Genomic DNA, 57,671 nt, shown 5'->3' with positions numbered 1-57,671 from the left:
CAGTGGACGCGAGCATCTTTGTTGTAAGTGTTTATGAGCGTACGGTGGATGCCTTGGCACCAGGAGCCGATGAAGGACGTGGGAGGCTGCGATATGCCTCGGGGAGCTGTCAACCGAGCTGTGATCCGAGGATTTCCGAATGGGGAAACCCAGCACGAGTGATGTCGTGTTACCCGCGCCTGAATATATAGGGCGTGTGGAGGGAACGTGGGGAAGTGAAACATCTCAGTACCCACAGGAAGAGAAAACAACATGTGATTCCGTGAGTAGTGGCGAGCGAAAACGGAAGAGGCTAAACCGCGGGTGTGTGAGAGCTGGCAGGCGTTGCACTCGTGGGGTCGTGGGGCCCTTCTTCCCATCACTGTCATGGTGGGCGAGAGTAAGAAACCGGTGTGTTAGTCGAAATGGTCTGGAACGGCCTGTCGTAGAGGGTGAGAATCCCGTAGACGAAAACATGCCGGCTCTCGTGGAGGGTACCCGAGTAGCAGCGGGCCCGTGAAATCTGCTGTGAATCCGTCGGGACCACCCGATAAGCCTGAATACTCCCTGGTGACCGATAGCGGACTAGTACCGTGAGGGAAAGGTGAAAAGTACCCCGGGAGGGGAGTGAAATAGTACCTGAAACCGTGCGCTTACAATCCGTCGGAGCCTTCGAGCAGTTTGGTCTGCTGGGGGTGACGGCGTGCCTTTTGAAGAATGAGCCTGCGAGTTAGTGGCATGTCGCGAGGTTAACCCGTGTGGGGTAGTCGTAGCGAAAGCGAGTCCGAACAGGGCGTCTGTAGTGGCATGTTCTAGACCCGAAGCGGAGTGATCTACCCATGGCCAGGGTGAAGCGACGGTAAGACGTCGTGGAGGCCCGAACCCACTTAGGTTGAAAACTGAGGGGATGAGCTGTGGGTAGGGGTGAAAGGCCAATCAAACTCCGTGATAGCTGGTTCTCCCCGAAATGCATTTAGGTGCAGCGTCGCGTGTTTCTCACCGGAGGTAGAGCTACTGGATGGTCTAGGGGGCCCACAAGCTTACCGAAATCAGCCAAACTCCGAATGCCGGTGAGTGAGAGCGCGGCAGTGAGACTGCGGGGGATAAGCTTCGTAGTCGAGAGGGAAACAGCCCAGATCGCCGGCTAAGGCCCCTAAGCGTGTACTAAGTGGAAAAGGATGTGGGATCGCTGAGACAACCAGGAGGTTGGCTTAGAAGCAGCCACCCTTGAAAGAGTGCGTAATAGCTCACTGGTCAAGTGGTTCTGCGCCGACAATGTAGCGGGGCTCAAGTACACCGCCGAAGCCGCGGCACTCACATTAGCCCGCTCGTTCCCTGCGGGGGGCGAGCCAGGTGTGTGGGTGGGTAGGGGAGCGTCGTGCAGCCGGGGAAGCGCCGGAGTGATCCAGGTGTGGAGGCTGCGCGAGTGAGAATGCAGGCATGAGTAGCGAAAGACGAGTGAGAAACTCGTCCGCCGAATGACCAAGGGTTCCTGGGCCAGGTTAATCCGCCCAGGGTGAGTCGGGACCTAAGGCGAGGCCGACAGGCGTAGTCGATGGACAACGGGTTGATATTCCCGTACCCGTGTGAACGCGCCCCTGGTGAATCATCGGTACTAACCGTCCAAAGGGTGATCGAGTTCCTTCGGGAGCCGAGAGCCTGCTGCACGGGACCTTCGGTGGTAGTAGCCAAGCGATGGGGTGACGCAGGAAGGTAGTGGGGCCGGTCAGTGGTTGTACCGGTGTAAGCCCGTAGGGCGTGACACAGGCAAATCCGTGTCGCACACAGCCTGAGAGGTGATGCGTAGCCGAATGAGGCGAATTCCATGATCCTATGCTGCCGAGAAAAGCCTCTAGCGAGCTTTCACACGGCCCGTACCCCAAACCGACACAGGTGGTCAGGTAGAGAATACCGAGGCGATCGAGAGAACTGTGGTTAAGGAACTCGGCAAAATGCCCCCGTAACTTCGGGAGAAGGGGGACCAGTCCCGGTGACCGGACTTGCTCCGTGAGCCGGGGGTGGTCGCAGAGACCAGAGAGAAGCGACTGTTTACTAAAAACACAGGTCCGTGCGAAGTCGTAAGACGAGGTATACGGACTGACGCCTGCCCGGTGCTGGAAGGTTAAGAGGACCGGTCAGCGGAGTTCACTCCGCGAAGCTGAGAATTTAAGCCCCAGTAAACGGCGGTGGTAACTATAACCATCCTAAGGTAGCGAAATTCCTTGTCGGGTAAGTTCCGACCTGCACGAATGGCGTAACGACTTCTCTGCTGTCTCAACCACAGACTCGGCGAAATTGCACTACGAGTAAAGATGCTCGTTACGCGCGGCAGGACGAAAAGACCCCGGGACCTTCACTACAGCTTGGTATTGGTGTTCGGTTCGGTTTGTGTAGGATAGGTGGGAGACTGGGAAGCCCGCACGCCAGTGTGGGTGGAGTCGTTGTTGAAATACCACTCTGATCGTATTGGACCTCTAACCTCGGACCCTGATCGGGTTCAGGGACAGTGCCTGGTGGGTAGTTTAACTGGGGCGGTTGCCTCCCAAAATGTAACGGAGGCGCCCAAAGGTTCCCTCAGCCTGGTTGGCAATCAGGTGTCGAGTGCAAGTGCACAAGGGAGCTTGACTGTGAGACCGACAGGTCGAGCAGGGACGAAAGTCGGGACTAGTGATCCGGCACCGGCATGTGGAAGCGGTGTCGCTCAACGGATAAAAGGTACCCCGGGGATAACAGGCTGATCTTCCCCAAGAGTCCATATCGACGGGATGGTTTGGCACCTCGATGTCGGCTCGTCGCATCCTGGGGCTGGAGTAGGTCCCAAGGGTTGGGCTGTTCGCCCATTAAAGCGGCACGCGAGCTGGGTTTAGAACGTCGTGAGACAGTTCGGTCTCTATCCGCCGCGCGCGTTAGAAACTTGAGGAAGGCTGTCCCTAGTACGAGAGGACCGGGACGGACGAACCTCTGGTGTGCCAGTTGTCCCGCCAGGGGCACGGCTGGTTGGCTACGTTCGGAAGGGATAACCGCTGAAAGCATCTAAGCGGGAAGCCTGTTCCAAGATGAGGTTTCTCACCCCCTCGAGGGGGTAAGGCCCCCGGCAGACCACCGGGTTGATAGGCCGGAACTGGAAGTGCGGTAACGCATGCAGGTGACCGGTACTAATAGGCCGAGGACTTACCACAAAGAAGCTACGCGTCCACTGTGCGGTATCTGAAACAACACACTCACACTCGCTGCGCGAGGAGTCGGAGTAAACGCTGCCCCCCAAAGAATGGGTGGGCCTGCGGCCCCCGACCCACGCGAACAGCGTGCGTGGGTCGTTTCACAGAGTTACGGCGGCCATAGCGGAGGGGAAACGCCCGGTCCCATTCCGAACCCGGAAGCTAAGCCCTCCAGCGCCGATGGTACTGCACCCGACAGGGTGTGGGAGAGTAGGACACCGCCGAACACCCGTTACCGGAAGCCCCCCAACCTCGTTGGGGGGCTTCCGGCATTTTTCGTGTCTTTTCCGGGGCGTCGCCATTCCCTTCCGGAAACCTGCGTTCACGGCCGTGACCGGGCCCCGTGAACTGCTCCGTTTCGTGTGAGAGTCGGTCATTGCGGTGCAGGCACCAGGTTGTACCGCTGGTAGCCCACGGGCATTGCCTCCTCGAGTTCCACTCGATGAGGGGACGGGCCGCTGTGCGCGGTGTGTCGGTGTTCGCCGGCTGGTTCGGGATGCTGAACGACGAGTTCCCCTGCCCTGGAGGTCTATCTCAGCGGAACAGCCCGGCGGGCTGGAGGCGAAGGCGACAGGAGTGGAGCGCACCCATGGTCATCGTTGCAGGACACCTCACCGTCGAGCCGTGGCGGCGCAAGTCCTACTGAAGCACAGGCGATAGGTGCCCCAGTCGGTGAGAGTCGATCAGGGAGAGGTGCGGGTTGGCGCGTAGACCGCCGGCGGCTACCTGCCCGGGTGCAGCGTGTCGACGACCTTCTCCAGTCCGATCAGCCTGCCAGTGCCTCGCGCCGCCGCCACAGCCGGGCAACCGTCCATGGCCCGAACACGAGCGAGATGATGTTGATCCCGGTCTCGACCGCCATGTCCGCAGTCATGTGCCGGTAGCTGCCGTGCTCGAGGTTCCACAGCGTGTCCATGGCCCCGAGGAATGTCATCGCGCCGCCGGCCGCGATCCCGAGCGGGATGGCGACCGCTCGTCCCCTTGTCAGGTGCCAGGCACTCGTTGCAAAGCTCGCGGCCATCAGTCCGTCGGCGGCCGGAAAGGCGTTCTCGAACGCGATATAGGCGGCATCGTCGGACGACCTGACATGTCCGGCAGTGAAGTAGTCGAGCCAGTACGCCGCGACGCCGCCGGCGACGCTGCCCATCGCAACCGCGTGCAGCCGATCGCCCCACGTCGGCGGTGGTTTCATCACGCTCCCTTCAGTGCATCCGAGTATGGCGGCTGCTCTTCGCAGTTGAGGGTGTAGGGCTGGTCGGCGCGTCGGTGGCCGGGTCGCCCGGCGAGGTGCCGCCGGTCGGGGTCACCCGCCCTGTGCGCTGCTGCACGCCTTTCATTATGGGCGCGCGACGCACGACCGGCTCCGGCTGGGGTTGCCCTCGTCAGCGGGCCGGGTCGTCCTGGAACTGCCGGACCTCTTGCGAGCAGCGGCAGGCGACGGCGATCTTCGCGGCCCACTCGAGTGCCGCCTCCCGCGAGGGCAGCTCGAGAACGGTGTAACCGCCGTTAGGCACTTTGTGGCCGGGGTACGTGCCCTCGGTGACGGTGCCGTCACCGGCCACGAGCACCGGGTCTACGTCCTCATCGATCCCTCCGGCGAAGACGTACACGCCCGCCGCCTTGGCCTCGTCGATGACGGCATGGGAGGCTTCGACCACCGCCTCGAAGTCCTCCTCGGGGAACACCATGGCCTCGCCAGGGAACGAGATCAGGTACTTCGCCATTCGAGGACTCCTCTGCTCCTGCCGCGTCATTCGCCGGATCTTCTCTACGGCACCGCTCGAATGCCCAGCCCGATTGTGGCTCCGGCGCCCGACATGTGCTCGAGGTAGGGCGTCGCGACGGACCCGCAGAACCTCCTCGACGCTCTCCCCACGACCGCTTTCTCCTGTTGCGATGGACGGGTTCACCGGATTCGAGGCCGCCGCCGCGAAGAGCTCCCCGAGGCGGTCGCGGTCATGGCTCCCTTTCACCTTGCCCTCCTGGGCAAGCCGGCAGGGCCGCGTGGTGCCCCACCGTCGGCCTACGGTATAAATACATCTTGTGTCTATGTCGTATTCAGCCGCCGAGGCGGCCTACCGCGAGGTCAAGGAGCTGATCCTCTCGGGTGAGCTGCCCGGCGGGGATCTGATCAGCGAAGGGGAGATCGCCGCACGGATGTCGTGCAGCCGCACCCCGGTGCGCGAGGCCTTCCTCCGGCTCGAGGCGGAGGGCTGGATGCGCCTGTACCCCAAGCGGGGCGCGCTCGTCGTCCCGGTGGCGGACGGGGAGGCCGAGCACGTCGTCGATGCGCGACGGCTGCTGGAAACGCACGCCGTGCGCGCCGTCGCGTCGGCTCCGCAGGCGCGGGAACGGCTCGAGCGCACGTTGCGCGAATGCCTGGACACCCAGCGGGAGCTGGCCGAGCGCGGGGACGTCGGCGCCTTCAGCGGCGCCGACGCGGACTTTCACCGCAGCATCGTCGCGGCGGGCGGCAATCCGCTCCTCGACAACTTCTACGCAAGCCTGCGTGAACGCCAGCGACGGATGACGGCGCGTTCGGTCGCTCGTGATCCGGCGCAGCTGCAGAAGATCATCGCCGACCACACGCACCTGGCGGATCTCGTCGCCGCCGGGGATGCCGACGCGTTCGACGAGGCGCTTCAGGTGCACATGCGTGAGGTGCACGGACTCGGAGGGGGACGACTGTGACCGCTACTACCACCGACCCCGGTCGGCTGCCGACACTTACGGAAACGGTCCCGCGCGGGACGTGGCTGCTCGTGGCCGCCGCGATGTTCACCGTCGCCTGGGGCGGCAACGAGTTCACGCCGCTGCTCGTGATGTACCGGCTCGAACACGGTTTCGCGCCGGTCGTCGTCGACCTGTTCCTCTTCGCGTACGTCCTGGGCATCGTGCCGGCCCTGCTCGTCGGCGGCCCGCTCTCCGACCGGCTCGGGCGGCGACCGGTCATGGTGCCCGCGCCGTTCGTCGGCCTGGCCGGTTCCGCGGTGCTCGCCCTCGGGGCGGACTCCGCGCCGCTGCTCATCCTCGGTCGCATCCTCTGCGGGATCGCCCTCGGTCTCGGCATGGCCGTCGGCGGCAGCTGGCTGAAGGAACTGTCCGATCCGCGCTGGGATCCGCGCGCGACTCCCGGTGCCGGTGCGCGACGGGCCGCGATGAGCCTGACCGCCGGCTTCGGGGTCGGGGCCGGGGTCGCGGGGGCCCTCGCGCAGTGGGCGCCGATGCCGAGCGCCCTGACCTACCTCGTGCACATCGGGCTGAGCGTCGGCGCCGGTGCGGCGCTGCTCCGGACGCCGGAGACCCGGCCGGCGCAGCCGGAGGTGGAACGGACTCCGCTGCGGGAGGATCTGAAGATCCCGGCGGCCGGGCACGCCCGCTTCCTGTTCGTGATCGCCCCCGTCGCCCCCTGGGTGTTCGGTGCCGCGAGTTCGGCCTACGCGATCATTCCGGCGCTGATGACCGGGCACAGCGGCGACGCGCCGGTCGCGTTCTCGGCACTGCTGTGCGTCGTGGCCCTCGGTGCCGGTTTCGCGATCCAGTCGCTGGGCCGCCGGATCGACACCCCGCGCAACGCCCGGGCCGTGGTGGTGGCGCTGACGCTGCTCGTGGTGGGGATGGTCACGGCGGCGGTCGCGGCCGCGGCACTGACCGTGCCGCTGGCGCTGCTGGCCGCGGTCGTCCTGGGGTGCGGCTACGGCATGGCGCTGGTGTCGGGTCTGCAGGAGGTGCAGCGCATCGCCGGCCCCGACGACCTCGCCGGGCTCACCGCGGTGTTCTATTCGCTGAGCTATCTCGGTTTCGCGGTGCCCGCCGCCATGGTGTACCTGTCGCAGACGTACCCGGTCCTGACCTACCCGGCGATGTTCGTGGTGGGCGCCGTCGCGGCGGCCGCGTGCCTGGTGCTCGTCCTGGTCAAGTGGCGGGCGCACCTGCCGGAGCGAGCACACGCCTGACGCCTCACGGCTCGGGCATCGGCGGCAGTGCCTTCTCGGCGAGCCACGCGTCCCACAGCGGACGCAGCGGTGCATCCGCGAACCGCGCCGCCAGATCGGTGAACTGCTCGGTGGTGACGATCCCGTGCCGGTGCTCGGCGGTCCACTGCCGCAGCAACGCGAAGAACTTCTCGTCGCCGAGGCGCAGGCGCAGCGCGTGCAGGGTCAGGGCGCCGCGCTTGTAGACGCGGTCGTCGAACATCAGCTCCGGGCCCGGGTCGCCGAGGAGGAGGTCCTGGGGTTTGCGGCCGAGCCCCCGGTGCGCGTCGGCGGCGATCGTGTGCGCCGACGGGCCGTCGGAGTTCTCCGACCACAGCCACTCCGCGTAGCAGGCGAAGCCCTCGTTCAGCCAGATGTCGCGCCACCGCGACAGGGTGAGGCTGTTGCCGAACCACTGGTGGGCGAGCTCGTGCGCGACGAGCCGCTCCTCGCCGCGGCTGCCGTCGCAGTGGTTCGCGCCGAAGATCGACAGGGTCTGCGCCTCGATCGGGATCTCGAGCTCGTCCGCGGTGACGACGACGCTGTAGTGCGTGAACGGGTAGGGCCCGAAGAGCCGGGAGAAGACGTCCATCATCTGTGGTTGCCGGCCGAAGTCCCGGTCGAAGTTCGCCTTCAGGCGCGGGGGATGCACCGCGTAGAGGGGCACCGGCCCGTCGGACACCCTGCGGGTCTCGTAGTTTCCGATCTGCACGGTGGCCAGGTAGGTCGCCATCGGTTCCGGCTGTTCGTACTCCCAGGTGGTCTGGCTGGCCCTCATCGTCCTGCGCACCAGCGTGCCGTTCGCGATCACCTGGAAGGGCGAGTCGGCGGTGACCGTGATCCGGTAGCTGGCCTTGGCGCCGGGATGGTCGTCGCAGGGGAACCACGATGCGGCGCCGTTGGGCTGACTCGCGACGAGCGACCCCTCCTCGAGTTCCTCCCAGCCGACCTCGCCCCAGGGGCTGCGGATCGGTTTCGGTGTTCCGTGATAGTGGACGACGATCGTCAGGACCCCGCCCACGGGAATCTTCCGGGCCGGGGTGACGACGAGCTTGCCGTCGCGCTGGGCGTACTTGGCGGGCCGGGATCCGTTGACCGACAGTTTCGTCACCCGCATCGTCGGTGCGAGGTCGAGCGCGAACTTGCCGCGTGCGTCGGTGGTGGTGGCGATGACGGTGGCCGTGCCGGTGAGCCGGTTGGCCACCACCCGGTAGGTCAGGTCGAGCTCGTACCGCGACACGCGGTACCCGCGGTTGCCGCTCCGCGGCAGGTACGGATCGATCGGGGCGTCCGGCTTCGCGGTCCTGCCGTTGTCGCGCGACTTCTTCGGGTCGTTCCCCGGCTTCACTGCGGGGACCAATCGCTCGGGTGTGACCACGGTGCGATCGGATTGCCTTGCCATCTGCTCGAATCCGGAACGACGTCGCCGCGCATCACCAGCGAGGCGGGACCGACGGTGGCGCCGGCTCCGATTCCGGCCGCGGGCAGTGCGACGCACTGGGGGCCGAGGGTGGCGCCGGCGCCGAGCGTGACGGTGTCCATGGACATGATCCGATCATGGAACAGGTGCGTTTGCACAACACATCCGCGTTCCACCGTCGCGCCGTCGCCGAGGGTCACCAGGTCGGCCTCCGGCAGCCAGTAGCTCTCGCACCACACCCCGCGGCCGATCTTCGCGCCCAGGCCCCGCAGCCACAGGTTCATCACGGCCGTTCCGGTGGCGGGCCGGGCGAACCACGGCGCCGCGACGGTTTCGACGAACGTGTCGGCCACCTCGTTGCGCCACACGAACCAGCTCCACAGCGGGTGCTCCTCGCGGCCGATGCGCCCGACGGCCACCCACTTGGCGGTCACGGACACGATGCCGGCCACGGCGCCGGCAAGGATGAGCACGAGGCCGCTCAGCGCCGCGGCCGGGCCGTATCCCGCCGCGCCGGCCAGCGCCTGCAGGGCGAACAGGACGCCGAGGCCGATGCCGAACGTGACGATCATGGGGAGCAGGCGGAAGGTCTCGACGAAGCCGCGTGCCACCCGGAGCCGCAGCGGGGGCGCGAACGTGCGGCTCGAGTCGCCGTCGTTCGCGGCGCGGCGCAGCCGCACCGGTGGGCTGCCCAGCCACGAGGAACCCGACTTGGCCTTCGACGGGGCAGCGGAGAGCACGGCGACGAGCCCGTACTTGGGCACCCGGCGCCCGGGGGCGGCCATGCCCGAGTTGCCGAGGAACGCGCGCTTGCCGACCTTGGCCCGGGAGATGTACAGCCAGCCGCCACCGAGTTCGTAGCTGGCGACCATGGTGTCGTCGGCGAGGAAGGCGCCGTCGGCGACGCGGGTGAACTTGGGCACCATCAGCACGGTGGAGGCTTCGACGTCCTTGCCGATGTCGGCGCCGAGCAGCCGCAGCCAGCCGGGGGTGAGCATCGAGGCGTAGAGCGGGAACAGGAACGTGCGCGAGCTGTCCATCAGGCGCTCGGTCGCCCACACCTGCCAGCCGACGCGGCTGCGGACGGGGTGGTGGCCCTCGATCATGCCGAGGGACAGGGCGCGCACCGACAGCACCGTGAGCGCGGCGAACACGAACAGGGTCAACAGTGCGGCCACCGGCAGGATCGCTGCGCTGCGGAGCAACGCGTCGGTCAGGTCGGCGGTGTCGCGGATCCACCATCCGACCAGCGTGAGGCCGGCGGCGATCGAGACGATCGGCAGCGAGGCCAGCGCCACCGACGTGAGGCCGAAGACCGGCACCCACCACGCGGCGCGGCGCGGCGGCTCGTCGGGCCACGGATGTACGGCCTTGCCGACCTTCCGCGCAGGGGAGCCCGCCCAGTGCTGGCCGGCCTTGACCCGGCCGAAGACGGCGGAGCCGGCCTCGACCTCGGCGTTCTTGCCGATCTTGGCGCCCGGGGCGAGCGTCGAGCGGGCACCGACGGTGGCGCCGGCGCCGATCCGGATGGTGCCGATGTGGACCTCGTCGCCGTCGACCCAGTGGCCGGACAGGTCGACCTCGGGTTCGACGGAACAGCCGTCGCCGAGTTCGAGCATGCCGGTCACCGGCGGCAGGCTGTGCAGGTCGACGCCCTGACCGACCTTCGCGCCGAGGGCGCGGGCGTAATACAGCATCCACGGCGCCCCGGACAGGTTCACCGCGCCGCTGGCCTCCGACAGCCGCAGCGCCGTCCACAGCCGCAGGTGTTCGCTGCCGCCCCTCGGATAGGTGCCCGGTTCCAGGTTGCGCAGCAGCAGCCGCGTCCCGGCGACGGCGACGGACATCCGGCCGAGCGGGGTCAGGAACAGCAGGATGCCGAGCGCCACCCACCACCACGACACCGCCGCGAGCCACGGCAGGTCGACGAACAGCGCGAAGACGTTGTTCGCCGTCGCCAGCCATGTCACCCATTGCAGTCCGGTCAGGGTGGTGAGCGGCACCGTGATGGCCAGCTGCAGCAGCTGCGTCCGGCGTGGGACGGGGGCCACCTGCCGCGGCGCGACCACCGCGGACGGCGCGAGGTCGTCGAGGTACCCGGCCAGCGAGCCGAGCCGCGGATGGTCGTACAGTTCGGCGACGGTCATCGCGGGGTAGCGCTCGCGCAGGGCGGTCACCAGCTGGGCCGCGGAGAGGGAGCCGCCGCCCAGTTCGAAGAAGTCGTCGTCGATGCTCTCGATCGGGGTGCCGAGGATCGACACCCACAGTCCGGCGACCCACTCGGCGGTCGGGTCGAGACCCAGGGCCTCGGCGGAGTCGGCCTCGGCGCCGGGCAGCGGCCACGGCAGCGCGTTGCGGTCCACCTTGCCGGAGGTGCGGGTGGGCAGCTCGTCCACCAGCGCCAGCCGCGGCACCAGGGCCGCGGGCAACTGCTCGCCGAGCAGGTCGCGCGCGGAGGCGAGGTCGAACTCCGGGTCGGTGCTGGCGATGTACCCGACGAGGATCGAGTGCCCGGCCGTGGTCTTGCGCACGGCGGCCGCGCCGCCGGCGACGCCGGGCAGGTTCTGCAGAGCGTTGTCGACCTCGCCGAGCTCGATGCGCCGACCGCCGATCTTGACCTGATCGTCGGCGCGTCCCTGGAACAGCAGGCCCTTGCGGTCGAGGGTGACCAGGTCGCCGCTGCGGTACGCGCGGTCCCAGCCGAGGGTGGGCATGGGTGCGTATTTCTCGGCGTCCTTGGCCGGGTCGAGGTAGCGAGCCAGTCCGACGCCGCCGATGACGAGTTCGCCGGTACCGCCCTCGGGCACGGGCCGGCCGTCGGCGTCCACCACGGCGAGGTCCCAGCCGTCGAGCGGCAGGCCGATGCGGATCGGGCCCTTGCCGTCCATGGTTGCCGCGCATGCGACGACGGTGGCCTCGGTCGGCCCGTAGGTGTTCCACACCTCGCGACCGGGCACGGCCAGTCGCTCGGCGAGGTCCGGCGGGCAGGCCTCGCCACCGAAGATCAACAGCCGCACCGCTTCGAGCGCCTCGGCGGGCCACATCGCCGCGAGGGTGGGGACGGTGGAGACGACGCTGATGTCGCGGGAGACCAGCCACGGCCCGAGGTCCATCCCGGACCGCACGAGCGAGCGGGGCGCCGGCACGAGGCACGCGCCGTGCCGCCACGCCAGCCACATCTCCTCACAGGAGGCGTCGAAGGCGACCGACAGTCCGGCCAGTACGCGGTCGCCGGGCCCGATCGGGTTCTCGCGCAGGAACAGCCGGGCCTCGGCGTCGACGAAGGCGGCGGCGCTGCGATGGCTGACCGCGACGCCCTTGGGGGTGCCGGTGGAGCCGGAGGTGAAGATGATCCAGGCGGCGTCGTCGAGGCGCGGGCCGCGCAGCTGTGGCGCGGGCGACGGCGGCGCGGTGCCCGGGCCGATGCCGTCGGCGGTGACGACGGCGGTGACCATCGCCTCCCCGAACACGAGTTCGGCGCGTTCGTCGGGGTCGTCCGCGTCCACCGGCACGTAGGCCGCGCCGGCCGCGAGGATGCCCAGGATCATCACGTACAGGTCCTTGGAGCCGGACGGCATGCGCACGCCGACGCGGTCACCGGCGCCGACTCCCGCGTCGGCGAGCCGGTACGAGCAGGCGATGACCTCCTCGACGAGTTCGGTGTAGCTGAGAGTCACGGTGCCGTCGTCGACGGCCGGGGCGTCCGGGTGGGTGTCGGCGGTGGCCCGCAGGATGTCGACGAGGGTGCGGGGGGCCGGGGCGTGGGAGGAGCGAACGAACTCCTCGGGGATGCGATACGACCGATCCGGATCCGTCGTGGGCTGGGCAGGCAATCGCATGTCCTTCTCTCGGCCTGGTGATGCGTTCGTCCGGTTATCTCACGGTCAGATGGACGGAGGGTGAACATCGGGTGTGTCGGTGCCCACTCCATCGGTGGAATCTCCCGCTCGACCCGACGTCGCGCTCCGCGGCGCGGCGTCCGACTCTGCTCGAAAAACCTTATCTCCCTGAAACTTCCGTTTGCGGGACGACGGCCGCCGCGATTCCGGTTTGACATCCGTGCGCGCTCCTGCAATCCTCTTCGGCAGGTCACGAGAACCAGCGACAAGCCCCGGCTAGCTGGTCGGCAACCCTCCTCCGCGGTGGGGTGCTCCGGGTGACGACCAGGCCGTGTTTCCACACCGGACACGGCAAGCGCGGATTCGGACCGTGATCGCACTCGGGCGACGAGGCGACCACCGGCGAATCCCTGAACGACGAGGGAACGTCATGACTGCTGCCGTACTGACCGCCGACACCTGCATCGCCCCGTTCGCCCGGGTCACCGGATGTGACCTGCAGGTACCCCTGGTCCAGGGTGGTACCTGCACCTACGCCAACTTCGACTACGCGGCGAGCGCGCCCGCCCTCGAAGCGGTCACCGAGCGGATCGCCGAGCTCCTGCCGTACTACGCCAGTGTGCACCGCGGTGCCGGTTACGCCTCCCGGATCTCCACCTCGAGCTACGAGCAGGCTCGTGAGTCGGTGGCCCGATTCGTGTGCGCCGCAGACGATCAGGTGGTGGTGTTCACCCGCAACACCACCGACTCCCTCAACCTCCTGGCCGGAGCCGTACCCGGCGACGTCGTGGTGCTCGACGTCGAGCACCACGCAAACCTGTTGCCCTGGAAGAACGCCCGCGTCGTCGAGGCCGCGGACACCGTCGCCGAGACGGTCCGCCGGCTCGTCGCCGAGCTGTGCAGCAAGCCCGCCGCGCTGCTCGCCGTCACCGGCGCCTCCAACGTGACCGGCGAGGTCCTCCCGATCGCCGAACTCGCCGACGTGGCGCACGCCTGCGGCGCCCGGATCCTCGTCGACGGAGCGCAATTGGTGCCGCACCGGCGGATCGACCTCACCGCTCTCGGCGTCGACTACCTCGCGTTCTCGGGTCACAAGCTCTACGCCCCGTTCGGTGCCGGCACTCTGGTCGGACGCCGGGACTGGCTCGACGTCGCGGAACCGTATCTCGCAGGGGGCGGTGCGGTCCGCGAAGTGCGTCTCGGTCACACCGAATGGGCGTGCGCCCCGGCGCGGCACGAGGCCGGCACGCCGAACGTGCTCGGCGTCGCGGCCCTCGCCGCGGCGTGCGACGCGCTCGCCGGTTTCGACGCCGACGCCGTCGCCGAGCACGAGGAGGCGCTGTGCCGGCGCCTCCTCGGCGGGCTGCGCGACCTCGACGGCGTGGAGATCCTGCGGCTGTGGAGCGACTCGCCGGACTCGGTCGGCATCGTCACCTTCACGGTCTCCGGATTCGAACCCGGCGAGGTGGCGTCGTACCTGTCCGCCGAGCACGGAATCGGTGTGCGCGACGGCCGGTTCTGCGCACACCCGCTGCTCGCGCGGGTCGGCCTGCCCGGCGGTGCGGTGCGCGCCTCCCTGGGGCTCGGCAGTTCGTCCGCCGACGTGGACCGCCTGCTCGACGCGCTGCGCGGGCTCGTCGACGCCGGTCCCGGCTGGACCTACGCCAAGACCGACGGCCTGTGGGGACCGTCGCCCGAGACCCGTCCGGGCCTGGTGGAGTCCACCGCCGGCGCCGCGCAGTGCAGCTGACCGATTCCCGGGCGGACCGCCGGACAGGCACTGCCCGCCGGTCGAGCCGGCAGGTCTAGTCGACGTCGACGTCGACGGCCGCCGTGATGCGCATCAGCTCGCGGAACGTCGTGCGGAACAGCGTGCGCGGATGCCCGCCGGAGGCCCACAGCTCGGGGAAAGCGGCCAGGGCGGTGTCGACGTACGTGGTCAGGTTCGTCGGATGCCCGAGCGGTGCCACCCCGCCGACGGGCTGCCCGGTGACCTCGGTGACCACGTCCGGGGGCGCCGCAACGAGCGCACCACCGAGGCGTTTGCCCGTCCGTTCCGGGTTCACCCGATGCGCACCCGAGACCAGCAGCAGCACCGGTTCGTCGTCGAGCAGGAACACCAGCGACTTGACGATCGCACCCACGTCGACCCCGAGTGCGGCCGCCGCCTGCTCCGCGGTGTGCACCGACTCCGGCTGGGTTGTGATCAGCCCGTGATGACCGCGCGCGATGAGCGTGTCGGCCACCCGAGCGGCATTCGGATGCAGTGTCCCGGACATGGTTCCAGCCTAGGAGCCCACCGCCGTCCGTGGCCCCGATCGACAGGGCTGCCCGCAGTCGGCGGTCAATACAGGGGAAAGCCGTCCTCCGGTCCGAGCATGCGCTCGAGCCGGGTACGGGTGATCTTGGCCAGTTCCTCCGTGCACGCTTTGCGCTCCGCCTCGGGTTCGTGCGCGAGGCGGTGGTGAAGATCCGTCAGCAGTTCCCCCGGCCCGCGTCCCTGGGGGCACCACAGGTAGCGGTAGCCGAAGCGCTCCTCGTAGGCGGCCGCCGCGGCCGTGATCGCGGTCATCAACGCCTCGTCCTCGTCCCACAGCGAGCACTGCTCGAGCCGCGAGGCGGTGCTGCCGCGCCGGCGTCCCACCACCGGGTGGCAGTCGAGGGCCTCCGCGATCTCCGCGTCGCCCAGCGAGAACAGGGCGGCGTCGGCTCGGGCGAACAGTTCCGAGTAGCTCGCGTAGGGTCGCCCGGCCGCCACCGACTGGGCCCAGGTCAGCGACGCGCAACACTCGTACAGCGCGTGGGTGGCGCCCCGCCGGGACAGGGCATTGAAGGCGCCCAGACCGATGCCCTGATGCATCAACATGGCAGTCGCTCCTTTGCGAGTCGGACCGTTCGTGTCCTCAGGATCCGTCCGGTTCGCGGCGGTCACCAGTGGGGTAGCAGGGAATTTTCGAGGCTGTAACGAGCGGCCCTCGTCGGCCGTCCGAAGCGCAGACATTACTGTTGAGTAATGACTGCAGATTCCCGCTGGAAAGCGTTCACCGTCGACGTCGCCGACCACGTCGCCCGCGTCACGCTGGTCGGGCCCGGCAAGGGCAACGCGATGGGTCCCGACTTCTGGACCGAGCTGCCCGTGCTGTTCGGCGAGCTCGACGCCGATCCGGACGTGCGCGCCGTCGTGCTCGCCGGCGCCGGCAAGCACTTCTCCTTCGGCCTCGACCTGCCCGCCATGAGCGGCGACCTGGGCAAGGTCCTCGCCGACAAGGCGCTGGCCGCCCCGCGCACCGAGTTCCACGAGATGGTCAAGCGGATGCAGGCGGCGATCACCGCGGTCGCGGACTGCCGCAAGCCGGTCGTCGCGGCCGTGCAGGGCTGGTGCATCGGCGGCGGCGTGGACCTGATCTCGGCGGCCGACATCCGCTACGCCAGTGCCGACGCGAAGTTCAGCGTCCGCGAGGTCAAGGTCGGGATGGTCGCCGACGTGGGTAGCCTCGCCCGCCTGCCGCTGATCATCGGCGACGGGCACCTGCGCGAACTCGCCCTCACCGGCAAGGACATCGACGCGGCACGTGCGGAGAAGATCGGTCTGGTCAACGACGTCTTCGCCGACGCCGACGCCGTTCTGGCGGCCGCGCAGGCCACCGCCGCCGAGATCGCGGCGAACCCGCCGCTGGTCGTGCACGGCATCAAGGACGTCCTCGACCACAGCCGCTCGGCGCGCGTCGACGACAGCCTGCGCTACGTGGCGGCCTGGAACGCGGCGTTCCTGCCGTCGGAGGACCTGACCGAGGCCATCACGGCAGTCTTCGAGAAGCGGCCCCCGGAGTTCCGGGGGCGGTAGAGGATGGACGGGTGCGACGGCATCCGGCCCTGACGTGGGGCGGCCGGCTGGTGCCGGTCGTCCCACTGTTGTATCTGGCGGTCTATCGGCCGTGGCAGCTGCGCTGGGGTGCGACCAGGACCGAAGTGGCTCAGCGGGTTCCGGGGGACGAGATCGTGCCCGGTCCGCACTGGTCGGCGACCCGTGCGGTGTCGATCGCGGCCGACCCCGAGGACGTGTGGCCCTGGCTGGTCCAGATGGGGGCGGGGGACCGTGCCGGCTGGTACAGCTACGACCTCGTCGACAACGGCGGGAAGCCGAGCGCCGGCGAGATCCGGCCCGAACTGCAGCGGCTCGAGGTCGGCGACCCCGTCCGGCTCGTCGCGGGTTCTCCGGCCGCCTTCCGGGTGGAGTCGATCGACCCCGGACGTTCGCTCGTGTATGCCCACTCGCACGACGGTGGCACGGTCACCGCCGCGCTGGTGCTGCGCCCGGACGGTCCCGGCCGTAGCCGGCTGGTGCATCGCGTGCGATTCCGCATCCCTCCGTCGCCGTTCGCTGTCGGCTGGGCCGCCCTCATGGACGCGGGGGACTTCGTGATGTCCCGGCGGATGCTGCTCGGCATCCGGGACCGGGCCGAGCGGCATGCCCGACGGCGCCGGGGCGGGCCGCCGCCTGTCGACGAAAGTCATGGGGCCACAATGGATTTCCGGCTCATGATCCCGGTGCGCCGACCGCCCGGTGCGGCGTTCGCGCTGCTCGCCGACGTTCAGGAACACGTGGGTGCACCGGCGCGCACGGGCGTCCGGATGAGCAAATCTCCACTCGGTCCGACCGCCGAGGGCACCCGGTGGCACGAGCGGGTGCGGCTCGCGCCGGGCTGGTGGATGTCCGTCGACAGCGTCGTGACCGCGATCGAGGAGCCGGAGCTGCTCGGGATGGACTTCCGGAGCGCCTGGTTCACCGGTCACCTCGACTACCGGATCGAGTCCACCCCGGGGGGATGTCTCCTGCGGCAGCACTTCGTCATGCGGTTGCCGCGCCCGCTGCAGTCGTGGTCGGCGCGGGTGGACGCCCGGCTCCGCCCGCGCCTGCTCGATCGGCTCGCCGAGGTCCGGGACGCGATCGAGCAGGGCGTGTGAGAACGCGTTCGGGCTCCGCAGCCGGCGGCCGCGGAGCCCGAACGATGCGTGGTGTCAGTGCCCGCCGTCGGCCTTCAGGCGCTCGATCGACGCGGAGACCTCGGCCTCGGCCTCGGCGCGGCCGACCCAGTCCGCGGCCTCGACGTGCTTGCCCGGCTCGAGGTCCTTGTAGTGCACGAAGAAGTGCTTGATGGCGTCCAGTTCGAACTGCGAGACGTCGCTGATGTCCTTGACGTGGTCCCAGCGCGGATCGCCCGCGGGCACGGCGAGGACCTTGTCGTCGCCCCCGGCCTCGTCGACCATCTTGAACATGCCCACCGGGCGGGCCTCGACGATGACGCCGGGGAACACCGACTCGGGCAGCAGCACCATGCAGTCCAGCGGGTCGCCGTCCTCGCCGAGGGTGTTCTCGATGTAGCCGTAGTCGGCGGGGTAGCCGAACGAGGTGTAGAGGTAGCGGTCCAGCTTCACACGGCCGGTTTCGTGATCGACCTCGTACTTGTTGCGCTGTCCCTTGGGGATCTCGATGGTGACCTCGAACTCCACGCCGTGTCCTCACTTGTAAGTCGATACGACTGCCGTATCTGCGGTGATGGTCCGCACAGAGGATAACGGGTCGGCGCTAGGCTGGTGGCGCAGGTGCCGGACCAGCGGGGCGGCCACCAGGGCGCGGGTTTCGCCGGAGCGGACGCCGCGGGATTCGACACAGCGGAGGCGTGTTGGCGGGGCAGGGCAAGAAGAAGCTGGGCACACTGGCGGGACGGCGCCGCCGGAACCTCCGGATCCTGTTCACCATCTGGGGAGCGGGAACCGTCGCGCTGCTCGTGGGGGGAGCCTTCGCGCTCTCCGACGTCCGCAGCGGGGAGGCCGCCGCCGCGATAGCGCCCGCGCCGGCGCCCGTCACCGCAACCCCGCAGGTGGCGCCGGTACCCGCCGACGCGCTCGCCCCCACCGCTCCCGCGCTGGCGGCCACGCTCGCACCGGCGCTGGGGAACGCGGGACTCGGCAACTTCACCGGCTCGATCACCGACGCCGCCACGGGCACCGTGCTGTGGTCGAAGGATCCCGCCCGGCCGATGATCCCGGCGTCGACGACGAAGGTCCTCACCGCCGCCGCGGCGCTGCTCGCCCTGCCCGCCGAACACCGCGTCACCACCAAGGTCGTCGAGGGTGGCCGGCCGGGGGAGATCGTGCTCGTCGCCGGCGGCGATCCCACCCTCACCGCCCGGCCCGTCGGCGAATCCGGCTTCTACGCCGGCGCCCCGCGCATCGCCGACCTGGTGCAGCAGATCCAGCGGAGCGGCACCGTCGTCGACACGGTGCTCGTCGACGCCGGTGCCTACGCCGGCGACCCTCTGGCCCCCGGCTGGTTCCCGGCCGACATCGCCGGCGGTTCCGTGGCCCCGATCGAACCGGTGATGCTCGACGGCGGCCGCCTGAACCCGCTCGAGGACGAGTCGCCGCGCACGCCCACCCCCGCCCTCGACGCCGGTCGGGCCCTCGCCGCAGCACTCGGCGCCGACCCCGCCCGGGTCGCCGCCGGCACCGCCCGGCCCGGAGCAGCCCCGCTGGCCGCGGTCCAGTCGGCGCCGCTGCGCGACCGGCTCGGGCAGATGATGGGCTACTCCGACAATGTCCTCGCCGAGGCCGTCGGCCGCGAGATCGCCGCGGCCGAGGGCGCCGAGCCGTCGTTCCGCGGCGCGGTCGACAGCGTCTCCGCGGTCCTGCGCGAGGCCGGATTCGACCTGACCGGGCTCACCCTCCACGACGTGAGCGGGCTGTCCGTCGACAACCGGATTCCCGCGCAACTGCTCGACGGGGTGATGGCCGCCGCCGCCGGAACCGAACAGGCGTCGCTGCGCCCGATGCTGGACTACCTGCCCGTCGCCGGCGCCACCGGCACCCTCTCCGAGCGCTACGCCTCGACCAATCGCGACGGGGCGGGTTGGGTCCGCGCGAAGACGGGCACTCTGTCACAGGCGAGCGGCCTGACCGGATTCGTCGTCGACACCGACGGACGGGTGCTGACGTTCGCCCTGTTGTCCAACGACCGTCCGCCGGGCGAGAGCCGGCCGGCCCTCGACGCGGTGGCGGCGACCCTCCGAGGATGCGGATGCCGATGACCGACCAGGACCGGACGCTGGGTGACGCGATCGACTGGAAGCTCGCGGCCGGGATCGGGGCGCGCCTGACCCGACCGGGCCCGGCGATGTCGCGCTACACCGCCGAGACCGTCTCCGCCGAGCTGGCGTCGGCCGCCGACCGCGCCGAGCCGCCGGTGCGGGAGCTGACCGGACTCGGTGACGGGCGGGACGTGCCGCCCGCCGCGGTCGTCGACCGGTCCGGCTGGGTGCACGCCGCCGCCAGGTCGATGGCAGACCTCACCGGTTCCGGGCCCGCCGACGGCCGCTGGGTCGGCAAGCCCGCCGGCGTGCAGGCCGGTGCGATGCTCGCGTACCTTTCCTCCGCCGTGCTCGGTCAGTACGACCCGTTCTCACGGTCGCTGCTGCTCGTCGCGCCGAACGTCGTCGCGGTCGAGCGGGCGCTGCGGGTGCCCACCGCCGACTTCCGGCTGTGGGTGTGCCTGCACGAGGTCACCCACCGCGTGCAGTTCGCCGAGGCGCCGTGGATGGCAGATCTGATGCGCGAGGCCGCGGCGGAGCTGGGCCGGACCGCGGAAGAGTCGTTCACCGACCTGGCCGGCCGGATCACCGGGGTCCTGCGCGATCGCCGGCCGGGCGAGGAGAAACCCATGGCCGAGCGCGGCGTGCTCGGTCTCGTCCGAGCGGTGCAGTCCGAACCCCAGCGCGCCGCACTCGACCGCATGCTGGCCCTCGGCACCGTGCTCGAAGGCCACGCCGACCACGTGATGGACGCGGTCGGGCCCACCGTGGTGCCCGCCGTCGCGCAGATCCGCCGGGCGTTCGACAACCGCCGGCGCCGGGCCGTGAACCCCGTCCACCGCATCATCCGCGCACTGCTCGGGATGGACGCCAAGATGGCCCAGTACGTGCAGGGCAAGAAGTTCGTCGACACCGTCGTCGAGCGGGCGGGCATGGCCCGGTTCAACGTCGTCTGGAGCGGTCCGGACGCGATGCCGACCCTCGCCGAGATCGACGACCCCCACGCGTGGATCGCGCGGGTGCTGGGCTGACGGTGTCGTCCGAGCGGCCGCTCCTGCCCGAGACCCCTGCCCTCCACGAGGTGCGCCTGGCCGTGCGGCGGTGGGTCGCGGCCCACGGCCGGTCCGTCGCGGTCGGCCTGTCCGGCGGCGCCGACTCGTCGGCCCTGACCGCCGCCGCCGTCGCCGAGGCGGATTCGGTGCGGGCCGTCGTCGTCGACCACGGCCTGCAACCCGGCTCCGGCGACGTGGCCGCCCTGGCCGCGGAGTTCGCGCGATCCGCCGGGTGCGGATCGGTGCAGGTCGTCCGCGTCGCGGTGACCGGCCCCGGCGGACTCGAGGCGGCAGCGCGCGCGGCCCGCTACCGGGCGCTCGGCGAGGCCCGGGCGGGGTTGCCCGTGCTGCTCGGGCACACGCTCGACGATCAGGCCGAGACGGTGCTGCTCGGGCTGGGCCGCGGTTCCGGTGCCCGGTCCCTCCGCGGCATGTGCGAGTTCGACGATCCGTGGGGCCGCCCCCTGCTCGGGGTGCACCGCGAGGTCACCCGCCGGGCATGCGCGGAACTGGGGTACGCGCCCTACGAGGACGCGCACAACAGCGACCGGCGCTTCACCCGGGTGCGGCTGCGTGAGGAGGTGCTGCCGCTGCTCGAGGAGGTGCTCGGGGGTGGGGTCGCGTCGGCCCTGGCGCGCACGGCCCGGCAGTTGCGCGAGGACGAGGACGCATTGGAGGAACTGGCCCTGCAACTGCTCGCGGAGGCCCGGGCCGGGACCGGCCTGGCCGTGGACGCCCTCGCCGGCACTCCCGTGGCGGTGCGACGGCGGGTCCTGCGGCGATGGCTGCTCGACTCGGGGGCGTCGGCGCCGACGGACCGCACCCTGCGGGCCGCCGACGAGCTGATCGGCCGGTGGCGCGGGCAGGGCGCGGTGGCCGTGGGCGGCGGGCCGGAGCCCGGCGTCAGGTTGGTGGTCACGCGTCGGCGTGGCAGGCTGATCGTCGAGTTCGTCGGCCGGCGACAGGGCGCGGACGACTGAGGGAAGGCAGGAAGAACCCGGTGTACGAGAACGACATCGCGTCGGTACTGATCTCCGAGGACCAGATCAAGCAGCGCACGAAGGAGCTGGCCGAGACCATCGCCACGCGCTACCCGGTGGGCGCACCCGAGGGTGACCTGCTGCTCATCGGCGTGCTCAAGGGCGCGATCTTCTTCATGACCGACTTCGCGCGGGCACTGCCGATCCCCACCCAGATGGAGTTCATGGCGGTCAGCTCGTACGGGTCGTCCACGTCCTCGTCCGGTGTGGTGCGCATCCTCAAGGACCTCGACAAGGACATCGCCGGCCGGAACGTGCTGATCGTCGAGGACATCATCGACTCCGGCCTGACGCTGTCCTGGCTCATGCGCAACCTCTCCTCGCGCAACCCGGCGTCCCTCGAGGTGGTGACGTTGCTGCGCAAGCCGGAGGCCGTGAAGGTCGACGTCCACGTCGCCGACGTGGGATTCGACATCCCGGACGAGTTCGTCGTCGGCTACGGCCTCGACTACGACGAGCGCTACCGCGATCTGCCGTACATCGGCACCCTCGACCCGAAGGTCTACACCGGCTGATCCGAGGTCGGCCCCACCGGATCGCGCGTCGACCGCGTCGGGGCCATGCCGCGCTGCAGTGCCCGCAGGTCGTCCTCCATGATGCGGAACAACCAGTACACGAGCACGAACGCGGCGATGCTGCCCACCGCCAGCACCCGGACCGCGACGAGAACCTGCTGGATCTCCTCGGGCGAGAGATACGTCACGCCGGCGACCCCGACGAGCGGCACGGCCGCCGCGAGCGCCAGGTAACGCACACTGCGCCGGTGCAGCCCCTCGAGTTCGCGGGCGTCCGTGGCGTCGGTCGCCCCGTGCGGCAGGAACGCCGGATACAACGATCGCACCATGTAGAAGGCGACCAGGAAGAACGGGTAGGCGACGGCGATCGCGCCGCACACCAGGATCGACGTGAGGAAGTGCGCGGCCGAGGGGCCGTCGATGTTGCCGCCGACGAAGTGCAGCGCGACGGGGAACGCGATGCCCGCGACCGTCCACAGGGTCATCACCACCGCGGCGACGCGGTCGCTGATCAGCAGCGCGTCGTGCCGGGCCCGGGCGAGTTCCACCGCGTCGTAGCTGCGGCCGCGGTGGAGGCCGCGCGGCACGGTGATCAGCCGTCGGCACAGGTACACGATGATCACCGTGCCGAGGGGGAAGGTGATCCCGTTGATGATCAGCGCGAGCTGTTCGAACTCGCGCTGGGTGTCCGGTGGGAGCCGGTCGACGATCAGGTTCGCATTGTGCTGGTAGTTGTACAGGGCGGCCAGCACGTTCGGGATCGCGATCGCGGCCGTGAGGATCGGCACCACGGGGCGGCGCAGCCGGGCCCGCCAGCTGTGCGGCGGCGGGTCGACGAGGTCCCGGGCCCGCGGATCGAGGCATAGGTCGAACTGCTGGGCCAGCTCCGCGCCCGACGCCCACCGGTCCGCCGGATCCGGCTCGAGGCACTTCGCGAGCACCCGGAGCAGGGTCTGGGGGCAGTCGGCCGGGACCCGCTCGCGTGCAGCCGCGGTCAGTCCCGTGCGGCGCCGCGCGAGCATGGTCTCGAGCGCGGGCAGGGTCTCGGCGCCCAGATCGTCCTCGCTGTTGGGCCGGCCGCCGGTGAGCAGTTCCCACAGCATCACCCCGAGCGCGTAGATGTCGCTGCGGGTGTCCATGTCCGCGGCGGTGCCGGGCAGCCCGGGATGGCACGCCTCGAGTTGTTCGGGCGACATATAGGCCAGGGACCCGCCGAGGTACGCCACGGCGGACGTGCCGCCGACGGACTCGGCGAAGCTGATGTTGAAGTCGGCGAGCTTGGGCACGCCCTCCGCGGTGAGCAGGACGTTGGCCGGCTTGACGTCGCGGTGCAGCACGCCGCGCCGGTCGGCGTAGTCCAGCGCGGAGGCGAGCCGGCGGCCGAGCCACGCGACGGTCTCGGGCCAGGTCAGGCTCTCGAGCCGGCTGCGCACGGTCGACTCGGCGGGCCGGATCTCACCCTTCTCGGCGAGGGTCTCGTCGACGACGTCGAGCAGGAGCCGGCCGCTGCGCTGCTCCGGCGGGGTGGTGCGCACCCGGTGCAGCACCCGCAGCAGCGTCCCGCCCGGCAGATACTGCATGTACAGCAGCCGCAGGCCGTGTTCCGGCAGGATCCGCTGGTCGAAGACGCGGACGATGTAGTCGTGGTCGAGCTGGGCGAGGGTCTGCGCCTCGGTGCCGCGGTCGGGGGAGATCTTCACCGCGACGAGCCGCTGCATCGAGTGCTGCCGGGCGAGGAACACGCGGCCGAAGGCGCCGCGGCCGAGGTTGGTGAGCAGGTCGAAGTCGTCGATCCGGTTCCCGGCCTCGACGTCGTCGATGCCGGCGGGGACGCGGACCGGGAAGGGCTCGGTCGTCGCCTCGCCAGGAAGGACGGCCGCAGCCGTGCGGGTCGGCTCGGTGGTCGCATCGGCCGTGCGCGTGAGGTCAACAGGTGCGGTACGGGTGGGATCGGCCGCAGCCGTTCGGGTCGGCTCGGCCGCAGCCGTTCGGGTCGGCTCGGCCTCGGTGATCCGGGTCGGGTCGGCCTCGGTTGCAGCGTCCGGCTCCTGCATGGCCATGCGAAATGATAACCACGTCGTGGCCCGTGACCGCAGGCACCTGACGCGACCGGGAACCCCCGGGTGGTCCCGGACGTTGATCCTTCGGACCGTGCGGCCGCGCGAGGGCAACGCTGCGCGTCCACGCGGTAACCTTGCGGTGTCCGGTTCGTCGCCGGACTCCTCGGGACGACCACGATGATGACCGCACTATCGAAAGGACCGGCCGGCCGGGCCGAACCTGTATGAACCGCAAGACAGTGTTCCGTAATCTGGCGATCGTCGCCGGCATCCTGTTGGTCATCTACGCCTTCAGCTACTTCGGCGACGACACCCGCGGTTTCGCCAAGGTGGACACGTCTGTCGCGATCGCCCAGCTCGACGCGAACAACGTCAGCCGGGCGCAGATCGACGACCGCGAGCAGCAGGTCCGCCTGTGGCTGAAGAGCGGCAACGAGGCGACCGGGGACAACACCGAGATCCTCGCGAAGTACCCGGAGTCGGCGTCCGAGCAGATCTTCGACAAGGTCGCCGGCGCGGGCCTCGAGAAGTTCGACACCACCGTCACCCAGGAGAGCTGGCTGACGTCGATCCTGCTGTTCGTGCTCCCGATGATCATCCTGCTCGGGGTGTTCTTCTTCGTGATGAGCCGCATGCAGGGCGGTGGCCGCGGCGGCATGATGGGCTTCGGCAAGTCCAAGGCCAAGCAGCTGTCCAAGGACATGCCCAAGACCACGTTCGCCGACGTCGCCGGTGCGGACGAGGCGGTCGAAGAGCTGTACGAGATCAAGGACTTCCTCCAGAATCCGGCGCGCTACCAGGCCCTCGGCGCGAAGATCCCGAAGGGCGTGCTGCTGTACGGACCTCCCGGTACGGGCAAGACGCTGCTCGCCCGCGCGGTCGCCGGCGAGGCCGGTGTCCCGTTCTTCACCATCTCCGGTTCGGACTTCGTGGAGATGTTCGTCGGTGTCGGCGCGTCCCGCGTGCGCGACCTGTTCGAGCAGGCCAAGCAGAACAGCCCGTGCATCATCTTCGTCGACGAGATCGACGCGGTCGGCCGCCAGCGTGGCGCCGGCCTCGGCGGTGGCCACGACGAACGTGAGCAGACGCTCAACCAGCTGCTCGTCGAGATGGACGGCTTCGGGGACCGGCAGGGCATCATCCTCATCGCCGCCACCAACCGTCCCGACATCCTGGATCCGGCCCTGCTGCGTCCGGGCCGGTTCGACCGGCAGATCCCGGTCAGCAATCCCGATCTCGCCGGGCGCCGGGCGATCTTGCAGGTGCATTCCAAGGGCAAGCCGCTCGACCAGAACGCCGACCTCGAGGGGCTGGCCAAGCGCACGGTCGGCATGTCCGGTGCCGACCTGGCCAACGTCGTGAACGAGGCCGCGCTGCTCACTGCGCGCGAGAACGGCACCGTCATCACCGAGGCCTCGCTCGAGGAGTCGGTGGACCGCGTGATCGGCGGCCCGCGGCGCAAGAGCCGCATCATCAGCGAGCACGAGAAGAAGATCACCGCCTACCACGAGGGCGGGCACACGCTCGCCGCCTGGGCGATGCCGGACATCGAGCCGGTCTACAAGGTGACGATCCTCGCCCGTGGCCGCACCGGTGGTCACGCGATGACCGTCCCCGAGGACGACAAGGGCCTGATGACCCGCTCGGAGATGATCGCCCGCCTGGTGATGGCCATGGGTGGCCGCGCCGCCGAGGAACTCGTGTTCCACGAGCCGACGACGGGTGCCTCCTCCGACATCGACCAGGCCACCAAGATCGCCCGGGCGATGGTCACCGAGTACGGCATGAGCGCCCGCCTCGGCGCCGTCCGCTACGGGCAGGAACACGGCGATCCGTTCCTCGGCCGCTCGATGGGCGTGCAGTCCGACTACTCGCACGAGGTGGCCCGCGAGATCGACGAGGAGGTACGCAACCTCATCGAGGCCGCGCACACCGAGGCGTGGGCGATCCTCAACGACTACCGCGACGCGCTGGACCTGCTCGCCGGTGAGCTGCTCGAGCACGAGACCCTCACCCGCAAGGACCTCGAGCGGATCCTCGCCTCCGTCGAGAAGCGGCCACGGATCACCGAGTTCAACGACTTCGGTGGACGCACGCCGTCGGACAAGCCCCCGATCAAGACGCCGGCCGAGCTGGCGAAGGAACGCGGCGAGCCGTGGCCGCCGGAAGCGGTGCGCCCGTCCTTCACCAAGCCCGCCCAGCCGCAGCCGCAGCCCGCGGCGCCGACGAACGGGCATCCGGCGCCGGTGCCGGCGCCCGCCTCGGAGCCCCTGCCGGGCTTCGGGCAGCCGCCGCACCCGGGTGGGCCGCGTCATGCGACCCGGCCCGACTACGGCGCGCCGGCCGGCTGGTCGGCACCCGGTTGGCCGCCGGCCGAGTCCGAGCAGCCGCCGCAGAGCACCTATCCTGGGTATCCGCAATGGACCCAGCCCGCGCGCCCGGCCGACGACGACGAGCGGCAGACCGGTAGGAACGTGGCTCCCGAGCCACCGCCGACACAGCCGTGGGAGGGGCCGACCGGTCCGCGCTGAGCCCGAGTCAACGAGAGTGGAGGTACGGTCTGGTGTCGGTGAATCACCTGGATTCCGAGACGGATTCCGCGTCGATCGGCGGTGACGGCGAGGTCCTGCGCAGCCTGGAATCGGGCCGGGTCTTCGATCAGGCCCGCGCGGAGGCGGCCGTCCGGGAACTGTTGATCGCGGTGGGGGAGGACCCCGAGCGCGAAGGTCTGCTCGACACCCCGGCCCGCGTCGCGCGGGCGTACCGGGAGATGTTCGCCGGCCTGTACACCGATCCGGACTCGGTCCTCGACAAGACCTTCGACGAGGGCCATCAGGAACTCGTCCTGGTGCGTGACATCCCGATGTACTCCACGTGCGAGCACCACCTGGTCTCGTTCCACGGGGTCGCGCACGTGGGCTACATTCCCGGCCGCACCGGCCGGGTGACCGGGTTGTCGAAGCTGGCGCGGGTGGTGGACCTGTACGCCAAGCGCCCGCAGGTGCAGGAGCGGCTGACCAGTCAGATCGCGGATGCGCTCGTGCGCAAGCTCGATCCGGTCGGGGTGATCGTCGTCGTCGAGGCCGAGCATCTGTGCATGGCCATGCGGGGCATCCGCAAGCCCGGGGCGAGCACCACCACCTCGGCGGTGCGGGGGCTGCTGCAGTCCAACTCGGCGTCGCGCGCCGAGGCTCTGGATCTGATCCTCCGCCGGTGAGCGCGCTCCCGAACCCCGGGCGCCCGGTGGTGATGGGCGTGCTGAACGTGACCCGGGATTCGTTCTCGGACGGTGGCCGGTACCTCGACCGCGACGCGGCGATCGCGCACGGTCTGGAACTGCGCGACCTCGGCGTGGACATCGTCGACGTCGGCGGCGAATCCACCCGTCCCGGAGCGGCCCGGGTCGACCCGGAGGTCGAGGCCGGGCGCGTCGCGCCGGTCATCGCCGCCCTGAGCGCCGCCGGCATCCCCACGAGCGTCGACACCATGCGCGCGTCCGTGGCCGAGGCCGCGATCGAGGCCGGCGTCACCATCGTCAACGACGTCTCGGGTGGGCGCGCCGACTCCCGGATGGCCGCGGTCGTGGCGTCGGCAGGCGTGCCGTGGATCCTCATGCACTGGCGGCCCGCGGGCGGCTTCGTGCACGCCGGCGGGTCCACCCACTACGACGACGTGGTCCGGGAGGTCCGCGATGAGCTGATGGTGCAGGTGGATGCCGCGCTCACGGCAGGCGTGGAGCCGGCGAACATAATCCTCGATCCCGGACTCGGTTTCGTGAAGGACGCCGACCACAACTGGGAACTGCTGCACCGGCTGCCCGAGCTGACCGAGCTCGGCTACCCGGTGCTGATCGGCGCGTCGCGCAAGCGGTTCCTCGGGTCCCTGCTCGCCGCCCCCGACGGCACGATCCGGCCACCCGGCGGCCGCGAGGTGGCCACCGCGGTCGTGTCGGCGCTCGCGGCGGAGCGCGGGGCCTGGGGGGTGCGCGTGCACGACGTGCGGGCGTCGCTCGACGCCGTCGCCGTCGTCGGCGCGTGGCAGCGCGGCAGTGCGGCGGGAGGACCGGCGTGAGCGACCGGATCGAACTGCGCGGACTGCGCGTACGCGGCCACCACGGCGTGTTCGACCACGAGAAGCGCGACGGTCAGGACTTCCTGATCGACATCGTCGCGTGGCTCGATCTCGCGCCGGCCGCGGCGAGCGACGCCCTCGACGACACCCTGCACTACGGCATCCTTGCCGAGCGGGCCGCCGCGATCGTCGCGGGCCCGTCGCGGGACCTCATCGAGACCGTCGCCGGCGAGATCGCCGACGACGTCCTCACCGATCCGCGGGTCACCCGGGTCGAGGTCACCGTCCACAAGCCGTCGGCGCCGATCCCGCTGACCTTCGCGGACGTAGCGGTGGTGGTCGATCGCACCCGGAGCGGCTCGTGAGCCGGGTGGTGCTGTCCATCGGGTCGAACATCGGGGACCGGCCGGCGCTCCTGCGCTCGGTCACCGAGGCCCTCGCCGACCGGATCGTGGCCGTGTCGCCGGTGTACTCGACCGCGCCGTGGGGCGGGGTCGAGCAGCAGGACTTCCTCAACGCGGTCGTCGTCGCGGAGGACCCGTCACTGGACTGCCGCGGCTGGCTCGAGCTGGGCCGGCAGCTCGAGGCCGCCGCCGACCGGGTCCGGGAGCAGCGGTGGGGCCCGCGCAGCCTCGACGTCGACGTGGTCACCTGCCACGACTCGGACGGCAGCGAGGTGCTCAGCGACGATGCCGAACTGACCCTGCCGCATCCGCGCGCCCACCTGCGCGCCTTCGTGCTCGTCCCGTGGTGGGACGTCGAACCCCAGGCGACGCTGACGGTCGACGGCACGCGACGACCGTTGACGGAGTGGCTCGCCGCTCTCGACGTCGACGAACGCGAAGGGGTGCGCCGCACCGAGTACCGGCTGGAGCCGCCGCGGTGATGAAGGCGACGCGTATCCGGGACCTGCTGGCGCTGGCGGTGCTCGCCGCCGTCGCGGCGTGGTTGCTGGCGCGCGGCCTGTACGGCACGTTGCCGCCGATCCCCGTCTACGCGGGGGCGTCGCTGTACCCGGTGGCGATCGTCGAGGTGGTGCTGGCGTTCATGATCCGTTCCCGGGTGGGCAAGCACGAGATCGGCGACGGGCCGCACCAGTTGCATCCCATCACGGCGGCCCGCGCGGTGGCGCTGGCGAAGGCGTCGGCTCTGGTCGGGGCGGCCAGCGCGGGCATCTGGGCAGGATTCCTGCTGTACCTGGTTCCGCAGCGGCCGGTGCTGCAGGCCGCGGTCGAGGACAGCGCCGGGGTGATCGTCGGGCTGCTCGCCGGCGTGGCGCTCGCGGCTGCCGCGCTGTGGCTCGAACACTGTTGCCGGACACCGGAAGACCCGGACGAGCCCGCGACCTGACCGGGGCGGCGAATCCTGTGCGCTCGACTCTCGGGACCCGGCGGCCGCGCCCAGTAGTCTGGAACGCATGGGGACTCCGGTGCGAACGAGGAAGGGCCGTCGGTCACGGCGCAGCGCGAGTTCTGTGATCGTGGCGGCGCTGCTCGCCCTGGCGTTGATCGCGTCGCTGTTCCTGGTCTTCAGCGACAGCGTCCAGCTGCTGCGCGTCGGTCTGGTCGTCGCGTTGTGGGCCGCCACCGTCGGCGCGATCGCGATGACGAAGTACCGTCGCGAGTCCGCGCTGGACCGTGCCAAGGTCCGGGATCTGCAGACCGTGTACGAGTTGCAGCTCGAACGGGAGATCGCGGCGCGGCGCGAGTACGAGCTGACCGTCGAGGAGAAGGTCAGGTCGGAGCTGCGGATCGATGCCGACCAGATGGCGGCCCTGCGCGCCGAGCTCGGTGCCCTGCGCCGCAACCTCGAGGTGCTCTTCGAGGGCCGGCTGCCCGAGGACCGCGCGGCGTTGTGGGCGGGCCGGGGACAACTGCAGGAGCTCGGCGGCGGGAACTTCCGGGTGACGGCCGCGCCCCGTCCGGCGGGCCCGTTCTTCGCCTCGCCCGACGACGAGCCGGTGACCGCCGAGACCACGGTGGTCACCGACGGCGACACGACGACGGCCGTGCCCCGCCGGCCGGCGGGCGCGACGGCCGCTCCCGGCGGATCCGAGGATACGGAACGGCGGGACCGGGCCGAGCCGGAGGAACCGGCCGAACCGGAGGGCCGGGCCGAGTCCGGGTCGCAGCCGAAGGAACCCGAGGAGCAGGCCGAGGCGGACGACGACGCCGAGCCCACGGGCCGACGCGCCCGGCGACGGCGGCCGGACGGTGCCGGCGAGGGGGCACACAGCCAGGGCCGCACGGTCGCGGAGATCCTCGCCGCCCTGTCCGCCGAGCGCTGAGCGTTCGCCGCGCCGGGTGAGGCGCAGATCACGTTCCCCGGCCATGGCCGGGGTTGCTCGGGCCGCGCTATTGTCGGTCGGAACGTCTGGTACCCGCCGAGCGGGACTGGAACGAACGAGAGGACTCCCGTGACCTCCTTCGGGATCACAAACGAGCCTGCGCCTGCACGACTGACGGTCGGAATCGTTTCCGCCGGGCGGGTGGGCACGGCGATCGGCGCGGCACTCGAACGCGTCGGCCACCTGGTCGTGGCCTGTTCCGCGGTATCCGAACTGTCCAAGCACCGCGCCCGCACCCGGCTTCCGGACACCGAGGTTCTCCCCGTCGACGAGGTCGCCGCCCGCTGCGACCTGCTGCTCCTCGCCGTTCCGGACTCGGAACTCGGCTCGCTCGTCCGCGGGCTCGCCGCCACCGGCTCCGTCTCGCGCGGCACGATCGTCGCCCACACGTCCGGCGCGAACGGCGTCGGCATCCTCGCTCCGCTCACCGAGCAGGGCATCGTGCCGCTCGCCATCCACCCGGCGATGACCTTCACCGGCCACGACGAGGACACTGCCCGGCTCGCCTCGGCGTGCTTCGGCATCACGGCCGCCGACGACATCGGCTACGCGATCGCCCAGTCCCTCGTGCTCGAGATCGGTGGCGAACCGGTGCGCGTCCGCGAGGAGCGGCGCGCGCTGTACCACGCCGCGCTCGCGCACGGCAGCAACCACCTCGTCACCCTCGTGGTGGATGCGGTGGAGGCGCTGCGGGTGGCGCTCGAGGGCGACGAACTGCTCGGCCAGCAACTCGTCGACGACGCGCCCGGCGGTGTCGCCGAGCGGGTGCTGCAGCCGCTGTTGTCGGCGGCCCTCGACAACGCGTTGCGCCGCGGGCCGTCGGCGCTGACCGGACCCGTCGCCCGCGGCGACGCACAGGCCGTGGCCACGCACCTGCGGGTGCTCGGGGAGGTCGATCCCCGGATCGCTACCGGATACCGCGCGATGTCCCTGCGATCCGCGCAGCGCGCCGGAGCGAAACCCGAACTGATGGAGATCCTCGAAGGGGCTGATCACGGTGAGTGAATCGCAACAGGGCGGCTACGTGCGCGGCGAACTGACCGTGCACCACGACCCCGCCGCCCTGACCAAGGTCACCAAGGCGCTGCGTGGCGTCGGCCGCACGGTCGCCCTCGTGCCGACGATGGGCGCCCTGCACGCCGGTCACCTGGAGCTCGTGCGGCAGGCGAAGCTCACCGGTGCCGTGGTGGTGGTGTCCGTCTTCGTCAATCCGTTGCAGTTCGGGGCCGGTGAGGATCTCGACGCCTACCCGCGCACCCTCGACGCCGACCTGGAGCTGCTGCGGGAGGCCGGCGTCGAGCTGGCGTTCGTGCCGTCGGTGTCCGCGATGTACCCGAAGGGCCGGCGGACCGTGATCCACCCGGGGCCGCTGGGGGCGGAGCTCGAGGGTGGCAGCCGCCCGACGCATTTCGCGGGGATGCTCACGGTGGTGGCGAAGCTGCTGCAGATCGTCGCCCCCAATGTCGCCTTCTTCGGCGAGAAGGACTACCAGCAGCTCGCCCTGATCCGGCAGATGGTGGAGGACCTCAACTTCGACGTCCGCATCGTGGGCGTGCCCACGGTGCGTGAGCAGGACGGGCTGGCGCTGTCCTCACGCAACCGCTACCTGGATCCGGAACAGCGCCGGGTCGCCACCGTGCTGTCCGCGGCGCTGGTCGCCGGGGCGCACGCCGCCGCCGGCGGTCCCGAGGCGGTGCTCACCACCGCGCGCGAGGTGCTCGCCGCCGCGCCCGAGGTGGAGCTGGACTACCTCGAGCTGCGCGGCGTGGACCTCGGGCCCGCGCCGGAACGCGGCGACGGCCGGCTGCTGATCGCCGCGCGGATCGGCACCACCCGGCTCATCGACAACGTCGGTGTCGCGATCGGCACCGGATTCCTCGAACGCGAGACCGGCCCGGTCGACGCGTCCACCCCCGACGACCTGCTCACCCGCCGATAGCGCGACCGGCCCGAAAAAGCTGAGGAGACACCATGTTCCGCACGATGATGAAGTCGAAGATCCACCGCGCCACGGTGACCCACGCCGATCTGCACTACGTGGGTTCGGTAACCGTCGACCAGGACCTGATGGACGCCGCCGACCTGCTCGAGGGCGAGCAGGTCGCCATCGTCGACATCGACAACGGCAACCGTCTCGAAACCTATGTCATCGCGGGCGAGCGCGGCTCCGGCATCATCGGGATCAACGGTGCGGCAGCGCGTCTCGTGAGTCCCGGTGATCTCGTCATCCTCATCGCCTACGGCGTGATGAACGAGCAGGAGTGCCGCGACTACGACCCGCGCGTGGTGTTCGTCGACGCGGACAACCGGCAGGTCGAACTCGGCAACGATCCGGCGCACGCGCCGGAGGGTTCCGGCCTGATCACCCCGCGCATGCTCGCCACTCTCGACTCCGGTTCGTTGGTGTAGCAGTGCTCCTCGCTGTCGACGTCCGGAACACGAACGTCGTCCTGGGCCTGTTCACCGGCAGCGGCTCGCACGCGAAGCTGTTGCGGGACTGGCGGATGCGCACCGATCCGCGCATGACCGCCGACGAGCTCGCGCTCATCTTCCGTGGTCTGCTCGGCGGGTACGCCGACCAGATCACCGGCGTGACCGCGTTGTCCACGGTGCCGTCGGTGCTGCGCGAGATCCGGGTGATGCTGGGCCGCTACTGGGAACACGTGCCGCACGTGGTCGTCGAGCCGGGTGTGCGCACCGGGGTGCCGCTGCTCGTCGACAACCCCAAGGAGGTCGGCGCCGATCGCATCGTCAACAGCCTTGCGGCACATCACTTCTACGACCGGCCGTGCATCGTGGTCGACTTCGGGACGTCCACGTGCGTGGACGTGGTCTCGGCGAAGGGCGAGTTCCTCGGCGGCATCATCGCCCCCGGCATCGAGGTGTCGATGGACGCGCTGGCCTCCCAGTCCGCGGCGCTGCGCAAGGTGGAACTGCTGCGCCCGCGCGCCGTGGTCGGCAAGAACACCGTCGAATGCATGCAGTCCGGTGCGGTTTTCGGATTCGCCGGGATGGTCGACGGGCTGGTGCGCCTGGTGCGTGCCGAGCAGCGCGGATTCGAGGGTGACGACGTCGCGGTCATCGGGACCGGCGACCGTGCGCCGTTGATCATGCCGGAGTCCGAGACGCTCGAGCACCACGAACCGGACCTGACGCTGGAGGGCCTGCGCCTGGTGTACGAGCGCAATCTCGCACGGCGCGGCGCCCGATCCGCCGCCGTGGGTTCCGCCCGCCGCGATCCTGTGCAAGAATAGTCGCCGTGATCCGCTGCATGAGCGCCCAGGAGTGTTGTCGAGGCTGACGTCCGCCTCGATCGTTCACACATACCTGGAGTCACCCTCATGCGCACTGCGCTTGCTGCATCCTTCGTCGCCGCACCCGTTCACACTCTCCCGCTCACCACCGAGCGCACCTATCCGGCCGGGCTGGCCGCGACCGTCGCGCGCGGCGCGGTGGTCGTCGACATCCGCACCCACGCCGAACGCGCCGTCCAGGGCACCCTGCCCGGGGCGCTGGCCATCTCCGCCGAGCTGCTGCCCCGGCGCCTGCATCCCACCAGCGACGAGCGTCTGGCGGTGGCCGTCGACCGCGACGTCGAGTGGGTCGTGGTCTCGGCCTCCGGCGCGGAGACCGACGCCGTCGTCGCCGCGCTGCAGGCGCTCGGGCTGCGCCGCGTCACCGGCCTCGTCGGCGGGTACGCGGCTCTCGCGGCGGCCGGGGCGACCGATGCGATCGCCGCGGCCCCGCACGTCGAGGACGACGTGGCGCGCGTGACCGCGCACTGACCCGGCGGGCGCCGGCGCCCCGGGCACCTCGGCCCTGCGCAGGCGCTGGTCCTGCGCAGGCGCTCGAGGCGGTCCGATAGTCTGGTCACCCGTGAGTGATGCACCCGTTCAGCAGTCCGACGACACCCCCGAGCAGATCCGCATCCGCCGCGAGAAGCGCGAACGGATCCTGGCGCAGGGCAAGGACGCGTACCCCGTCGTCGTGCCCCGCACTCACACCCTCGCGGAGATCCGGGAGAAGTATCCGGACCTCGAGCCCGACACGACGACCGGGGAACAGGTCGGCGTCGCGGGCCGGGTCATCTTCTTCCGCAACACGGGCAAGCTGTGCTTCGCCACGTTGCAGGAGGGCGACGGCACCCAGTTGCAGGCGATGATCAGCCTCAACGGCGTCGGCGAGGAGTCCCTTGCGGCGTGGAAGCACGACGTGGACCTGGGCGACTTCGTGTTCGTGCACGGCGAGGTGATCAGCTCTCGGCGCGGCGAGCTCAGCGTCATGGCGGACTCGTGGCAGATGGCCGCCAAGGCCCTGCGGCCGCTGCCGGTGGCGCACAAGGAGATGAACGAGGAGACCCGGGTCCGGCAGCGCTACGCCGACCTGATCGTGCGTCCCGAGGCCCGCGCCAACGCCCGCATGCGTGTCGCGGTGGTGCGCGAGTTGCGCAACGCGCTCGAGCGGCGCGGCTTCCTCGAGGTCGAGACCCCGATGCTGCAGACCCTGCACGGCGGCGCGACGGCCCGTCCGTTCGTCACCCATTCGAACGCCCTCGACATGGATCTGTATCTGCGCATCGCGCCGGAGCTGTTCCTCAAGCGCTGCGTGGTGGGCGGCATCGAGAAGGTCTTCGAGATCAACCGCAACTTCCGCAACGAGGGTGCCGACTCCACGCACTCGCCCGAATTCGCGATGCTCGAGACGTACGAGGCGTACGGCACGTACGACGATTCGGCGACGATGACCCGGGAACTCATCCAGGAGGTGGCGATGGCGGTGTTCGGCACCTACGTCGTCACCCTCGCCGACGGCACCGAATACGACCTCGGCGGCGAGTGGAAGACGATGGAGATGTACCCGTCGCTGTCGGCGGCCATCGGAACCGAGGTCACGCCCGACACGTCGCTGGAGGAGCTGCATGCCCTCGCCGATCGGGTGGGTCTCGAGGTCCCGGAAGGCAAGGGCTGGGGCCACGGAAAGCTCGTCGAGGAGTTGTGGGAGCACCAGTGCGGCGACCAGTTGCACGAGCCGACGTTCGTGCGGGACTACCCCGTCGAGACCTCGCCCCTCACGCGGCAGCACCGCAGCAAGAACGGCGTGACCGAGAAGTGGGATCTGTACGTGCGTGGTTTCGAACTCGCCACCGGTTACTCGGAACTCGTCGACCCCGTGATCCAGCGGGAGCGGTTCGTCGACCAGGCGCGGCTCGCCTCGGCCGGTGACGACGAGGCGATGGTTCTCGACGAGGACTTCCTCGCGGCGATGGAACAGGGTATGCCTCCGACGACCGGAACCGGCATGGGAATCGACCGTTTGCTGATGGCGCTGACGGGCCTCGGAATCCGGGAAACAATCCTGTTCCCAATTGTTCGCCCGGCGAGGTAATTGATCGCATTCGTTTTCCGTATTGCCATGAATTGATTCCCGGGTATTGTTGTCTCGTACCGCGGGGGGCCGCGCTTCTTCATTCGAGAGGATTTGCAGCACATGGCAAAGAAGGTCACCGTTACCCTGATCGACGACGTGGACGGGGAGACGGCGGCGGACGAGTCCGTGGAATTCGGGCTCGACGGAGTCACCTACGAGATCGATCTGTCGGAAGACAACGCGGCCAAGCTCCGGGAGGAATTGGAGTTCTGGGTCACTCATGCCCGCAAGGTGGGTGGCCGTAAGCGCGCGAAGGTCGTGCCCACCGCGCCCGCTCCCCGCAAGTCTTCTCGCGGCGGCACGGACCGGGAACGTACCGCGGAAATTCGGGAATGGGCCCGCAACAACGACATGCCCGTCTCGGCCCGAGGCCGTATCTCCGCCGAAATCATCGAGGCTTACAACAAGGCGCACTGAGCCGGAAGCGCTGCCTTCCGTCCGACCGAGGCGATATCCGCGACAACTGTCGCGGATATCGCCTCGTCGTCGTGCCTCGCGGAATTCTTTGTTATTCGTTCGAAAAAAGAAACGGTCGGTCGGAACGGGACGCCGCCGGAAGTGGAGACAGTCGGGAAGCGGAGACAGTCGGGAATCGGAGACAAGGGTCACACCCGCTCGGTATCCCGTCCGTCGCGGCGGAAACGGCGGTATCCCCGGGTAGCGTGTCGGCCATGGGAGAGCGGATTGCCGTCCCGGGTGAGACGTGCTGGCGGGTCGATCGTGCCGATCGCCTCGCCTGCATTGTCGACGCCGCCGACTATTTCCGATACGCCAAGTCGGCGATGCTGCAGGCACGGCGGCGGATCCTCCTGATCGGGTGGGACTTCGACACGAGGATCAAGCTCGAACCCGACCGGAAGACCCTCGAGGGCCCGAACCGGCTGGGCGCATTCCTCAAGTGGCTGCCGCACCGGCACCCGGATCTCGAGGTGTTCCTGCTGAAGTGGAACATCGGCGCATTCGCAGCCATCGGGCGCGGGATGACACCGGTCTTCGTGCTCAACTGGATGAGCGACCCGCGGCTCCGGCTCGAAATCGACGGCGCCCATCCCGTGGGAGCGGCACACCACCAGAAGATCATCGTGATCGACGACGCCGTCGCGTTCTGTGGGGGCATCGACATGACCGTCGATCGCTGGGACACCAGCGAGCATCCCGACCACAGCCGCTACCGGCGGGAGCCGAACGGCCGTCGGTACGGACCGTGGCACGACGTGACGACCGCGGTGGACGGCGCGGCCGCCCGCGCGATCGGCGAACAGGCTCGCGCCCGGTGGAAGGCGGCAACGGGGGAGGACCTCGAGCCGGTCGACACCGGGCACACCATCTGGCCCGACGGGCTGCGCCCGGCCCTGCGCGACGTCGATGTCGCCGTCGCACGGACCCTCCCCGAACTCGGCGACCGGGCGGAGGTGCGGGAGATCGAGGCCCTCTACCTGGCGGTGATCGCCGGCGCCCGCCGCACGCTCTACCTGGAGAGCCAGTACCTGGCGTCCCGGACGCTCGCCGAGGCCCTCGCGAAGCGGCTGCGGGAACCGGACGGCCCGCAGATCGTGCTGGTGCTGCCGCGCAACGCCGAGGGCTGGCTCGAACAGAAGGCGATGGACGGCGCCCGCCGCAAGCTGCTGCACCTGCTGTGGAACGCCGACGTCCACGGCCGGTTCGCCGCCTACTACCCCGTCACCGCGGGTGGGGCGCCGATCTATGTGCACGCCAAGGTCGTCGTCATGGACGACGTGCTGCTGCGCATCGGCTCGTCGAACCTGAACAACCGGTCCCTGGGCTTCGACACCGAGTGCGATCTCTTCGTCGAAGCGGACCACGAGGGCGACCACATCAGCCGCGCGGTGGTCGAGATGCGGGAGCGCCTGCTGTCCGAGCACCTCGGGGTGTCCCCGGACGACGTCGCGTCCGCCGTCCGGTCCGAAGGTTCGCTCGTCGCCGCGGTGGAGCGGTTGCGCGGACCCGGTCGGACCCTCGCGCTCTTCGAGCCGGGCACCGTCGCCGACGAGGACAGCCCCCTCGCGGAGAACGAACTCGTCGACCCGGAACGCGCCCCGCAGCGCATCGGACGGCGCATTCGCCAGCTGATGCCCCGCTGAGCAGCGTGTTCGCTGCTGGCGTACACGGAGGCGGGAACGCCGTGCCGACGTGCAGCGTTACCCCTCGTGACCGGAGTTGCCGCCGGCGCCGATCGGGTGGAGGGGCAGCGCCTCGAAACGGCGGCAACTAGAGTGTCAAGTGGGGTCGTGGAACCTGGTTCCACTCGACGACTCGAGTGCCGGAGCGAAACGCGGCAGCCGGGTCCGGAACGATCCGCGTACCGGACCTGTCGGCCGGAGAGTGTGAGGGAGTGCGATGTTCGAAAGGTTCACCGATCGCGCGCGGCGCGTCGTCGTCCTGGCTCAGGAAGAGGCCAGGATGCTCAACCACAACTACATCGGCACGGAGCACATTCTCCTGGGCCTCATTCACGAAGGCGAGGGCGTAGCGGCCAAGTCGCTCGAATCTTTGGGGATCTCCCTCGAAGGCGTCCGCAGCCAGGTCGAGGAGATCATCGGCCAGGGACAGCAGGCCCCGTCGGGCCACATCCCGTTCACGCCCCGTGCCAAGAAGGTGCTCGAGCTCAGCCTGCGTGAGGCGCTGCAGCTCGGACACAACTACATCGGTACCGAGCACATCCTCCTCGGCCTCATCCGCGAGGGCGAGGGCGTCGCGGCACAGGTGCTCGTCAAGCTCGGTGCGGACCTGAACCGGGTGCGCCAGCAGGTCATCCAGCTGCTCTCCGGGTACCAGGGCAAGGAGCCCCAGGAATCCGGCACCAGCCGTGGCGAGGCCGGCACCCCGTCGACGTCGCTGGTGCTCGACCAGTTCGGCCGCAACCTCACGCAGGCCGCGCTCGAGGGCAAGCTCGACCCCGTCATCGGTCGCGCCAAGGAAATCGAGCGCGTCATGCAGGTCCTGAGCCGCCGCACCAAGAACAACCCGGTGCTCATCGGCGAGCCGGGCGTCGGCAAGACCGCCGTCGTCGAAGGCCTGGCGCAGGCCATCGTCAACGGCGAGGTCCCCGAGACGCTCAAGGACAAGCAGCTGTACACCCTCGACCTCGGTTCGCTGGTCGCGGGCAGCCGCTACCGCGGTGACTTCGAGGAACGCCTGAAGAAGGTGCTCAAGGAGATCAACAGCCGCGGCGACATCATCCTGTTCATCGACGAGCTGCACACGCTCGTCGGCGCGGGTGCCGCCGAGGGCGCCATCGACGCGGCGTCGATCCTGAAGCCGAAGCTGGCGCGCGGCGAGCTGCAGACCATCGGTGCCACCACCCTCGACGAGTACCGCAAGTACATCGAGAAGGACGCCGCGCTCGAGCGCCGGTTCCAGCCGGTGCAGGTGGGCGAGCCGACGGTCGAGCACACCATCGAGATCCTCAAGGGCCTGCGCGACCGGTACGAGGCGCACCACCGCGTGTCCATCACCGACAAGGCGCTGGTCGCCGCGGCGAGCCTGGCCGACCGCTACATCAACGACCGCTTCCTGCCGGACAAGGCGATCGACCTCATCGACGAGGCCGGTGCGCGCATGCGCATCCGCCGGATGACCGCGCCGCCGGACCTGCGCGAGTTCGACGACAAGATCGCCGACGCGCGCCGGGAGAAGGAGTCCGCGATCGACGCGCAGGACTTCGAGAAGGCCGCGAACCTGCGCGACAAGGAGAAGCAGCTCGTCGCGCAGCGCGCCGAGCGCGAGAAGCAGTGGCGCGCCGGTGATCTCGACGTCATCGCCGAGGTCGACGAGGAGCAGATCGCCGAGGTCCTCGCCAACTGGACCGGTATCCCGGTGTTCAAGCTCACCGAGGAGGAGACCACCCGTCTGCTCCGCATGGAGGACGAGCTGCACAAGCGGATCATCGGCCAGGAGGACGCCGTCAGGGCCGTCGCCAAGGCGATCCGGCGTACCCGCGCCGGCCTGAAGGACCCGAAGCGTCCCGCCGGTTCGTTCATCTTCGCCGGCCCGTCCGGCGTCGGTAAGACCGAGCTGTCGAAGGCGCTCGCGAACTTCCTGTTCGGCGAGGACGACGCGCTCATCCAGATCGACATGGGCGAGTTCCACGACCGGTTCACCGCGTCGCGGCTCTTCGGTGCCCCTCCGGGCTACGTCGGCTACGAAGAGGGCGGCCAGCTCACCGAGAAGGTGCGCCGCAAGCCGTTCTCCGTGGTCCTGTTCGACGAGATCGAGAAGGCCCACCAGGAGATCTACAACACCCTCCTGCAGGTCCTCGAGGACGGCCGCCTCACCGACGGCCAGGGACGCACGGTCGACTTCAAGAACACCGTGCTGATCTTCACCTCGAACCTCGGTACCGCCGACATCTCGAAGGCGGTCGGCCTGGGCTTCACCAAGGGCTCCGGCGCCGAGTCGAACTACGAGCGGATGAAGCTCAAGGTCAACGACGAGCTGAAGAAGCACTTCCGGCCCGAGTTCCTCAACCGCATCGACGACATCATCGTCTTCCACCAGCTCACGCAGGATCAGATCATCCAGATGGTGGACCTGATGATCGGCCGCGTCGAGGTGCAGCTGAAGAACAAGGACATGGGCATCGAGCTCACCGAGAAGGCGAAGTCGCTGCTCGCGAAGCGGGGCTTCGATCCGGTCCTCGGCGCCCGGCCGCTGCGCCGCACGATCCAGCGCGAGATCGAGGACCAGCTCTCGGAGAAGATCCTCTTCAACGAGATCGGCCCCGGCCAGATCGTCCTGGTCGACGTCGAAGGCTGGGACGGCGAGGGTGCCGGGGAGAACGCGAAGTTCACCTTCACCCCGAGCGAGAAGCCGGCCGCGGTGCCCGACACCCCGGCGGTGGCCCTGGCCAAGGACGCCGAGTAGTCCTGCTCCGACGAACGCCGACGGGCGGCACCCACTGCGGGTGCCGCCCGTCGGCGTTGGTGTGTCGGGATCAGCGCCGCCAGGCCGCGGTGTCCCGCCCGGACCAGTTCGCGAGCCGCTCAACGGGGCTCGCGTCCGGCGCCGGCTCGACGGCCGCGCCGAAGGGAACCCGTCCGCCGCGCACGGAGGCGGGGATCTTGCTGCGCGCGACGACGAACGCGGCCTCCACGAGCACCGGATCCGGCTCGGCCGGCAGTCCCGTGGCGACGGCGAGATCCCAGCCGTGCACGAGGGCCTCGTTGAGATTGCTCAGCACCGCGGCGCGGCCGGGCACCGTTCCCCACGGCGCGACGACGGGCCGGTCGAGCAGGTCGTCGTCGCTCCACACCTTCCGGTAGTGGGCCTGCGCCCGCTCGAGTTCGGCGCGCCACGCGTCGTCGGGCACGCCGGTCAGGAACTCCGGAACGCTCAGCGGGTCGCCGTCGCTGCCGATCACGCGGCCGCGATCGACGGTGGCGACGAGGTGGCCGAGCAGCGCGCGCACGTCGTAGTCCGGGCAGGGCGTCGGGTCGGTCATCTGCTCGGGGCGGACCTCGTCGATCAGCGTGGCCACCCACGCCAGGGCGTCGCGGTAGAGGGGACGGGGGTCGGACGCGGTGCTCATGTCGGGCCTTTCGGTCGTGTGGTTGCTGCCGGACACGATCCTGCGCGCGAAACACGACACCTTCTGTCATGTATTTCTGGGAGAGTTCGGCAGGTGCGAGCCGATCGGTTGCTGTCCCTGGTCCTGCTGCTGCGACACCGGGGCCGGATGACCGCGCCCGCGATCGCCAGGGAACTCGAGGTCTCGGTGCGCACCGTGCTGCGCGACGTCGAGGCCCTGTCGGCGGCCGGGATCCCCGTCTACGCCGAACGCGGACGCGACGGCGGTTTCGCGCTGCTCCCCGGCTTCACCACCGACCTGACCGGCCTGACCGTCGACGAGGCGACCGCCCTGCTCGCGGCGAGCGCGTCGGCCACCCCCGACTCGCTCGGCATGGCCTCCGCGTTCGCCTCGGCGATGCGGAAGGTGACCGTCGCGCTGCCCGAGGCGCAGCGCACCGCCGCCGCGCGGGTCGGGGAGCGGATCGTCGTCAGCTCGTCGGGGTGGGTGGTCGATCACCGGCGGGACGAGCACCTCGGCGTCGTCCAGCAGGCCGTGTTCACCGATCGCCGCCTGCGCATCCGCTACCGCTCCCGTGGCGCCGAGGCGCGGTGGCGGACGGTCGACCCGCTCGGGCTGGTCAGCGCGGCGGGCCGCTGGTATCTGGTGGCGCTGCATCGCGGCGCCGAACGCACCTACCGCCTCTCCCGCATGGAACGGGTGCAACCGCTCGACACCGCGGCTCACCGCCCACCCGACGTCGACCTCGCCCGGATCTGGCAGCGGCGCCGCACCGAGTTCCGGGCCGGTCTGGGCACGGTCACCGCCGCGGTGCGGATCCGGGACCGGCGCCGGGAAGACCTCGCGGCGATCGCGATCCGCGTCGTCGCGCAGCGGCCCACCGGCGACGGCTGGTGGGAGGCCGAGGCGGAGTTCGGCGGGGCCACCCACGCCGGCGCCGCGATGTGGCAACTCGGCGACGACGCCGAGCTGCTCGGGCCGCCCGAACTCCGGGAGCAGGTCCGGTCGTCGGCCGAGCGCCTCGCCGAGCGGCACCGGTAGCCCGGCCCGTCACCGCGCCACTGCGGTTCTCGTCGCCGCATCGCCGCGGTCCGGGACGCGAGGGGCGGCGACGAACGCCTCCTCCGCGATCTGGGCCGCGTAGACCGCCGGGTCGATCCGCGCGACGAGGTCGGCGGTCTGGGTCGCCATGGCCCGCAGCGCGGTGAGTTTGCGGTCGAGCGCGAGCCCGTGCAGCCGGACGTGGACCGCGAGCCGCTCTTCGCGCACGCCCGTGGGGCGCTCGTCGCTCATGTACATGCCCCATTCCTCGTAGAGGTCCCGGAACCGGTCGAGATGCTCCACGGTGGGGGTGGCGTACAGCAGCCGGGAACGGCAACCGCGGTCACGCCAGGCCCGGGTGACCCAGCGGTGCACGGCGGTGTGGTCGGGGTGGTAGGTCATCCCGTCGGCACCGAAGGTCAGGATCGTGCCGGGGCGGACGTCGTCGAGGAGCCGTCCGGCCCACGCGAGACCGGTGTCCTCGTGCTCGGCGAGGGCACCGTCCGGCAGGCCGAGGACGTGGTGCTCTTCGACACCGAGGACGGCCATGGCGGCGGCCGCTTCCCAGCGGCGGACCCGGCCCAGCCGCTCCGGAGGCCACGAGCGGGGGTCGGCGGTTCCGTGCTCGCCGGCGGTGGCCGAGGCGCACACGACGCGCCGGCCGTCGTCGCGGGCGGCGGCCATGACGCCGGCGGCGAGGTAGGTCTCGTCGTCGGGGTGGGCCCAGATCGACAGGATCGTCCCGGACAGGGGCAGGGATGTCGTCGCGTTCATGCCTCTCACGGTCCGTGCGGGCCCTGCCCCGGCGCTCCCGCGCGCTCTCGGCGCGCTGGGATCCGGTGGGAGCGCGGTGAGAGCAGGCGGGCGCATCGTCGTGGCCATGGACACCACACTCACCATGAACCCCACCCGGAACCGGACCGCGGCCGAGTTGCCGACCGAGATGCTGGAGCGGTTCCGATCCCGTGCCGGCGAACTCGACCGGTCCAACTCCTACTTCGACGAGGACCTCGCCGAGCTGCGGGCCGCCGGCTATCTCGCCGCCGCCGTACCCACCCGCTACGGGGGATGGGGCCTCGATCTGGCCCGGCTGGCCGCGAGCCAGCGGCGCCTCGCCCGCTACGCCCCGGCGACCGCGCTGGCGATGACGATGCACTCCTATTGGATCGGGATCGCCACCGAACTGGAACGCACGGGCGACACGTCGCTCCGCTGGATCCTGGAGGCCGCGGTGGCCGGCGACGTGTTCGCCGCCGGACACGCCGAGACGGGCAACGACATCCCGGTGCTGCTGTCGACGTGCCGGGCGCAGCGCGTGGCGGGCGGCTACCGGCTCACCGGCCGCAAACAGTTCGGCTCCAACGGTCCGGCGTGGCGGTGGCTCGGCGCGCACGCCGTCGACGCGGACGCGGCGGGCGGGCCGCACATCGTGCACGCCTTCGTCGAACGAGGCAGCGCGGGGGTGAAGGTCGTGCAGACGTGGGACACCCTCGGGATGCGGCCGACGCAGAGCCACGACACGGTTCTCGACGACGTCTTCGTGCCCGACGACCGCATCGGGCGGGTCGTCCCCGCGGGCGACGGCAGCGACCCGTTCCTCGTGGCGATGACGATGTGGCCGCTCTCGCTCATGGCGGCGGTGTACCTGGGGATCGCCGACCGCGCCCTGGAACTCGCCGTCCGCAGCGCCCGGCGCAAGACCTCGGTGGCGATCGAGCGGGGCGCGTACGCGTACAACCCGTTCGTGCAGCACCAGGTCGCGGAGATGTATCTCGAGCTGGACGCCGCCTCGGCGACGCTCGACCGGTTCGTCGCGGACTGGGTGGCCGGCACGGACCACGGCGACGAGTGGGTGCCCAAGGTGTATGCGATGAAGTGGCGGGCGGTGGAAGCGGCCAAACGGGTCGTCGACATCGCCCTCGACGTGGCCGGTGGCGCCGGCATGTTCACCGGGAACGAGCTCGAACGCCTCTACCGCGACGTGCGGTGCGGGGGATTCCACCCCGGCAACGACGCGCTCACCCACGAACTCGTCGGCAAGTCGCTGCTCGGCATTCTCGGCGAACAGCCCAGGTGGTGAGGTCGCGGCTCCCGGCCCGGGCGGTCACAGCGCGCGGAGCGCATGCTCGGCGGCGGCCTCGCCGTCGAGCATCGCGCCGTGTCGTCGCGCCGCCTCGTACGCGTCGTCGCCGAGCGCGGCGCGCAGTCGCGCGCCGAGCTCGTCCAGGGCCACCTCGTCGGCGCCGAAGATGCGATGACCGGCCGCGGTCGCGCGCACGGCCCCCTCGAGCACCGCGGCGTCGCGGTAGCGGTCCAGGCGTTCGAGAAGCCCGGCGATCGAGCGCAGCATCGTCCACTGCGTCGACCACATCCCGGCGCGCCGCCAGTGCGGGATCAGGCGCCGGTACTCGTCGGCGGCGGCCGCCGGGTCACCGATCCGGGCGTCGATGGACGCCTTCGACGCGCCGGCGAGACCGGTCACGAACGAGGCGTTCGTCTGTTCCGCGATGTCCAGTGCCCGAGCGAAGCGCGCGCGGGCCCGTTCGACGTCGACTGCCAGGTCCGCCTCCCCGGCGCAGTGCCAGACATACGCGGCGTGCGGCGTGCGTGCGTCGGCGACCTCGGCGAGGAGTGCGTCGGCTTGCTCGACGGCGGCCGGGTCACCCGCATAGCCCAACGGCAGCAGCTCCGTGGCCCGCGCCATGAGCCGCTGCGCCGGGTCGTTCGCGGCGGCCGCGGCGGCCCGCCGGTACCAGGCGGCGGCCTCGTCGAGATGCCCCTCGAACAACTCGTAGCTCCCGCGAACGGTCATCGCCTCCGCCGCCGGCTCGGTCTTCGCCCGCTCGACGGCGCGCAACGCAGCGGCGCTGAGCCGACCCGTCTCGGCCACGTCGCCGGACATCCATGCCGCGTAGGCGGCCACCACCCGCAGGCGCGCGGCGAACGGGCTCCGGCCCTCCGGATCGGCGTCGATCACCAGCCGCGCCCAGCCCAGCACGTCCGGTCGCAGCCGGAAGATCCCGTAGTCCAGCAGGGCATTGACGAGACGACCCGCGAGCGCGACCTCGTCGTGGTCGAGCAACCAGCCGAGCGCGCTGCGCAACTCCGGTACGGCGGCATCGATCTGCGCCAGGACCGGCTCGCCCGGCTGCAGCAGTCGTGAATCCGCCCGGTCGACCCAGTCGGCCAGGTGCCGGGCGTGCCGTTCCGCGACGAGGTCGACCCGGCCCTCGCGGGTGAGTTGTTCGGCGCCGAACGCCCGCAGCGTCTCGAGCAGCATGTACCGGCGGCCGGGTATCCGCAGCACCAGCGAGCGCTCCACGAGGTGAGTCAACGCCGCGGTGACCGTCCCCGGATCCGTGCCGCAGACCGCCGCGGCGTCGGCCGCGTCGAACGAGCCCGAGAACACCGACAGTTCCGCGAAGGTCCGCTGCAGATCCTCCGCGAGCAGCCCGAACGACCACGACACCGCCGCGGCCAGCGACCCGTGCCGCGGCGACGTGCGGTACCCCGACGCCAGCAGCTCGAAGCGGTGGTCCAGGCCCGCGGCGACCTCCGCGACCTCATGGGTGTGCAGGCACGCGGCTGCCAGCTCGATCGCCAACGGCAACCCGTCCAGGCGCCGCACGATCTCGGCGATGCAGGCGAGCTCTCGCCCGTCCGGCTCGAAGCCCGGGACGACGGCCCGCGCCCGCTCCTCGAACAACCGCACGGCCGGTGCGTCCTCGCCGTCGTACGACAGCGTCGGCACCTGGCGGACGTGCTCGCCTACGACTCGGAGCCGCTCCCGGCTCGTCGCCACGATCCGCACGTGCGCGCAGGTGGCGAGCAGGCGTTCGACGACAGCGGCGATCGGATCGAGCACGTGCTCACAGTTGTCGAGCAGCAGCACGAGCTCGGTGTCGCCCAGCACGTCGGCCACTCGCTCGGCGAGGGAGGTGCCGGGACGGGCGTCGATCCGCAGGGCGGCGGCGGCCACGTCGACCGCGGAGTCCGGGTCGGCAGTGGCCAATTCGCACAACACCACCGGCCGATCCGGTCGGGCGGCCCGGAGCCGGTGCCCGACCTCGAGGAGCAACCGGGTCTTGCCGACCCCGCCCGGACCGACCAGGGTCACCAGGCGCCCGGACTCCGCCAGCTCGGTCACCGCCACCGCCAGGGCGTCCCGGCCGACGAGCGACGTCGCCGGAACCGGCAACCGGCCCACCGGCGCCCACACCCGGTCGGCGGCACCGGCGAGCAGTTCCGCGTGGTGAGCCGCCAGTGCCGGCGACGGTTCGATGCCCAGCTCGTCGCCGAGCAGCCGCCGGAAGTCGTCGTAGACCCGTAGCGCCTCGGCCCGGCGTCCGGTCGCCGCGAGCGCCGTCATCAGCAGCGCGCGCGGCCGTTCCCGCAGCGGCTGCGCGTCGGCGAGCGCCACCAGTTCGGCAACGAGGCCGTCGGTGTCGCCCCGTCCGAGCCGCACCTCGGCCCGGACCTCGTGGGCCCGGAAACGCAGCTCCTCCAGCCGCGTCGCCTCGGCCCGGGCCTCGTCCACCTCGTCGAGTTCGGGGTAGGCGGGGCCCTGCCAGCGCGCGAGCACGGCGTCGATCTCGGCCGGCACGCCCGCATCCCCCGTCGCCCCCGCGCTCAGGGCCACCACGAGCCGGTCGGCGTCGACCTCGACACCGGCCGGATCGAGCCGATAGCCCTCACCGACGGACTCGATCAGGCCGTCGGGCAGACCACGGCGAAGCCGGAACATGTGGTTCTGCAGGGCGGCGGCCGGATCCGCCGGTCGCCTGGACGGCCACAGGGCATCGACGGCGGAGTGCGCCGGCACCACCCGGCCCCGCCGGAGCACCAGCAGTGCCAGCAGGCGTCGCTGCAGCAGCCCGTCGGGAGTGATGTCGCGCCGATCCGCATCCAGCACGCGGAGCGGGCCGAGTACCTCGACTCGCGCCCGGTCGCCACCCGTGACCACGGAACCATTGGACCACTCCCGCCGGTCTCCTGCCGAGACCCGGGGCCTTCACGTGCGATGCGGTTCCGGCGGATCGGCGGGCCGCATCCACAGCGCCGCGACGAGGAAGCACACCGCCCCGACGAACGTGCCGAGGTCCGCGAGCCGCGGCGCGAGTGTTTCGCCGGCCGGATCGATGTGGGCGCCGACGGCCGAGGCGCCGAATGCGAGCGAACCGAGCATGTTCAGCCACGTGCTGCGCCAGTTGCGGGCGTGCGGATCCCACAGCGCATCGGTGTCGGTGGTGGCCACCACCGCCAGTGCGCTGCTGACGAGGAAGCACACCGACCCGACGGCGTCGGGCCGCCACACCAGGTTCCGCTCCTCGGACGCCGTCAGGCCGGCGACGAGCGCGAATCCGGTGCTCACGTTGAACGCGAGTGTGCCCGCCCACTGCACCGCGGCCGACCACCAGTCGTACCGGTCCACTCGCGTCGCCGCGGGCGGGCGGTGCGTCAGCAGCAGTTGCACGGTCGCTGCCGCGGTGAAGAACCACGAGCCCACGAAGTAGAGCAGATTCGAGGTGGCGGCGGGGAGGACGAGCACGCCGCCGGAACCCGCGGCGAACAGGGCGGAGCCGATGACGAACAGCCGCGACTCGCGGCGCAGCGTCGGCCGGGTGAACACACCCGCGAACCTAGCGGGCGCGGCCCGCCGCCGTGCAGCAGGGGCGGCCCGCCGCCGTGCAGCAGGGGCGGCCCGCCGCCGTGCAGCAGGGGCGGCCCGCCGCCGTGCAGAACCGGAGCCGGCCCGCCGCCGTGCAGAACCGGAGCCGGGCCGCGCGACGTGGCGTAGGTTCGGCGGGGGAGGACACCCCACGACGAAGGGACCGATCGATGCCCACACGTACCGCTCGCACCGCCTGGAACGGTGGCCTGCAGGACGGCGCCGGACAGGTGGAACTCACCAGCTCCGGCCGCGCCACGTTCGACGTCTCGTTCCCCAAGCGGGCCGCCGAGGACGCCGGCGGCACCACCAGTCCGGAGGAGCTCATCGCCGCGGCACACTCGTCGTGCTACGCGATGCAGCTCTCGGCGCTGATCGCCGAGGCCGGCGGCACGCCGCAGAGCCTCGACGTCACGGCCGACGTCTCGCTCGGCCCCGACCCGGACGGCGGTTTCCGGCTCACCGGCATCAAGCTGACGGTGCGCGGCGAGGTCGACGGCCTCGATGCCGACGGGTTCGCGAAGGCCGCTCAGGGGGCCAAGGAGGGCTGCCCGGTCAGCAAGGCACTGACCGGGGTGGACATCACGCTCGACGCGGCACTCGAATCCTGAGCGATTCCACCACCGCGGGTGCGCACCCGCTGCGGCGACGACCGTGTCGTCCCCGGCACCCGCGCACCCGCGGTGTGCGTCACCGTCCGGCGAGCGCGTCGAGGTAGCGGCCCATCATCCACCGCTGAGCGAGCGGCAGGACCGGCGCGCCGAGGCGGGTGAACCATCGGCCGGGGCGGGAGACGGCGCTGATGTGGCCGAACACCGCGCCGTCGGGCCGTCGCTCGACGACGAACGCCTCCTCACCGCTGACGGGGTGACCGTCGAGGGTGCCGTACGCGAAACCGCGGCGATCCGGCTCGTCGACGACGTAGACCACGCGGCACCACGCGCCCCAGCGCGCCGGACCGAACCGTGGAGCCAGCCGTACCTCCAGCCCCGCCCGCGGCCGCGGAGTATTCGCATCGACGCGAAACCCCGCATGCCGCTGCATGTTCCAGCTTTCCAGTGCCCGAACGGCGGTGCGGAACGCGACGTCGCCCGAGCCGAGGCGGCGGGTGAGGTGCGCGTGCCGGAACCCTGCCGGAACCCTGCCGCGCGTGGCGCCGACGTGCGGGTAGTTGAACGAGCGCTGCGCGTTCACGGCGGCGCGCTCAGCCCTGATCGGTGTCCTCGCCGGCGGCCTTCACGTCGAGCACGACCTCGAATTCGAGCAGCGACGCCCCCGACGCGACCGGCCGCTTCGCCTCACCGGCGTGCGCCTGCCGGGCCGGGCCGTCCCGCCACGCCGCGAACGCCTCCTCCGACTCCCACTGGGTCACCACGAAGTAGCGCGTCTCGCCCTGCACCGGCCGCAGGAGCTGGAAACCGAGGAAACCGGGCGAGTTCTCCACGGTGTGCGCGCGGTGCGCGAAGCGCGTCTCCAGTTCCGGGCCCGCGCCCTCGGGGACCTCGATTGCATTGATCTTCACCACTGCCATGGCGGCGAGCGTACTCCGCTACCTTGGCGGTTGTGTTGCACGACGAAGGTGGTTCCGGGCGGCCGATCCTGCTGCTGCACGGCCTGATGGGCAGCTCCCGCACGTGGCGCCGGCAGTTGCCGTGGCTGCGCGCGCACGGCCACGTCCACACCTTCGACGCCGCCGGCCACGGCCGTCCCGCCCCGGATCGGCTCACCACCGAGGCGTTCGTCGCAGACCTCGCCGCGCACCTCGACGGCATCGGTGAACCGCTGGTGGTGATCGGGCACTCGATGGGCGCCCTGCACGGGTGGTGCTTCGCCGCCGCGCACCCCGGCCGGGTGGCCGCGCTCGTCGTCGAGGACATGGCCCCCGACTTCCGGGGCCGCACCGCGGCGGACTGGGCCGCGATGATCGCGCGGTGGCCGCAGCCGTTCCCGGACGAGGAGGCGGTCGTCGGCTACTTCGGCGACGTCGCCGGCCGGTACTTCCTCGACTCCTTCGAGCATCGGGCCGACGGCTGGTACCTGCACGGCGAGGTGGCCACCTTCCGCGACATCTCCGAGGAGTGGGGCGCCCGGCACTTCTGGGACCAGTGGCGGTCGATCTCGGTGCCTGCCCTGCTCGTCGAGGGGGAGTTCACCATCACCCCGGATGGACAGATGCGGCGGATGGCCGACGAGCACCCCGGGGCCCGGTACGCCCGGATTCCGGGCGCAGGGCACCTGGTGCACGACGAACGCCCCGACGAATATCGCGCCGAGGTCGAACGATTCCTCCGTACCCTCGCCTGATCACGCCTGGCCGGCGAGGCCTTCGCCGGCGAGCGCGAAACGTCCGTCGTCGGTCTGCTCCACGAGACCGTCCACGAGCAGCGAGTGCAGCGCCCGGTCGCGCTGCCCCGGATCCGTGAGCCACACCCGGTCCAGCACCGGCCGCTCGACCGGGACGTCGCTCTCGCGCAGTACGGCCATGAGCTTGCCCCGCACCTGACGGTCGGTGCCCGTGAACTTCTGCACCCGTCGCGGCGGGCCGTCGTGGGCGGGCCGGCCGGCCTCCACCCATGCGCACCGCGGCAGCGGGCACCGGGCGCAGTCGGGCGAGCGGGCCGTGCAGATGGTCGCACCGAGTTCCATCAGGGCTGCGGAGAACGTCGCCGCCCGCTCGCGGGTTCGCGGCAGGAGCAATTCGACGTCGGCCAGGTCCCGGGTGACCGACGGATTACCGGGTTCGGCGGCACCGTGCACCGCCCGCGCGACGACGCGACGGACGTTCGTGTCCACCACCGGGACGCGCCGGCCGTACGCGAAGCAGGCGACCGCCCGCGCCGTGTACGCGCCGATGCCCGGCAGCGACAGCAGCACGTCCACGTCGGCAGGGACCACGTCGCCGTGCTCGGTGGCCAGGACCCCGGCGCACTCGTGCAGCCGCAGCGCCCGGCGCGGATATCCGAGCCTGCCCCAGGCGCGCAGGACGTCGGCCTGGCTCGTCGCGGCCATCATCGACGGCACCGGCCACCGCTGCACCCACTCCAGCCAGATCGGTGCCACGCGGGCCACCGGCGTCTGCTGCAGCATCACCTCGCTCATCAGGATCTGCCACCCGGTGACGCCCTCCTCGCGCCACGGCAGATCCCTCGCCTCGGCGGCGTACCAGCGCAGCAGGGCGGTCGCGTCGACCGGCATCTCTCACATCCTCCCGTCCCGTTGTCGGCCCGATTTAGCCCCGCGGTAACTCCACCGAGCGGGATGCGTCACAGTAAGGGATGGATAATGCCCTTATGCCTAACTCCAACCCCATATCCGCGTGGAAGGCCCTGACCGAGGGTAACCAGCGTTTCGTCAGTGGTACCCCGCTGCACCCCAGCCAGGGCATCGACCACCGTGCCACCCTCGTCAACGAGCAGCACCCCATCGCGGTGCTCTTCGGATGCGGCGACTCGCGGGTGGCCGCCGAGATCATCTTCGACCAGGGCCTCGGCGACATGTTCGTCGTGCGCACCGCCGGACACGTGATCGACAGCGCGGTGCTCGGTTCGATCGAGTACGCGGTCGGCGTGCTGAACGTGCCGTTGATCGTCGTGCTCGGTCACGACAGCTGCGGCGCGGTCAAGGCCACCCTGGACGCCCTCGACAAGGGAGACATCCCGCCGGGATTCATCCGGGACATCGTCGAGCGCGTCGCGCCGTCGATTCTCATGGGCCGCAACGACGGGCTGTCCACGGTCGACGAGCTCGAGGGCCGCCACGTGGTGGAGACCGGGAAGTTGCTCAGCCAGCGGTCCCAGATCATCGCCGAGCGCATCGCCAAGGGGCAGTGCGCCATCGCGGGCGTGACCTACAAGCTCTCCGACGGTCACGTCCAGTTGCAGGGACACGTCGGCGACATCGGTGTGACCGTCGACTGACGCGACACGCCGACTTCGGTGCGGCGACGCCTCGCCGGTGGCACATACCGTGTGAGGCGTGCTTGAACCGACCGGGCCGCTGCCCCCCGAGATCTACTGGCGTCGACGCGCGCTCGCCGTGGGTGTCGGCGTGGTCGTGCTCGCGCTCGTCGTGTGGCTCGTCCTGTCCCTGACCGGCGGGGGCGACGACCCGGAGCCCGACCCGGCGGCCGCCGGCGTCCTGACGTCCGAGACCAGCACCACCCGCACACCCACCAGCAGCACCGGGAGCGAGGAGGCCGACGGCGTCGCCGCCGCCGGCCCCGGCGGGTCCTCCGGAGGCTCCGATTCGGGGTCGTCGCAGTCGGGGTCGTCGCAGTCGAGCACGACGTCGGGGTCCGCCGGGTCCTCGAGTTCCGCGGCGGCGAGTGCGTCCGCCGTCGCGGCCGGGCAGTGCCCGGACCAGTCGCTCGCCGTGCGGGTGACCGCGGACCGGCCCAACTACCAGGTGGGCGAGGAGCCCGAGTTCACCATCGTCATCACGAACATCGGCACGGCCGCCTGCGAGCGCGATCTCGGCGCGGGCCTGCAGCAGGTGCTGGTCTACTCGCTCGACGGCAGCCGGCGGCTGTGGGCGAACACCGACTGCTTCCCCGAGTCCACCGCCGATGTGCGCAAGCTGGCCCCGGGTGACCAGGCCGCCTTCGCGGTGAAGTGGTCCGGAACGACCTCCGAGCCCGGTTGCCAGGCGCCGCGGGAGCGGGTTCCGGCCGGGGCCTACACGGTGGTCGGCCAGCTCGGGGGCCTGCGCAGCACGCCGGAGCCGTTCAACATCGCCTGACCGGCCGACACCGCCCGACCGGCGCGCCGCCGTGCTCGCGGATCAGTCGTACGGGCCGCTGATGGACGATTCCGCCAGCCGCGACAGCCCTTCGCGGATGTAGCGGGCCCACAGCCCGCCGATGCCCTCCACGGACTGCAGGTCCGCCGCCGTCGCCGCCAGCAGGCCCTGCAGGCTCCCGAACGAGCCGACCAGCCGATGGATCTGCGACGACTGCAGTCGCGGCACCCGATGCAGCACGCGGTAACCGCGCGGACTCGTCGCCGCGTCCAGCGCCTCGATCGTGCCCGGATACCCGAACACGCGCGCCAACGTCGTCAGATCCAGCAGATCGACGTCGGTGAGCCGGTCCAGCGCGGCGAGGGTCTGCTCGACGGCGACGAGCTGCGGCGCCTCGGTGCCGGCCAGATAGTCCCGCACGATCAGCTGCCGGGCCAGGTCGTTGTCGCCCACCAGCTCCTCGAGCTGCAGTGCCAGCTGCCGCCCGTCGGTGCCCAGTTCGAGCACCTCCTGTTCGATCTCCACCGAGACGCGGCGCACCATCTCGAGCCGCTGCGCGACGGTGAGCGCGTCGCGCAGCGTCACGAAGTCCTCGATCTCCACCACCGACAGCTGCCGGGTGACCTCGTCCAGCCGCGACTTGTAGCGCTCGAGCGTCGCGACGGCCTGGTTGGCGCGGGAGAGAATGGTCGCCGAATCGTTGATCACGTGCCGCTGGCCGTCGACGTAGACGGTCACGATGCTCATCGACTGGCTCACCGACACCACCGGGTAGCCCGTCTGGATCGCGGTGCGCTCGGCGGCGCGGTGCCGCGTGCCGGATTCGACGGTGGGGATCCGATGATCGGGTACCAGCTGCACGTTGGCCCTGACGATGCGGCCGCCGTCGGTGGACACCACGACCGCTCCGTCCATCTTCGACAGCTCCCGCAGCCGGGTGGGGGCGAACTCCACGTCCAGCTCGAAGCCGCCGTCGCACAGCGCTGCCACGTCGTCGTCGAACCCGAGAACGATCAGGCCTCCGGTGCGGCCGCGCAGGATGCGCTCGAGTCCGTCGCGCAGGGCGGTGCCGGGCGCGAGCCGGGCGATGGTCTCGCGCAGCGTCACGGACGGTGCCACATCGGTCATCGATGGATCCTTCCCGTGTCCGGCCGGTGCGGCGAACGTCACTTCGTGTCGGTCCGCCGGGTGGAGCCGACCGAACCGCCGACTAGATTACTGCCCCATGAGCGGTACCTGGACCCTGCCCGACGACCTCACCCTTCCCAAGCTTCCCGACGACCATCCCGGGGCAGGCGCGCCGATTCCGTCCCATTGGAGCAAGTGCTTCGGCTGCGGCGACGACCAGCCCGCGGGAATGGCGATGCAGTTCACGTTCGGCGAGGGTCTCGAGATCACCGGCATGCTCGACGTCGCGAACCGCTACCAGGGCGGTCCCGGCTTCATCCACGGCGGGATCCTGAGCACGGCGTTCGACGAGGCGCAGGGCATGGCATGCATGGTGCTGCGCCGGCCCGTCGTCACCGGCCACCTGCAGATCGACTTCGCCAAGCCTATCCCGCTCGGGTCGGTGCTCGAGCTGCGCGCCCGGATCGACGGGACGGTGCGCCGCAAGGTGTACACCAGCGCGGAGGCCCGCATCGTCGAGGGACCGTTCGCCGACCCGGACGTCGTCGTCGCGACGTCGCGCGGGTTGTTCCTCACCGTCGGCGCGCAGCACTTCGACAGGGCCAAGGACTTCGTCGACGGGGTACCCAGGTCGCCGCACGGCACCTCGTCCGTGTAGCCGCCCCGGTCACTCCGGCAGGAGGGGCACGGCCGGGTGCGGACGCCGGCCGAGCAGCGAGGCCGACGTGAGCGCCCGCGTGCCGAACCGGCCGTGCACGTCGTCGAGCACGGCGTCCAACGCGTGGCGGTCGACGGGCGGATGGCCGGCCGCCGCACCGTCGGAGGCCGGTTCGTCGAACGGCAGCTCGAGCTGTTCGGTGTCCGCGGAGTCGAGATTCGACACGGCCACGCCGATCAGGGTCAGCCCCCGATCGGCGACCAGCGGCCCCGCTTGCGCCAGCAGTTCCCGCGCGGCGCCGAGGACGACGTCCGTCCGGGCGGTGGGTCCGCGCAGCGTGTGCGACCGCGTCACCCGCGTGTAGTCGGCGAAGCGCAGGCGCAGCACCACGGTGCGACCGGGCCGCCCGGCCGCGCGCATGCGGCCGGTGACCCGTTCCACCAGCATCCGCAGCGTCCCGTCGACCTTCTCGGGATCGTGTCCGGCGGCGCTGCGGGGCCGGCCGAGGGCGTGCTGCGCGCCCATGGACCGGCGCCGGTGGTGGGGGCGGACCGGTCTCGGATCGTGCCCGTGCGCGAGCGCATGCAGGTGACGTCCCATGGACGTGCCGAGCAGGGCGACGAGCTCGACCTCGCTCTCCCGCACCAGGTCGGCCACGCGACGGATGCCGTGCGCGTGCAGGGTCGCGGCGGTGACCTTGCCGACGCCCCACAGGCGTTCGACAGGCAGCGGGTGGAGGAACTCGAGTTCCCGGTCGGGAGGCACCACCAGCAGCCCGTCCGGCTTGGCGACGCCGCTCGCGACCTTCGCGAGGAACTTGGTCCGGGCCACCCCCACCGTGATCGGCAGCCCCACCTGTTCGGCGACGTCGCGCCGCAGCCGGGCCGCGATGTCGGCCGGGGTGCCGCCGATTCGCCACAGCCCGGCGACGTCGAGGAAGGCCTCGTCGATGGAAACGGCCTCGACGAGCGGCGTGGTCTGCTCGAATACCGTGAACACGGCGCGGCTGGCCTGCGCATACGCGTGCATGCGCGGAGGAACGACGATCGCCGCCGGGCACAGGGCGCGGGCGGCGCGCCCGGGCATGGCCGTCGCGACGCCGCAGGCCTTGGCCTCGTAACTGGCGGCGAGTACGACGCCACCCCCGCCCACGATCACGGGCCGGCCGCGCAGGCCCGGGTCGTCGCGCTGCTCGACGGATGCGTAGAACGAGTCGAGATCGGCGTGCAGGATGGTCGCGTGACCGGACACGAACACATGTTCGCATCCGGTTCCGACACGTCTACATGCCCAGCGCGGCGAGCGCCTGGCCGACGTTGCCGACCTCGATCGGATCCCCGTCGGAGGCCGGGGACCGCGACGTGCGGCCGCCCACCGGGGCCGCCGCGGGTTCGTGCGGCACGATCGCGCGGGTGAATCCGAGCCGCCCCGCCTCCGCGATGCGCCGCCCGACCCCGGTGACCCGGCGCACCTCGCCGGCGAGGCCGACCTCGCCGAGCAGCACCGTGCCCGGCGGCAGGGGGCGCTCACGTGCGGCCGACGCGACCGCCAGGGCCAGGGCCAGGTCCGCGGCCGGATCGGTGATGCGCATGCCGCCGACGGTCGAGGCATAGACGTCGCACTTGCCGAGCGGCAGCCGGCATCGCCGCTCGAGTACCGCCAGCACCATCGCGACCCGTGCCGCATCCAGGCCGCTGACCGCGCGCCGTGGTGCGGGGTTCTGCGTCGGCACCACCAGCGCCTGCAGTTCGCCGAGCAGCGGCCGCTTGCCGTCCATGGTGACGGTGACGGCCGTGCCGGCCACTTCCTCGGTCCGATGGTGCAGGAACAGGCCCGACGGGTCGCTGACACCGACGATGCCGCCCTCGGTCAGTTCGAAGCAGCCCACCTCGTCGGCGGCACCGAAGCGGTTCTTCACCCCCCGCACCATGCGCAGTGTGGAGTGCTTGTCGCCCTCGAAGTGCAGCACCACGTCGACCAGATGCTCGAGCGAACGCGGACCCGCCACCGCACCGTCCTTGGTGACGTGCCCGATGAGCAGCACCGGGACGCCGCTGGCCTTGGCGAGCGAGGTCAGCGCGCTGGTCACCGCCCGGACCTGGGTGACGCCGCCGGACACGCCCTCCACGTCGGCGGCGAGCATCGTCTGCACGGAGTCCACCACCAGCAGCGTCGGCTTGACCTGCTCGATGTGTCCGAAGATGGTCGCCAGATCCGACTCGGCGGCGAGGAAGACGCGTTCGTGCACCGAACCCGTGCGGTCGGCGCGCAACCGTACCTGTCCCGCCGATTCCTCCCCGGTGACGTAGAGGGCCCGGTCGTCGCTGCCGCGCCGCGCCCAGCGGTGGACCACCTCGAGCAGCAGGGTGGACTTGCCGACGCCGGGCTCCCCGGCGAGCAGCACCACCGAGCCGGGAACGACGCCGCCGCCGAGCACCCGGTCGAGTTCCTCGATGCCGGTGGGCTTCGCGTGGGTGGTCCGGCTGTCGACGAGGGTCAGCGGCGTGGCCGGGGTCGTGGGGAGAAGTGCCGCGGCCCCGGCGCGGGCGAGCGAGGTGCCGGGCCGCGACGCCACCGCGGCAGGCAGGGCCGGCGCCTCGTCCATCGAACCCCACGTCCCGCAGTCGGGGCAGCGGCCGACCCATTTCGCGACGGTGTGCCCGCAGTCGGTGCAGCGGTAGATCGACTTCGTCTTTGCCACCGCGTCAGCCTAGGGCCGGGGGCCGACACGAAACCGGGGCCCGGGGCGAGCGGAGTGCTCGCCCCGGGCCCCGGGTGCCTCGGGGGTGCCGGTCAGTGACCCTCGCCCTCGACCGGCGACTTCTCGGAGACGTTGCGCTCGACGTCCGTGCCGGCGTCGA

51 protein-coding genes, 2 rRNA genes and 1 riboswitch (1 of these 54 only partly in view) are annotated in these 57,671 nt (G+C 70.8%); of the genes, 34 read left to right on the top strand and 19 right to left on the bottom strand.

Annotation, left to right across the window (positions count from 1 at the left end; genetic code table 11):
• The first annotated feature begins 21 nt into the window (after positions 1-21).
• A 23S ribosomal RNA gene (locus tag A4U64_RS21445) occupies positions 22-3,158 on the top strand.
• Positions 3,159-3,307: 149 nt separating this feature from the next.
• Positions 3,308-3,424 (top strand): 5S ribosomal RNA (rrf, locus tag A4U64_RS21440).
• A gap of 539 nt (positions 3,425-3,963) precedes the next feature.
• Here the strand turns inward: rrf and A4U64_RS21435 are convergent.
• Complete coding sequence (locus A4U64_RS21435) at positions 3,964-4,389, bottom strand: hypothetical protein (RefSeq protein WP_006930445.1); 426 nt, start codon at positions 4,387-4,389, stop codon at positions 3,964-3,966.
• A 190-nt stretch (positions 4,390-4,579) separates the two neighbouring features.
• Positions 4,580-4,921 carry a YciI family protein gene (locus A4U64_RS21430; protein WP_006930444.1) on the bottom strand — a complete coding sequence of 114 codons (342 nt, stop codon included), beginning with the start codon at positions 4,919-4,921 and terminating at the stop codon, positions 4,580-4,582.
• 325 nt (positions 4,922-5,246) lie between these two features.
• On the opposite strand from A4U64_RS21430, the gene A4U64_RS21425 reads away from it, so the two are divergent.
• On the top strand, positions 5,247-5,888 hold the full coding sequence (locus tag A4U64_RS21425) for a GntR family transcriptional regulator (protein WP_006930442.1): 642 nt from the start codon (positions 5,247-5,249) through the stop codon (positions 5,886-5,888).
• Between the two features lie 83 nt (positions 5,889-5,971).
• Positions 5,972-7,153 (top strand): MFS transporter, encoded by a 1,182-nt coding sequence (locus A4U64_RS21420; RefSeq protein WP_232334207.1) that lies wholly within the window; start codon positions 5,972-5,974, stop codon positions 7,151-7,153.
• A 4-nt stretch (positions 7,154-7,157) separates the two neighbouring features.
• Here the strand turns inward: A4U64_RS21420 and A4U64_RS21415 are convergent, their stop codons facing one another.
• Both A4U64_RS21415 and A4U64_RS21410 read right to left on the bottom strand, forming a co-directional pair.
• The gene (locus A4U64_RS21415; RefSeq protein WP_065923088.1) at positions 7,158-8,519 is read right to left on the bottom strand and encodes a M1 family metallopeptidase; all 1,362 of its coding nucleotides are present in this window, start codon (positions 8,517-8,519) and stop codon (positions 7,158-7,160) included.
• Positions 8,516-12,430 carry a Pls/PosA family non-ribosomal peptide synthetase gene (locus A4U64_RS21410; protein ID WP_065923087.1) on the bottom strand — a complete coding sequence of 1,305 codons (3,915 nt, stop codon included), beginning with the start codon at positions 12,428-12,430 and terminating at the stop codon, positions 8,516-8,518. The genes A4U64_RS21415 and A4U64_RS21410 overlap by 4 nt, the downstream gene beginning before the upstream one ends.
• A gap of 248 nt (positions 12,431-12,678) precedes the next feature.
• A riboswitch (SAM riboswitch) is annotated at positions 12,679-12,794 on the top strand.
• A gap of 66 nt (positions 12,795-12,860) precedes the next feature.
• On the opposite strand from A4U64_RS21410, the gene A4U64_RS21405 reads away from it, so the two are divergent.
• Positions 12,861-14,180 carry an aminotransferase class V-fold PLP-dependent enzyme gene (locus A4U64_RS21405; protein WP_065923086.1) on the top strand — a complete coding sequence of 440 codons (1,320 nt, stop codon included), beginning with the start codon at positions 12,861-12,863 and terminating at the stop codon, positions 14,178-14,180.
• 55 nt (positions 14,181-14,235) lie between these two features.
• On the opposite strand, the gene A4U64_RS21400 is transcribed toward A4U64_RS21405, so the two are convergent.
• Complete coding sequence (locus tag A4U64_RS21400) at positions 14,236-14,709, bottom strand: YbaK/EbsC family protein (protein WP_006930436.1); 474 nt, start codon at positions 14,707-14,709, stop codon at positions 14,236-14,238.
• 65 nt (positions 14,710-14,774) lie between these two features.
• The gene (locus A4U64_RS21395) at positions 14,775-15,296 is read right to left on the bottom strand and encodes a 2-oxo-4-hydroxy-4-carboxy-5-ureidoimidazoline decarboxylase (RefSeq protein ID WP_006930435.1); all 522 of its coding nucleotides are present in this window, start codon (positions 15,294-15,296) and stop codon (positions 14,775-14,777) included.
• A 147-nt stretch (positions 15,297-15,443) separates the two neighbouring features.
• On the opposite strand from A4U64_RS21395, the gene A4U64_RS21390 reads away from it, so the two are divergent.
• Positions 15,444-16,274 carry a crotonase/enoyl-CoA hydratase family protein gene (locus tag A4U64_RS21390; RefSeq protein WP_006930434.1) on the top strand — a complete coding sequence of 277 codons (831 nt, stop codon included), beginning with the start codon at positions 15,444-15,446 and terminating at the stop codon, positions 16,272-16,274.
• Between the two features lie 11 nt (positions 16,275-16,285).
• Entirely contained in the window at positions 16,286-17,395 is a 1,110-nt protein-coding gene (locus tag A4U64_RS21385; protein ID WP_050034526.1) for an SRPBCC family protein, read from the top strand.
• Between the two features lie 54 nt (positions 17,396-17,449).
• Here the strand turns inward: A4U64_RS21385 and A4U64_RS21380 are convergent, their stop codons facing one another.
• The gene (locus A4U64_RS21380; RefSeq protein ID WP_006930432.1) at positions 17,450-17,941 is read right to left on the bottom strand and encodes an inorganic diphosphatase; all 492 of its coding nucleotides are present in this window, start codon (positions 17,939-17,941) and stop codon (positions 17,450-17,452) included.
• Between the two features lie 170 nt (positions 17,942-18,111).
• On the opposite strand from A4U64_RS21380, the gene dacB reads away from it, so the two are divergent.
• From dacB to hpt, 4 genes are read left to right on the top strand one after another with little or no spacing between them, the layout of a single operon-like run.
• A complete protein-coding gene (gene dacB, locus A4U64_RS21375) occupies positions 18,112-19,518 on the top strand; it encodes a D-alanyl-D-alanine carboxypeptidase/D-alanyl-D-alanine endopeptidase (protein WP_029540702.1) in 1,407 nt (468 codons plus the stop codon).
• Positions 19,509-20,549, top strand: coding sequence for a zinc-dependent metalloprotease (locus tag A4U64_RS21370; RefSeq protein ID WP_006930430.1), 1,041 nt, complete (start codon positions 19,509-19,511; stop codon positions 20,547-20,549). The genes dacB and A4U64_RS21370 overlap by 10 nt, the downstream gene beginning before the upstream one ends.
• A gap of 2 nt (positions 20,550-20,551) precedes the next feature.
• Entirely contained in the window at positions 20,552-21,550 is a 999-nt protein-coding gene (gene tilS / locus A4U64_RS21365) for a tRNA lysidine(34) synthetase TilS (protein ID WP_065923548.1), read from the top strand.
• A 20-nt stretch (positions 21,551-21,570) separates the two neighbouring features.
• Entirely contained in the window at positions 21,571-22,125 is a 555-nt protein-coding gene (gene hpt / locus A4U64_RS21360) for a hypoxanthine phosphoribosyltransferase (RefSeq protein WP_006930428.1), read from the top strand.
• Here the strand turns inward: hpt and A4U64_RS21355 are convergent.
• Positions 22,113-24,185 carry a serine/threonine-protein kinase gene (locus A4U64_RS21355; protein ID WP_065923085.1) on the bottom strand — a complete coding sequence of 691 codons (2,073 nt, stop codon included), beginning with the start codon at positions 24,183-24,185 and terminating at the stop codon, positions 22,113-22,115. The two genes, hpt and A4U64_RS21355, sit on opposite strands and share 13 nt — an antisense overlap.
• 224 nt (positions 24,186-24,409) lie before the next feature.
• Between A4U64_RS21355 and ftsH the strand changes: the two genes are divergently transcribed.
• The 16 genes from ftsH to A4U64_RS21275 all read left to right on the top strand — a co-directional run bounded on the left by ftsH (position 24,410) and on the right by A4U64_RS21275 (position 40,914).
• Positions 24,410-26,716, top strand: a complete 2,307-nt coding sequence (gene ftsH / locus A4U64_RS21350) for an ATP-dependent zinc metalloprotease FtsH (RefSeq protein WP_065923084.1) — start codon at positions 24,410-24,412, stop codon at positions 26,714-26,716.
• Positions 26,717-26,748: 32 nt separating this feature from the next.
• Positions 26,749-27,402, top strand: coding sequence for a GTP cyclohydrolase I FolE (folE, locus tag A4U64_RS21345; RefSeq protein WP_006930424.1), 654 nt, complete (start codon positions 26,749-26,751; stop codon positions 27,400-27,402).
• 32 nt (positions 27,403-27,434) lie between these two features.
• Positions 27,435-28,256, top strand: a complete 822-nt coding sequence (gene folP, locus A4U64_RS21340; RefSeq protein WP_044475554.1) for a dihydropteroate synthase — start codon at positions 27,435-27,437, stop codon at positions 28,254-28,256.
• Entirely contained in the window at positions 28,253-28,621 is a 369-nt protein-coding gene (gene folB, locus A4U64_RS21335; protein ID WP_006930416.1) for a dihydroneopterin aldolase, read from the top strand. Before folP ends, folB begins: the two co-directional genes overlap by 4 nt.
• Positions 28,618-29,142, top strand: coding sequence for a 2-amino-4-hydroxy-6-hydroxymethyldihydropteridine diphosphokinase (gene folK / locus A4U64_RS21330; protein ID WP_065923083.1), 525 nt, complete (start codon positions 28,618-28,620; stop codon positions 29,140-29,142). Before folB ends, folK begins: the two co-directional genes overlap by 4 nt.
• Positions 29,142-29,606, top strand: coding sequence for a DUF3180 domain-containing protein (locus A4U64_RS21325; RefSeq protein WP_037200442.1), 465 nt, complete (start codon positions 29,142-29,144; stop codon positions 29,604-29,606). Before folK ends, A4U64_RS21325 begins: the two co-directional genes overlap by 1 nt.
• A 130-nt stretch (positions 29,607-29,736) precedes the next feature.
• The gene (locus A4U64_RS21320) at positions 29,737-30,543 is read left to right on the top strand and encodes a DUF6779 domain-containing protein (RefSeq protein ID WP_232334119.1); all 807 of its coding nucleotides are present in this window, start codon (positions 29,737-29,739) and stop codon (positions 30,541-30,543) included.
• A 129-nt stretch (positions 30,544-30,672) separates the two neighbouring features.
• Complete coding sequence (locus tag A4U64_RS21315; protein ID WP_029540714.1) at positions 30,673-31,608, top strand: Rossmann-like and DUF2520 domain-containing protein; 936 nt, start codon at positions 30,673-30,675, stop codon at positions 31,606-31,608.
• Positions 31,601-32,542, top strand: a complete 942-nt coding sequence (gene panC, locus A4U64_RS21310) for a pantoate--beta-alanine ligase (RefSeq protein WP_006930397.1) — start codon at positions 31,601-31,603, stop codon at positions 32,540-32,542. Before A4U64_RS21315 ends, panC begins: the two co-directional genes overlap by 8 nt.
• A 32-nt stretch (positions 32,543-32,574) precedes the next feature.
• Positions 32,575-33,012: an aspartate 1-decarboxylase gene (gene panD / locus A4U64_RS21305; protein ID WP_029540720.1), complete on the top strand. Its 438-nt coding sequence runs from the start codon at positions 32,575-32,577 to the stop codon at positions 33,010-33,012.
• 2 nt (positions 33,013-33,014) lie between these two features.
• On the top strand, positions 33,015-33,857 hold the full coding sequence (locus A4U64_RS21300) for a type III pantothenate kinase (protein ID WP_006930394.1): 843 nt from the start codon (positions 33,015-33,017) through the stop codon (positions 33,855-33,857).
• Between the two features lie 87 nt (positions 33,858-33,944).
• On the top strand, positions 33,945-34,388 hold the full coding sequence (locus A4U64_RS21295; RefSeq protein WP_006930391.1) for a rhodanese-like domain-containing protein: 444 nt from the start codon (positions 33,945-33,947) through the stop codon (positions 34,386-34,388).
• Between the two features lie 91 nt (positions 34,389-34,479).
• Positions 34,480-35,988 (top strand): lysine--tRNA ligase, encoded by a 1,509-nt coding sequence (gene lysS, locus A4U64_RS21290; RefSeq protein WP_065923081.1) that lies wholly within the window; start codon positions 34,480-34,482, stop codon positions 35,986-35,988.
• Between the two features lie 102 nt (positions 35,989-36,090).
• On the top strand, positions 36,091-36,447 hold the full coding sequence (locus tag A4U64_RS21285) for a histone-like nucleoid-structuring protein Lsr2 (protein WP_006930387.1): 357 nt from the start codon (positions 36,091-36,093) through the stop codon (positions 36,445-36,447).
• A gap of 254 nt (positions 36,448-36,701) precedes the next feature.
• Positions 36,702-38,132, top strand: coding sequence for a phospholipase D-like domain-containing protein (locus tag A4U64_RS21280; protein ID WP_065923080.1), 1,431 nt, complete (start codon positions 36,702-36,704; stop codon positions 38,130-38,132).
• Between the two features lie 256 nt (positions 38,133-38,388).
• Positions 38,389-40,914 carry an ATP-dependent Clp protease ATP-binding subunit gene (locus A4U64_RS21275; RefSeq protein WP_029540728.1) on the top strand — a complete coding sequence of 842 codons (2,526 nt, stop codon included), beginning with the start codon at positions 38,389-38,391 and terminating at the stop codon, positions 40,912-40,914.
• 70 nt (positions 40,915-40,984) lie between these two features.
• On the opposite strand, the gene A4U64_RS21270 is transcribed toward A4U64_RS21275, so the two are convergent.
• Positions 40,985-41,578, bottom strand: coding sequence for a TIGR03086 family metal-binding protein (locus A4U64_RS21270; RefSeq protein ID WP_029540731.1), 594 nt, complete (start codon positions 41,576-41,578; stop codon positions 40,985-40,987).
• Between the two features lie 93 nt (positions 41,579-41,671).
• Between A4U64_RS21270 and A4U64_RS21265 the strand changes: the two genes are divergently transcribed.
• Positions 41,672-42,619, top strand: coding sequence for a helix-turn-helix transcriptional regulator (locus tag A4U64_RS21265; protein ID WP_006930367.1), 948 nt, complete (start codon positions 41,672-41,674; stop codon positions 42,617-42,619).
• Positions 42,620-42,628: 9 nt separating this feature from the next.
• Here A4U64_RS21265 and A4U64_RS21260 read toward each other — a convergent pair whose 3' ends face one another.
• Positions 42,629-43,393, bottom strand: coding sequence for a PIG-L deacetylase family protein (locus tag A4U64_RS21260; protein WP_029540736.1), 765 nt, complete (start codon positions 43,391-43,393; stop codon positions 42,629-42,631).
• 106 nt (positions 43,394-43,499) lie between these two features.
• Here A4U64_RS21260 and A4U64_RS21255 point away from each other — a divergent pair, with 106 nt between their 5' ends.
• Positions 43,500-44,699, top strand: coding sequence for an acyl-CoA dehydrogenase family protein (locus tag A4U64_RS21255; RefSeq protein ID WP_044475551.1), 1,200 nt, complete (start codon positions 43,500-43,502; stop codon positions 44,697-44,699).
• A gap of 24 nt (positions 44,700-44,723) precedes the next feature.
• Here A4U64_RS21255 and A4U64_RS21250 read toward each other — a convergent pair whose 3' ends face one another.
• Both A4U64_RS21250 and A4U64_RS21245 read right to left on the bottom strand, forming a co-directional pair.
• Positions 44,724-47,582: an ATP-binding protein gene (locus A4U64_RS21250; protein WP_065923079.1), complete on the bottom strand. Its 2,859-nt coding sequence runs from the start codon at positions 47,580-47,582 to the stop codon at positions 44,724-44,726.
• Positions 47,583-47,630: 48 nt separating this feature from the next.
• Entirely contained in the window at positions 47,631-48,248 is a 618-nt protein-coding gene (locus A4U64_RS21245) for a YrhK family protein (protein WP_006930360.1), read from the bottom strand.
• A 209-nt stretch (positions 48,249-48,457) separates the two neighbouring features.
• Between A4U64_RS21245 and A4U64_RS21240 the strand changes: the two genes are divergently transcribed.
• Positions 48,458-48,898: an OsmC family protein gene (locus A4U64_RS21240; RefSeq protein ID WP_006947898.1), complete on the top strand. Its 441-nt coding sequence runs from the start codon at positions 48,458-48,460 to the stop codon at positions 48,896-48,898.
• A 79-nt stretch (positions 48,899-48,977) separates the two neighbouring features.
• On the opposite strand, the gene A4U64_RS21235 is transcribed toward A4U64_RS21240, so the two are convergent.
• A complete protein-coding gene (locus A4U64_RS21235; protein WP_050034533.1) occupies positions 48,978-49,481 on the bottom strand; it encodes a DUF1990 family protein in 504 nt (167 codons plus the stop codon).
• A gap of 10 nt (positions 49,482-49,491) precedes the next feature.
• Positions 49,492-49,818, bottom strand: a complete 327-nt coding sequence (locus tag A4U64_RS21230; RefSeq protein ID WP_006947900.1) for an antibiotic biosynthesis monooxygenase family protein — start codon at positions 49,816-49,818, stop codon at positions 49,492-49,494.
• Between the two features lie 32 nt (positions 49,819-49,850).
• Here A4U64_RS21230 and A4U64_RS21225 point away from each other — a divergent pair, with 32 nt between their 5' ends.
• Positions 49,851-50,591: an alpha/beta fold hydrolase gene (locus A4U64_RS21225; protein WP_006947901.1), complete on the top strand. Its 741-nt coding sequence runs from the start codon at positions 49,851-49,853 to the stop codon at positions 50,589-50,591.
• Here the strand turns inward: A4U64_RS21225 and A4U64_RS21220 are convergent, their stop codons facing one another.
• Positions 50,592-51,482, bottom strand: coding sequence for an A/G-specific adenine glycosylase (locus A4U64_RS21220; protein WP_006947902.1), 891 nt, complete (start codon positions 51,480-51,482; stop codon positions 50,592-50,594).
• A gap of 95 nt (positions 51,483-51,577) precedes the next feature.
• On the opposite strand from A4U64_RS21220, the gene A4U64_RS21215 reads away from it, so the two are divergent.
• Together A4U64_RS21215 and A4U64_RS21210 are read left to right on the top strand one after the other, a co-directional pair.
• Entirely contained in the window at positions 51,578-52,204 is a 627-nt protein-coding gene (locus tag A4U64_RS21215) for a carbonic anhydrase (RefSeq protein ID WP_006947904.1), read from the top strand.
• A 58-nt stretch (positions 52,205-52,262) separates the two neighbouring features.
• Positions 52,263-53,024: a hypothetical protein gene (locus A4U64_RS21210; RefSeq protein ID WP_029540760.1), complete on the top strand. Its 762-nt coding sequence runs from the start codon at positions 52,263-52,265 to the stop codon at positions 53,022-53,024.
• A 42-nt stretch (positions 53,025-53,066) separates the two neighbouring features.
• Here A4U64_RS21210 and disA read toward each other — a convergent pair whose 3' ends face one another.
• Positions 53,067-54,152, bottom strand: a complete 1,086-nt coding sequence (gene disA, locus A4U64_RS21205) for a DNA integrity scanning diadenylate cyclase DisA (protein ID WP_006947908.1) — start codon at positions 54,150-54,152, stop codon at positions 53,067-53,069.
• Between the two features lie 97 nt (positions 54,153-54,249).
• Here disA and A4U64_RS21200 point away from each other — a divergent pair, with 97 nt between their 5' ends.
• Positions 54,250-54,810 carry a PaaI family thioesterase gene (locus tag A4U64_RS21200; protein ID WP_029540763.1) on the top strand — a complete coding sequence of 187 codons (561 nt, stop codon included), beginning with the start codon at positions 54,250-54,252 and terminating at the stop codon, positions 54,808-54,810.
• 9 nt (positions 54,811-54,819) lie between these two features.
• Here the strand turns inward: A4U64_RS21200 and dinB are convergent, their stop codons facing one another.
• From dinB to A4U64_RS21185, 3 genes are all read right to left on the bottom strand, one after another.
• Complete coding sequence (dinB, locus tag A4U64_RS21195) at positions 54,820-56,067, bottom strand: DNA polymerase IV (RefSeq protein WP_065923078.1); 1,248 nt, start codon at positions 56,065-56,067, stop codon at positions 54,820-54,822.
• A gap of 25 nt (positions 56,068-56,092) precedes the next feature.
• Positions 56,093-57,511, bottom strand: a complete 1,419-nt coding sequence (radA, locus tag A4U64_RS21190) for a DNA repair protein RadA (protein ID WP_050034535.1) — start codon at positions 57,509-57,511, stop codon at positions 56,093-56,095.
• A gap of 92 nt (positions 57,512-57,603) precedes the next feature.
• On the bottom strand, positions 57,604-57,671 hold the final stretch of the coding sequence (locus tag A4U64_RS21185) for a hypothetical protein (protein ID WP_065923077.1). It continues 571 nt past the right edge of the window; only the last 68 of its 639 coding nucleotides appear in the window; its start codon lies beyond the right edge, outside the window; it ends in the stop codon at positions 57,604-57,606.

This window comes from Rhodococcus sp. WB1 (assembly GCF_001700945.1).
GTDB classification, from domain to species: Bacteria; Actinomycetota; Actinomycetes; order Mycobacteriales; family Mycobacteriaceae; genus Rhodococcus; species Rhodococcus aetherivorans.
The sequence above is the reverse complement of the archived record's forward strand: the minus strand, read 5'-3'. Positions and strand labels throughout refer to the sequence as shown.

Coding starts and splice junctions, on each gene's coding strand:
- A4U64_RS21435 (WP_006930445.1), bottom strand. CDS start 4,389: ATGAAACCACCGCCGACGTGGGGCGATCGGCTGCACGCGGTTGCGATG.
- A4U64_RS21430 (WP_006930444.1), bottom strand. CDS start 4,921: ATGGCGAAGTACCTGATCTCGTTCCCTGGCGAGGCCATGGTGTTCCCC.
- A4U64_RS21425 (WP_006930442.1), top strand. CDS start 5,247: ATGTCGTATTCAGCCGCCGAGGCGGCCTACCGCGAGGTCAAGGAGCTG.
- A4U64_RS21420 (WP_232334207.1), top strand. CDS start 5,972: ATGTTCACCGTCGCCTGGGGCGGCAACGAGTTCACGCCGCTGCTCGTG.
- A4U64_RS21410 (WP_065923087.1), bottom strand. CDS start 12,430: ATGCGATTGCCTGCCCAGCCCACGACGGATCCGGATCGGTCGTATCGC.
- A4U64_RS21405 (WP_065923086.1), top strand. CDS start 12,861: ATGACTGCTGCCGTACTGACCGCCGACACCTGCATCGCCCCGTTCGCC.
- A4U64_RS21400 (WP_006930436.1), bottom strand. CDS start 14,709: ATGTCCGGGACACTGCATCCGAATGCCGCTCGGGTGGCCGACACGCTC.
- A4U64_RS21395 (WP_006930435.1), bottom strand. CDS start 15,296: ATGTTGATGCATCAGGGCATCGGTCTGGGCGCCTTCAATGCCCTGTCC.
- A4U64_RS21390 (WP_006930434.1), top strand. CDS start 15,444: ATGACTGCAGATTCCCGCTGGAAAGCGTTCACCGTCGACGTCGCCGAC.
- A4U64_RS21370 (WP_006930430.1), top strand. CDS start 19,509: ATGCCGATGACCGACCAGGACCGGACGCTGGGTGACGCGATCGACTGG.
- A4U64_RS21355 (WP_065923085.1), bottom strand. CDS start 24,185: ATGGCCATGCAGGAGCCGGACGCTGCAACCGAGGCCGACCCGACCCGG.
- ftsH (WP_065923084.1), top strand. CDS start 24,410: ATGAACCGCAAGACAGTGTTCCGTAATCTGGCGATCGTCGCCGGCATC.
- folP (WP_044475554.1), top strand. CDS start 27,435: ATGGGCGTGCTGAACGTGACCCGGGATTCGTTCTCGGACGGTGGCCGG.
- A4U64_RS21325 (WP_037200442.1), top strand. CDS start 29,142: ATGAAGGCGACGCGTATCCGGGACCTGCTGGCGCTGGCGGTGCTCGCC.
- panD (WP_029540720.1), top strand. CDS start 32,575: ATGTTCCGCACGATGATGAAGTCGAAGATCCACCGCGCCACGGTGACC.
- A4U64_RS21295 (WP_006930391.1), top strand. CDS start 33,945: ATGCGCACTGCGCTTGCTGCATCCTTCGTCGCCGCACCCGTTCACACT.
- A4U64_RS21285 (WP_006930387.1), top strand. CDS start 36,091: ATGGCAAAGAAGGTCACCGTTACCCTGATCGACGACGTGGACGGGGAG.
- A4U64_RS21280 (WP_065923080.1), top strand. CDS start 36,702: ATGGGAGAGCGGATTGCCGTCCCGGGTGAGACGTGCTGGCGGGTCGAT.
- A4U64_RS21275 (WP_029540728.1), top strand. CDS start 38,389: ATGTTCGAAAGGTTCACCGATCGCGCGCGGCGCGTCGTCGTCCTGGCT.
- A4U64_RS21270 (WP_029540731.1), bottom strand. CDS start 41,578: ATGAGCACCGCGTCCGACCCCCGTCCCCTCTACCGCGACGCCCTGGCG.
- A4U64_RS21260 (WP_029540736.1), bottom strand. CDS start 43,393: ATGAACGCGACGACATCCCTGCCCCTGTCCGGGACGATCCTGTCGATC.
- A4U64_RS21255 (WP_044475551.1), top strand. CDS start 43,500: ATGGACACCACACTCACCATGAACCCCACCCGGAACCGGACCGCGGCC.
- A4U64_RS21240 (WP_006947898.1), top strand. CDS start 48,458: ATGCCCACACGTACCGCTCGCACCGCCTGGAACGGTGGCCTGCAGGAC.
- A4U64_RS21230 (WP_006947900.1), bottom strand. CDS start 49,818: ATGGCAGTGGTGAAGATCAATGCAATCGAGGTCCCCGAGGGCGCGGGC.
- A4U64_RS21220 (WP_006947902.1), bottom strand. CDS start 51,482: ATGCCGGTCGACGCGACCGCCCTGCTGCGCTGGTACGCCGCCGAGGCG.
- A4U64_RS21215 (WP_006947904.1), top strand. CDS start 51,578: ATGCCTAACTCCAACCCCATATCCGCGTGGAAGGCCCTGACCGAGGGT.
- disA (WP_006947908.1), bottom strand. CDS start 54,152: ATGACCGATGTGGCACCGTCCGTGACGCTGCGCGAGACCATCGCCCGG.
- A4U64_RS21200 (WP_029540763.1), top strand. CDS start 54,250: ATGAGCGGTACCTGGACCCTGCCCGACGACCTCACCCTTCCCAAGCTT.